The organism is Butyrivibrio sp. AE2005 (genome assembly GCF_000686965.1).
Taxonomy (GTDB): domain Bacteria; phylum Bacillota; class Clostridia; order Lachnospirales; family Lachnospiraceae; genus Butyrivibrio; species Butyrivibrio hungatei_A.
The window spans coordinates 346,029-403,699 of the sequence record NZ_JMMD01000001.1 but is presented as its reverse complement, the minus strand read 5'-3'; the positions used below and the strand labels follow the sequence as shown (position 1 = coordinate 403,699).

Genomic DNA, 57,671 nt, shown 5'->3' with positions numbered 1-57,671 from the left:
TGCAATCGTATCTTCCATCGAATCTCCGACGTTTCCGATTCGTGTTCCGTAAAAATGAACGATCACAAATGCAAGCATAATAGCAATACAGGTTATAATGATCCAGGAAAGGATCTCTTTTAACAGCTTGGGTGTAATAACTCTTTTTTTCTGATAAAAAGAAAGTGTTCGCTTTCTTCGAAACTTAAACATATATGATCCCCTATTATAGAAAAAAGGCAATTACTACTAAAAGTAACTGCCTTTCCTAACCAATTATCTGGTAACAAGTTCCTTAACCTTAGCCTTCTTACCTGTAAGACCCTTAAGGTAGTTAAGCTTAGCTCTTCTAACCTTACCTCTTCTAACAACCTCTACCTTCTCAACGATAGGTGAGTGAAGGGGCCATGTCTTCTCAACGCCAACACCATAAGATTCTTTTCTTACTGTAAATGTTGTACGGTTGCTTCCACCCTGGATCTTCTTAACAGTTCCTTCGAAAACCTGTACTCTTTCACGGTTTCCTTCCTTGATCTTAGCGTGTACTCTTACAGTATCACCAGTGTTGAACTGAGGCGCATTAGCGTTCAGCTGCTCTTTCTCGAGCTCTTCGATAATTGTACTCATATCTTTTCTCCTATTAAATGGACGTTCTTAATACAAAAACTTAGTAACAGAGGACCGTCTGATTTTTACAACGCAAAATATAATAACACGAAATCATAGTAAAAGTCAACCCAAAACATCCTTAGGGCCGAATCTTTCGGGCAACATCTGAGGCAAAGTATAAACTTTGTACTCATCTTCCGACTTTGCGATTATTATTACAAAATCATCATCGCAGAATTCGCTCATAACCTGTCTGCAAACGCCGCAAGGGAAACAATACTCAAGTTCCTCTGCATCTGATGCACCTCCGATAATGGCTATAGCAGTAAATTCCCTGACATTTTCGCTAACAGCTTTGAAAAAAGCTGTTCTCTCAGCACATATCGTAGGCGTATACGAGGCGTTTTCTATATTGCACCCCGTATATATCTGTCCGTTCCCAGCAAGAAGAGCCGCTCCGACATTAAACTTTGAATAAGGAGTATATGAAATCTTCCTCATTCCGGCAGCTTTGGAAATAAGCTCTTTTATAATCTTCTCATCCATAACAACGCTTCCTTTTATCTGGATCCCTTATCGTAAGGAATGCCCTCAGCCTTAGGTGCACGAGAATTTGCAGATGTAAATGCAAGCACGATAAGCGAGATGATATACGGCATCATGTTGTATACAGAGCCCGGTATGTTAAGTGCCGCAAGGAAATCAAAGCCTGAATATACATTTGAAAGAGCTCTGAAGAATCCGAACAGCAACGCTGCAAGTCCGATATTTACAGGTTTCCACTGGCCAAAGATCATAACCGCAAGTGCAAGGAAACCAAATCCTGCAACACCGTTCTCAAACTTCCACTCACTTACGCCGGCCGTAATATAAACAATTCCGCCCACACCGGCAAGCATACCGGAAATAAGAACACCTGCCCAGCGCATTGTATATACGTTAATACCTACGCTGTCAGCAGCCTGAGGATGCTCACCGCAGGCCATGAGTCTTAATCCGAATCTGGTCTTATAAAGTACAATATATGCACAAACAAGTGCCAAGAAAGCTATAAGCATAAACCAGTTAAACTGGAACTTTCCGATACTTACAACAAGTGCTTTCTTTGCTTCAACGTACTGTACGGTCGAAGATACGTTATTGGGATCTTCAATAATATTGATAGACTTTGCAATAACCGTTGCGGCAGCTGCAGCAAGCAGATTAAGCGCTGTTCCTACAAGTGTCTGATCAGCCTTAAAGTTGATGCAGGCAAAAGCAAGAAGCATCGAGTAAACCGCACCACACAATACCGAGATCAAAAGTACAGCCAATACGATAATAATCTTAGGAAGTGAAGGATCTATATACTTAAGTGTAAGCGCTCCTCCGAGAGCTCCCATAACCATTATTCCTTCAAGTCCGAGGTTGATAACACCAGAATGCTCCGAGAAGCATCCGCCAAGAGCTACGAGTATCAAAACCGAGGCAAACAAAAGTGTATATTGAAGAAGTAATACCATTATTTGTTACCTCCTTCTGCATTATTCTTTTTATTTCTGATCCTGCTGTTTAAGAAGAACTTAAAGAAAAGTACAAAACCGCAGAGATAGATGATGATCGCCGAAATAAAGTCGGAGATCTGTGAAGGATATGCATTCTTATCAATATACGATCCTCCACTTGTAATATGCTGTATGAAATATGAAGCAAAAATTGTTCCGATAGGATCGAGTCCTCCGAGGAACGTAGCAGCAATACCGTTAAAGCCCATTCCCGGAACCGAAGACTGTGTTACAGACCACTGCTCATATCCTGTAAGGAAAAGGAATGCAGCTCCGATTCCCGCAAGTGCACCGCCGATAAAAAGTGTCAGAATGACATTTCTCTTCTCTTTCATTCCGCTGTACTTTGCGGCATCCTTAGCTATTCCGGTTGCTTTTATCTCATAACCGAAAACCGTCATGGAAAGAACAACCTTAAGAAGAATTGCAATAATAACAGCAAGCGGGATTGCTATGGTAACGTATTTGTTATTAGAAAAGAGCTTTTCAAGACCAAGTGACGGTAAAACTGCCGAAGCATTTGTCTTCTCAAGCGAGACCGTATAAGGGCTCGAAGCCTCTTTTACACTATTAAGTATCATATTAACCGAATAAAGGCCGATCCAGTTAAGCATGATACCCGAAATAACTTCATTAACATTAAGATATGCCTTAAGCACTCCTACGAAAACTCCGTATACTCCTCCTGCAACAAGTGCTGCCAAAAGACATACATGCCAGGGAAGTCCAAGTTTAAGTGCGCAAAAAAGTGATGCTCCCGCTCCGACTACGTATTGTCCGGCCGCTCCTATATTGAAAAGACCTGCCTGATAACAGAACTGGATTGAAAGAGCGCACATAAGAAGCGGTGCCACCTTTACAAGCGTATTACCGCAATACTTAAGCGCAGCTGCCTTTGTAGGGTAAGTAAAATAGTTCTTTATAATTGTTATTATGGCATCCGTAGCACCTTGTGCATTTATAAAAAGAAGTGCAATATAGCCGATAAAAAGTCCTACAATTATACAAAGAAGCGATGCAATAATTGACTGAACGGCGGGCTTAGACAAAAAGCTTTCTTTTTCAGCCGTTTTCTTAATCTCTGCTGACATTATGCACCTACCTCCTTTCTTTTTGCTCCTGCCATGTAGAGTCCGAGTTCTTCGGGAGTTGTCTTCTTGGGATCAAACTCTCCCACTATCTCTCCTTCATACATGACAAGTATTCTGTCTGAAATGCTCATAACTTCTTCAAGTTCAAGCGAAACAAGAAGAACCGCATGGCCTTCATCTCTTCGTGCAATAAGCTGCCTGTGAATATATTCGATGGCACCTACATCAAGTCCTCTTGTAGGCTGAACCGCAATGAGAAGATTGGGATCTTTATCAATTTCTCTTGCAATAATAGCCTTCTGCTGGTTACCGCCGGACATACTTCTTGTTACCGTTTCAGCCCCCTGGCTCGAACGGATATCATACTGCTCAATAAGTTTATCCGCATATTTATTGATATCTTTCTTTTTAAGAAATCCGAACTTCGAACTAAACTCAGGCTCAAAATATCTCTGAAGAACAAGATTATATGCAAGCGAATAATCAAGTACAAGCCCGTGTTTGTGTCTATCCTCGGGAATATGACTCATTCCGCTTGTAGAACGCTCTCTTATGGAAGCATGAGTAATATCTTTTCCGGAAAGTGTGACATTACCCGAAGTAATATTTTCAAGTCCCGAAAGGCCGTAAACGAGCTCTGTCTGACCGTTTCCGTCAATACCTGCGATACATACGATCTCGCCTTCTCTTACATCAAAAGAGACGTTCTTAACCGCATTATTCTTATGAAGCTTTGAAGGAACCGTCATATTTTCGACATGAAGAATAACTTCGCCCGGAGTCTTGTCTTCCTTTGTTGCGACAAGCTGTACATCACGGCCGATCATCATTCTGGAAAGCTCTTCCTGATTGGTATCGGAAATATTAACGGTACCGATATATTTACCTCTTCTCAAAACGCTGCATCTGTCTGCAACAGACATGATCTCAGCAAGCTTATGTGAGATAAAGAGAATGGACTTGCCCTCTTTGGCAAGATTCTTCATGATCTGCATAAGCTCATCTATTTCTGCGGGAGTAAGAACCGCCGTAGGCTCATCAAAGATAAGTATCTCATTATCTCTGTAAAGCATCTTAAGGATCTCGGTTCTCTGCTGCATACCGACAGTAATATCCTCAATCTTGGCATCGGGATCGACTTTGAGACCGTACTTCTCAGAAATCTCCAGTATCTTCTTTCTTGCCACGTCCTTTTGTAAAAAACCGTTCTTGACCGTCTCAACACCCAAAATAATATTATCAAGAACAGAAAAGCACTGAACAAGCTTAAAGTGCTGATGAACCATTCCGATACCAAGGTCGTTGGCATCATTGGGATTGTTTATCTGCACTTCCTTTCCGTCCTTTTTAATCACGCCTTCTTCAGCCTGATACAAACCAAAAAGCACACTCATAAGAGTTGATTTACCGGCTCCGTTTTCACCCAAAAGAGCATGTATCTCGCCTTTTTTCAGCTGAATGGTAACGTTGTCATTAGCGATAATACCCGGGAAACGTTTTGTTATACCAAGCATTTCAATAGCATATTCGCTGTTTTCTGCCACTTTTGTCTCCTCCATTAAATTTTGAATCTTCGTAAAATAAAACCATAAATTGGTAAAAAGGACCGGAAGACTATGAATCTGCCGGTCCCTGTCAGCTTATAAGCTGTAATAAGTAAAATTACTTGATGTTACCCTGGAAGTTGATCTTGATGTTCTCAGCAGAAGGCTTCTCAGCACTTGTGTCATTGGAAACTTTGACTGTTCCGTTTGCCATGTCAGCAACGAGCTTGAGATAATCCTCTTTCTTAAATGTGTCGTTCCATAAAGTTGTTTCCTCAGGAAGTCCTACATAGTTAAGAGAAGTATCATCACCGGATACAAGACCAAGATTTGAGATCTTTCCGGCATATTCATCCCAATTACCGCCAACGATTGCTGTAAGAAGTGTATTAACTGTCGCCTTAAGTCCCTTCATAGCTGAAGTAACAGTCATGCCCTTACCGAACTTTCCGTCGATTGTTGCAGCCTGGTCAACGTCAACACCGATAACCTTGCCGTTTGCCTTAGCAGCTGCCTCACCTGCAGAAGTAAAGATACCACCGCCGCAAGCAAATACAACTTCTGTTCCGCCCTGATACCATGTATCCATAGCAGCTGTGATATCAGCATCACCGGAGAACTGGTTACCGTAAACATAATTAAGAGAAACATCAGCGCCTAACTCTTTAGCGGCAGCGTCAGCACCCTGAACGAATCCGTAACCGTAACGCATAACAGCGGGAACTGCCATTCCACCAAGGAATCCAAGCTTTGTATATCCCATCTTTACAGCAGCATATCCTGCCATGTATCCGGGAAGCTCTTCCTGGTATACTGCAGAAAATACATTGGGATATGTCTCGTTATTGAAGTCTGAGCTTTCACCTTCAAGGTCAAACTCAGATACGTCAAGAGCTACAAATTTAACATCGGGATACATTTCAGCTGTCTCTACGATAGCTTCAGCGAAAGCATATCCCGGCATAACGATTACATTATAACCATCGGCTACTGCCTTATCGATCTGAGCTACTCTCTCAGCTGTTGAATCGCCTTCAGGCTTGTAATATGTGAAACCGAGTTTGTTTTCGTCACAAAAAACCTGACAAGCTTCATATGTTGACTGGTTGAATGACTGGTCTGTGATGTCGCCGTAATCTGTTACCATTGCAACTTTGATGTCGCTGGCAGGTTCACTTGCATCAGCTGCATCTGCGCTGTCTGCCTTAGCTTCAGTTGCTGAAGTCTCGGTTGTTGCGCTTGCATCGGGTGCCTTAGAACCACATCCAGCAAGAGAAAATACCATTGTTGCAGCCATAATTACTGCAAAAATTCTTTTTTTCATAATTATCCTCCATTGTTTATAATGAAAAAAATTTATATAAAACCTTATTTGGTTTTATCCATAGCAATCAGGCTCTTAATAGCCTCTATCGTTGTCTTATAGACAATTTCCATATCATGAGCCTGTGGATTGGAAAGACCTTTTTTTTCTCTTTCCTGATTCGCTACAACCAGAAGAACAGCTCCTGTTCTGGCTCTTAAATAACTACCCACAATAAACAATGTTGAAGACTCCATCTCAGAACAAAGTGCACCGCACTTGATCCAGGCATCCCATTTATACATGAGTTCCGGTCCTACGGGCTTTGTCTCGGGTTCATGCTGTCCAAAGAAAGAATCTTTGCACTGTGCAACGCCCACATGATACTTTGCTCCTGCTTTCTTAGCTCCGTCAACAAGCGCAGAAACAACATCAAAATCAGCCACGGCTGGATATTCTATAGGAGCATATTCCTTAGATGTTCCCTCCGCTCTGATGGCTCCGTTTGCAATAACAATGTCACCGCCTATTACATCTTCCTGCATTCCGCCGGAAGTGCCCATTCTTATAAAAGTATCAGCTCCGCAATTAGCAAGCTCTTCAATAGCAATAGCCGTTGAAGCGCCTCCGATACCATGAGACATAACCGTAACCTTCTCACCGCACAATGTGCCTGTATATGTATTATATTCTCTGTTATATGCTATAAATTTAGGATTGTCAAAAAGTTTAGAAATAGATTCACATCTTCCGGGGTCGCCGGTAAGGATCACATACCTGCCGACATCGCCTTTCTTGACGTGCGTATGATACTGATAACCTGCACCTTCAGTATAATCAACCATAAAAAAATCCTCACACAATATATAGTGCCAGAAAAAAAAATTAAATCACAAAATAATTATAGAGCATTATCTGTAAAAAGTCATCAACTATAAATTAGTTAAAATAATCCTTCCATTACGTGAATTACGATCCTGCCATTCTTGGTGTCAATCTCTTTAACACAGTCCTTTATCGCAGGAATATACACCTTCTCCACACCATCCTCGGGTGTCATTTCATATACATCATTTGCACCTGTCTGAATAACATCAGAAAGAACTCCAAGTTTTTTTCCATCCTCATCAACTATATCAAGTCCGACAAGATCAGCAACATAATATTCTCCGGGAGCAAGTTTTATCGCATCCTTTCTTGAGATCGTAAGCTCACATCCGCGGAACTTCTCAACGTCATTTATATTGTCGAACTGTTTGAACTTTACAATAACGAACTTCTTAAAAAATCTGGCGCTCTGAACATCGAGTTCAAGCTGCTCGCCTCTGTTTGTATGAAGTGTCACTTTCTTAAGTTTTTTGAATCTGTTTGGATCTTCGGTCGTGGGAAAAACATTTACCTCACCGCCTAAACCGTGTGTTGAAGCTATTACTCCTACCTGGAATCTGTCTGTCATAAATTATCTCCATCATTCTCAGAATCTTTGACTGCTTCAGCATTTGTCTGAGCTTCTGCGCTCTTTCTGCGTCTTTTCTTTTTCTTTTCAACGGGTGGATTCTCGGAAAGCCACTTCTCATAGAGATCGGGACGTCTTTCCTTAGTCCTCAATATGGACTGCTCAAGCCTCCACTCATCCACTTTTTTATGATCTCCCGAAAGAAGGATCGGCGGAACTTTTTTACCCATCCACTCCTCAGGTCTTGAATACTGAGGATATTCCAAAAGATTGTTGTTAAAGCTGTCTGTCATAGCAGACTCATCATTATTAAGAACTCCCGGAACAAATCGTGATATTGCATCTATCATTACCATTGCCGGAAGCTCACCGCCTGTAAGAACATAATCCCCGATAGAGATATAATCCGTCACTATCTCTTCAAGAACTCTCTCATCGACCCCCTCGTAATGTCCGCACAAAAAAACGAGATTTTCTTCCTGCGCAAGCTCTGTTACAATGTTCTGATTAAAAACCTTACCCTGCGGAGTAACATAGATGACTCTCGGAGCCTTACCGTTTTCTTTTTCAATCCTGTTTTTGATATCTATATAGCAATCATATATCGGCTGTGCCTGCATAAGCATACCGGCGCCGCCTCCGTATGTATAATCGTCAACTTTATGGTGTTTGGTATCATTTGAATAATCCCTGATATTAACAGCATTTAATCTTATAAGCCCTTTTCCCATAGCTCTTCCGATAATGCTGGAAGAAAGGCAATCTGTTACCATCTCGGGAAATAACGTCATTATATGAAAATTCATACTCGTCCCAATAATTTAGAAAATAGAATAATTGTTTTGATTAAAAAAGAGCCGAATAAGATTTTCCTATTCGGCTCAATATTTCCGGCAGCCTTAGACGATCTCAACGTCAACCTTAAGGTTTTCTCTGGTTGAAGCCGCCTTAACTACAGAACGTATAGCTTTTGCTATACGGCCCTGTTTGCCAATTACCTTGCCCATGTCTGAAGGTGCAACATGAAGCTCGATCATAATATTGCGCCCGTCTTTTTTCTCGGAGACTACAACTTCACTCGGATTGTCAACAAGCGCTTTTGCGATTACTTCGACTAACTCTTTCATTGTTTATCCTCCGGCATAAGTAATTACATGTACAAAAGTGTGATTACTTGCTAATTCCTGCCTGTCTAAACAACTTAGCAACTGACTCTGTAGGCTGTGCACCGTTAGCGATCCACTTCTTTGCAAGCTCCTCGTTAACCTTTACTGTGCTGGGATCTGTATTAGGGTCATATGTTCCGATCTCCTCGATGAACTTACCCTGTACAGGGAACTTTGAATCAGAAACGATAATTCTGTAGAAAGGAACCTTCTTCTTACCAATTCTCTTTAATCTGATCTTTACTGCCATTTTTAAACTTCCTCCGTAAAATAATGAAATTTATTGTTTTTTATATGTATAAAACAGCTGCTCGCTGCATGACATATCAAAAGAATTTGTTCTTACCGAATCCGCCGAGGCCACCGAATTTACCAAAGCCGCCTCTCTTGCCTCCCATGAGGCCGGGCATCTGCTTCATCATCTTCTGCATCTGCTCAAACTGCTTGATAAACCTGTTTACATCGGCAATATCATTTCCCGAACCCTTAGCGATCCTGAATTTTCTCTGTGGATTCATAAGCTTGGGATTTCTTCTCTCCTCAGGTGTCATGGAAAGAACGATTGCTTCCATCTTTGCAAGTTTCTTCTCATCGGGAAGCTGGTCATCGCTTATCTTGCCCATACCGGGTAGCATTCCCATTATTGAAGAAAGACCGCCCATATTGCGCATCTGCTTCATGCTCTCGAGATACATCTCGAAATCAATCTTGCCTTTCTTCATCTTGGATGCCATCTCTTTGTCTTTTTCGATATCGCGTTCAGCGTTTGCCTCAACCGCCTTATCGATAAGACTGAGCACATCACCCATGCCTAGGATTCGGCTTGCCATTCTGTCAGGATAGAACTGCTCAAGATCTGAGAGTTTCTCGCCCATACCCACATACAAAATAGGCTTCCCGGTAACAGCCTTTGTTGAAAGAGCCGCACCACCTCGTGAATCACCGTCCATCTTTGATAAGATGATACCGTCGATTCCGACTTTCTCATTAAACTCTGATGCAACATTGACGGCATCCTGACCCGTCATGGCATCAACTACAAGAAGTGACTGATGAACTTCAATTGCTTCCTTGATGTTGCAAAGTTCCTTCATCATTCCTTCATCTATCTGCAAACGACCGGCTGTATCGACGATGACAACGTTATTGCCATTCTTCTTAGCCTGGTCGACAGATGCTTTCGCAATATCCACAGGACTTACACCGGTACCCATGGAAAAAAAATCCACCTGCTGTTTCTCAGCATTTATCTTGAGCTGATCGATAGCCGCAGGTCTGTATATATCGCATGCTGCAAGAAGCGGCTTTCTGCCTTTCATCTTGAGCTTTCCTGCAATCTTGGCTGCAGTTGTTGTCTTACCTGCACCCTGAAGACCGCACATCATGATGACTGTAATCTTATCAACCGGAAGGAGTTTGAGCTCCGTTGTCTCGGATCCCATAAGTGCAGTCATCTCTTCGTTAACTATCTTGATAACCATCTGTCCGGGATTGAGGCCGTTCAAAACATCCTCGCCCACAGCTCTTTCCTGTACGGAAGCAACAAACTGCTTAACCACCTTAAAGTTTACATCCGCCTCAAGGAGAGCCATCTTTACTTCTTTAAGGGCAGCCTTAACGTCTTCTTCCGAAAGACGTCCCTTACCTCTTAAATTCTTAAATACGTTTTGTAATTTATCTGTAAGACTTTCAAAAGCCATTAATTACGTAAGCTCCTCTATAATTTTGCCCGATAAGATCCTGAGATTCTTCTTAAGTTCATCACTTGATATCTCATCGGCTTTATCCGAAAGTTCCTTGAGAAATTCAGCATCCTGCTTGATTGCTTCAAACCTCTTTATCATGTGAAGCCTGTTCTCATATCCCTGCAATGTCTTGGTGCATCTCTTTATGAGGTCATGCACTCCCTGCTTACTGATACCATGTTCATCGGCAATCTCTGTAAGAGACATATCTTCGTAAACCGCGGCCTCGTATATACTTTTCTGATGATCGGTAAGAAGCTCGCCGTAAAAATCATACAACAAGCCCTGCTCTACGATTTTTTCCATAGAATTCCTCTTCTCTACCAGTTGCACAAATGTTATATTATATCAAACAAAAATAGGTGTCAAGTATTTTTTCTTGACACCTATATCTTCACCTCAGAAGGCAGGATTCCCAATTGATTCTTAAATGCGCGGCTAAAAGATGAATAATCCTTAAATCCGCACTCGAGACATGCCGTCGTTGACGGAACTCCCGACATTATAAGATTCCTTGCAAGCAGAATTCTTTTTTCGGAAATATAACGGTGAACCGAATATCCGGTCTCACTCTTAAATATCCTCATCATATGATATTTACTGAGATAAAACTTATCGGCGATTGAATCTATCGACAGATCTTTTTGCAGATTCTCATTAATATACTCGATTATCTCGATAACCTTCCTGTTGAACCTTGCTTCGGGCCTGAAGCCAAAATCCTCGGAGATGCACGCCTTATTAAACTCTATAAGTGTTGTGATCACATCGATCTTAGCCGTAAGTTCGCCCGCATATTCGGTATCTTTTATCTTGATATCCTCTTCTGCCTTAAGAAGCATATCAAAGATGTGGGCACTTGTTCCCGAATTAAAACGGACAACATAGCTCTCAAGCTCCTTTGCCTTCATAAAAGCATCAAGAAGCCCAAGTTTTTCAAGAAACTCAGGTTTAAGATACAAAATGATTCTGTCATAATCGTCCTTGCTCTCGACAACCGGCTTATGTATATCAAATCGGTTTACAAGCACAAAATCGAAGGGCAAGAGCTCATACTCTCGTCCTTCGATCAAATACCTGACATTACCTTTCAGAATCAGGATTATCTTGTAAAAATCATGATAGTGAAAGTCAATATCTGAAGTTACCTTATCGGAAATATGAAAATACTTAAAATCGCTGTCCAAGTATCCTCTCTGCTCATATTCCGTTATATTATCTGTCTTTTTCATCATCAATACTCGGTAATACAAATGTTAAGGTCAACGTTTTTCTCAATTCCGGGCACTTTGCCCGACGCTGTATACTGCCAGATGTTAAAGTGATACGGATAATAAAGAGATGAGTTGTACTGTGCAAACCATATATCTCTGTTATCAACGTTCTCCGCGTTCATAAGAACAGTGAACGACAAAAGATTGCCGTATACCATGGACTTATATCCCGCTTCTTCAACTCTGTTGCAAAAAACATTTGCAACCTCTTCATATTCTTTTGCCGAAAGATTAAGTGTTCTGGCATTGTCTGAATCAGCCGATTCAATATCTATAACAACCGGATATGTTATCTTATAGGGCTTGATCATCTCGATAACATGATTGGCCTCTTCAAGCGCTTCTTCCTTGTTGATTGCCTGGGAGTAAACATACACTCCGACATCAATTCCATTCTCCGTCGCACCCTTGATATTATCCTCAAAAGTCTCATCATCAATGATAAGACCTTCGGTTATTCCTCTGTAGCATGCCCTTATAATAGCAAACTCAATTCCGGCATTTTTTACCTTAGCCCAGTCAATCTTCCCCTGAAACCTCGATACGTCAATTCCGTGCTTGTACTTAAAATCTTTCTTCTCACCTTTGTACTGAAGAAAGCCCTTGTCATCAAACTCAAAATCATCGGGTTTAAAATCATGGTGCGCGATCTTGTCACTTATGGGGAAGAAATAATATCTGTTGTTTCTTGCAACAACAAGCTCATCGGGGAAAAGAGACTTAAAAATTGAATTCGGTCCTTCTCCTTCTTCGAGTCTTTTCTTGATATCTTCTTTAAGAGCCCTGTCCGCATTTTCCGCAGCCTCTATCCTGGCTTCTTCAATACGACTGCCCATTTCGCCTTCTGTAAAAAAGTGTTCCTTGTCCATAGTGTCAAGCTCACTTTTCACAGCATCAGTCTCTCTCTGAAGAGATGCGTTCTTTATAAGAAGAACGATACTGAAAGTAAGCGTCATGATAGCGACAAGGCTCATAAAAATAATAGACAACGTATTACGGGCGCCGCTTGCTCCCTTTTTTTCTCTTGAATCTGGAAGGTTATTACTCATAATCTCTACATTCTCTCATCAAAATAGCTCTTATAGCCTTCTCCGAAAATCTCGCTAGCACTCGTAACGATCATGAATGCATTTGGATCTTCATCTCTGACGACATCTTCCGCCATAGGTGAAAGCCTTTTTTTAACTGCACACATAATAACTTTTTTCTTTTCTCCGCTATACGCTCCCTGTCCGAAAACGTGAGTCGCACCTATATCAAGTTCCTCCAAAAGCCTTGCCGTTATGGCATCCGGGTTGTCCGAAATAATATAGATAAGCTTTGCTCCGTCTCTTCCGTAAAGCACAATATCAAGAATAAAGGACGTGATCATTACAGAAAGGAAGGAGTACATAGCAGCGGCTACATCATTAAATACAATCGCCGCAACAAACAATACTCCGATATCTGTAAGAATATACAAAGCGCCCGTTTTGACATGCGGATACTTAAGTCTGAGAATCTTTATAATTACATCTGTGCCTCCGCTTGTTGCATGGCATTTAAAAATGAGGCCTATTGCAATTGCAGTCAAAGCACTTCCGAATGTAACACCAAGAATCTTATCTCGGATTACATAATCAGAAAAAAACTTCGTGCAAAAATCGGTGAAAATTGAGATCATCGACGTTGCATAGATTGTTGAAATCGTAAACCTCATTCCAAATTTCCAAATAGCAAGAATAAGGATCGGAATATTCATCAGCCAGAACCAAAGACCTGTTCCGATTCCCACAACTCGGTTAAGAACAATGGCAAGTCCCGTAAGACCACCCGGTGCTATATCGTTTGGATCGATAAGCATACTTGTTCCAACTCCGTAAAGCAAAGCCCCAAAGGTTATTATCAGATACTCAATGCACCTTCTTTTTGCACTAATTGTTTTACTCATTTCTTTATATATTTGTCCTTACAATTTTGGGTTTGAAGCCTTTCTCGGTAAGAGCACCAAGGATCTGCTCCTTATGCTCGCTTCCGAACGCTTCAAGTGTTATACGAAGCTCAACCGCAGCGTTTCTGTTTATTGAAACAAACTGGTTGTGCTCGAGTTTAATAACGTTTCCGTTCACCTCAGCGATAATACCGGATACTCTTGAAAGCTCACCCGGCTTGTCGGGAAGAAGTACAGAAACGGTAAAGATTCTGTCTCTCATGATAAGACCCTGCTGTACAACGGAAGACATTGTGATAATGTCCATATTTCCACCTGAAAGAACGCAGGCAATTTTCTTATCCTTACAATCAAGCTGCTTAAGCGCTGCAACAGACAAAAGTCCGGAGTTCTCAACAACCATCTTGTGATTCTCGACCATATCAAGGAAAGAAACAACAAGATCTTCATCGGGAACAGTGATGATTTCATCGATATTCTTGGTAAGATAAGGGAATATCTTCTCTCCCGGTGTCTTAACCGCAGTACCGTCGGCAATAGTATTTACACCCGGAAGTGTAACGACATGTCCCGCCTTCATAGATTCCTGCATGCAATTTGCTCCCGCAGGCTCAACACCGATTACTTTAATCTTGGGATTAAGGAGCTTTGCAAGTGTTGAAACACCTGTTGCAAGTCCGCCTCCGCCAATGGGAACAAGAATATAATCAACTGTGGGAAGTTCTTTGATAATCTCCATTGCAATGGTTCCCTGACCTGTCGCAACATCAAGATCGTCAAAAGGATGCACCATTGTGTATCCACGTTCTTCCGCAAGCTTACAAGCATGCTCATAAGCTTCGTCATATACATTTCCATGAAGAACAACTTCTGCTCCAAGTGCCTTTGTTCTGTTAACTTTGATAAGAGGAGTCGAAGTCGGCATCACAATAGTAGCTTTTACACCATAGCATTTTGCAGCATATGCAACACCCTGCGCATGATTTCCGGCAGAAGCTGTTATAAGCCCCTTCTTTCTCTCTTCATCAGAAAGAGTCGTAATCTTATAATAAGCACCTCTTACCTTATATGCCCCGGTTCTTTGAAGGTTTTCGGGTTTTAAATAAACCTTGTTACCAGTACTGTTGCTCCAGTAATCACTGTAAATAAGCTTGGTTTCAAGTGTAACTTTTTTTACAGCTTCATACGCTTCTTCAAATTTTTCAAGTGTCATTTTTGATTCTTCAGCCATTTCTTCTATCTCCCAACTTAATATTTATGAAAATAATGCATCTACAAACTGATCGGAGTCAAATCTCTCCAAGTCGTCTATAGCCTCACCAACACCGATATACTTGACCGGAATGTTGAGCTCGGAAACTATAGCAACAGCAATCCCTCCCTTTGCAGTGCCATCAAGCTTGGTAAGTATAATACCCGTAAGGTCTGCGGCTTCGCCGAATTCCCTTGCTTGCATTATAGCGTTCTGACCTGTGGTTCCGTCAAGAACAATAAAGTTCTCCCTGCAAACATCACCGAGTTCCTTATCAAGGATTCTGTTCATCTTTGACAATTCATCCATAAGATTCTTCTTGTTGTGAAGTCTGCCGGCAGTATCAACTATCAGAATATCGCAATCCCTTGACTTAAAAGCGAAAGCGGCATCATAAATAACACTTCCCGGATCTCCGCCTTCTTTTCCGCAGATAATCGGAGTTCCTGCTCTGTCAGCCCACTCCTTTAACTGCTCTGTAGCGGCCGCCCTATATGTATCGGCAGCTGCGATAAGAACTTTTTTGCCCTTATTCTTATAAATAGCCGCAAGTTTTCCTACAGATGTAGTCTTTCCGACACCGTTTACGCCGATAACAAAAATAACCGTCTTCTTATCTTCAAAATCATAGGCATCTTCGCCGGTTCTCATCTGTTCTCTGATATTTTCCACAAGAAGCTTCTTACACTCCGCAGGGTCTGAGACATGCTTTTCCTTAACCTGCTTGCGCAGGCTGTCAATGATCTTACTGGTTGCATCGATACCAATGTCACCCATGATAAGCGTCTCTTCAAGCTCCTCATAGAATTCATCGTCTATATTTGAAAATCCGTTAAAGACATTGTCTATACCCTTAGCGATATTTTCTCTTGTTTTGGACAATCCATGCTGTAATTTTGCAAAAAAACCATTAGCCATCAGTTACTGAGCTCCTTATCGATAAGATTTACGCTTACAAGTGTTGATACGCCTTTTTCCTGCATCGTAATACCGTAAAGTCTGTCGGCACTTTCCATTGTACCACGACGGTGCGTAATTACAATGAACTGTGTATTGGAAAGCTTGTGCAAATATTTTGCAAAACGTACAACGTTGTTTTCATCAAGTGCCGCTTCAATCTCATCAAGAAGACAGAATGGCGAAGGTTTGAGGTTCTGAATGGCAAAAAGAAGCGCAATAGCGGTAAGTGCTTTCTCTCCACCGGACATCTGCATCATGTTTACAAGCTTCTTTCCGGGCGGCTGAGCATTGATCTTGATTCCCGCTTCAAGGATATCTTCATCCTCCGCAAGTTCAAGAGTTCCCTTTCCTCCACCGAACATTTCCTTAAATACCTGGTCGAACTCAGTATTTATGAGCTTAAACTGCTCCATAAACTGCTTTCTCATAGACTCATCAAGATCGTTGATGATCTCTTTGAGCTGTCTCTCAGCTTCGATAAGGTCATCGTGCTGAGTCTTCATAAATGTATATCTCTCCATGAGGTTCTTGTAATCCTCAATGGCATTTACATTGACATCGCCAAGTTTTCTGATCGAATCCTTCAAAGAGTGTATCTCTCGTCTCATAGAAGGAACATCATTCATTTCCTCATCGCGAAGTTCTGCTGCATCGGACAATGTGATCTCATACTCATTCCACATGTAATTGATCTGTGACTCGATCGCCTCTTCGCATTTTTCCTTCTTGGAAGTAAGTCTTATAACTTCTTTATCAAGATCGGACATCTGCTTATTCAGATCTTCCGTCTTTCCAAAGAACTCCTTCTGGGCCTCGGAAAGATTATTCTTGATTTCTTTCTTATCCTCAAGTTCCTTGGTGGCATCCGACTGAACATCCAAAGATGCCTCGATCGTCAGCCTGATTTCTTCAATATCTTTCTTATTCTGCTCAAGAAGTCTTGCGTTCTCATTCATGGATTCAATGATCTCGGCAAGAGCTTTCTCTTCGGTCTCGATATCTTCATTTACACGATCGACATTCTGCTGATAGAACTCCTGCTTCTGATGACTCTTCTCGTATTCAATCTCTTTTACGGAGACAGCATCATTTTCACGTTCTTCAACAGCGTGCAACTCTTCAAGCATAGCCTTGAACTTCTCAACCTGTTCGGTACAGGTCTTCTCTGTATTCTCAGACTCTGTGAGAGCAGAAAGAGCTTCCTCTTTCTCAGCTTCAATCTCTGCAACCTTTGTCTCTATCTCATCGTTTTCAGCCTTAAGGTCACTGTAGTTACCCTTTTGTTCTTCCTGTCTTGCTTCCTCGTTTTCAACGTTAAGTCTTGCCGTATTCTGAGCAATAAACTTACCCTGAAGTTCTGTACGAAGTTCCTCGGAAAGAGTACGAAGTTCATTTCTCTTTTCCTTGGCCTTGGCAATCTCAGCCTGGAGCCTGTCAATCTGTTCCTTATAATTCTTAACATTAAGCTCCATATCGTCCATCTCACGACGTCTTCCAAGGAGATTACTGTTATTCTTAAAAGCACCACCACTGATAGCTCCGCCGGGAACAAGAAGTTCACCCTCAAGAGTTACCATTCTGACAGTATATCTGTATTTTCTGGCTATCTTTACGGCATTGTCGATATTATCGACTGCGACGATTCTTCCAAGCATAGCCTTTGCCACACTTTTGTACTTGGGATCCGTGTTTACAAGTTCATCCGCCATACCAAGTACACCCTCTTCGTTAAGAGCTTCCTTAGCCTTTAATTCAGGGGGATTATCAAGAGATGTAAGAGGTAAAAATGTCGCTCTGCCTGCCCTTGATTCCTTAAGGTATGCAATCATCTTCTTCGCAGTCTCTTCATCGTCGGTAACAATATTCTGAATATTACCGCCAAGAGCAACCTCAATAGCGGTCTCGTATTTTGGCTCGGTTTTGATAATGTCGGCAACAACACCGATAATTCCGGGTACGGTGTCTTTCCTCTCCATTACCTTCTTAACGCTTCCACCGTATCCTTCGTATCTCTCGGTAATATTGGCAAGAGCATCAAGTCTTGATTTTTCCTGCTGATAAAGTCCCTGTGTTTTTCTAAGCTCAGCATCCTTGCGTGACATTTCTTCTCTGATAGCCACGATTTCCTGATCCGTAGCTTTCTGTTTCATGTTCATCTCAGAAATCTCAGCGGTTATCGCATCGAACTCATCCCTTAATTTTTTGATTGTTTCTTCCTGTCTGGATTCATCGGACTGCGCACGAACAAGCTTACCGGTAAGTTCAGCCTTTCTGATATTTACCTGTTCCTTCATTGTATCAAGGGAACTAAGCTTGGACTTAATGGTAGCTCTTGTATTAAGGGTTTCTATTATAGTGCTCTTGCACTCTTCAATCTGTTCGTTGATCTCGCCGATCTGATTAAGGACTTTATCAAGCTCTTTTCTCGCTTCATCCTTACTTTCAAGGAGTCTTGCAACTTCTGCGTCAATCTCCTCTTTTTCCTGTAAATACTTCTCTTTTTCTTTATTCTTATCAGCAATCTTAGCCTGCTCATCATTAATTCTCGTTTTGAAATGAGCATCGTTTGAGGATGCGGAATTGATCTTCTCATTAAGGATTCCGATCTGACCCTCAAGCTTTTCTTTTTTTACAGAAGAATCCGTGATCTTTGCCCTTGCTTCGTCTATCTCTGCATCAATCTGTTCAAGCTTCTTCTGGATATTTTCATATTCTTCCTTAGCCTTCTCATAATTGTTCTTTGACTCGCTCAAAGACTCTGTTGCTATAAGAAGGTTCTTTCCTGCTTCTTCAAGCTGTTCCTTCTGATTCTTATTCTCAACAAGGAACATATTCACATCGAGAGTCTTAAGCCTCTCTCTGTATTTCAAATACTCTTTGGCCTTTTCGGACTGTTTCTCCAAAGGCCCCGTCTGTTTCTCCAGCTCAGCGAGAATATCGCTTATTCTGGTAAGATTTATCTTTTCTTCGGCGAGCTTTTTAACCGCAGTTTCTTTTCTGGATTTAAACTTAACGATACCTGCAGCCTCGTCAAAAAGATTTCTTCTATCCTCAGGCTTACTTGAGAGGATCTGATCGATCTGACCCTGTCCGATAATGGAATATCCCTCTTTACCGATACCGGTATCCATAAACAGCTCGTTTACGTCCTTAAGACGACATACAGAGCCGTTGATCATATATTCACTCTCTCCCGAACGGTATAAGCGTCTGGAAACAGTAACTTCATCATAATCTATTGCAAGTGAATGGTCGGAATTATCAAGTGTGATGGCAACAAAAGCATAGCCCAGCGGTTTTCTGAGCTCTGTTCCCGAGAAAATAACGTCCTGCATGGATCCGCCTCGGAGCTGCTTGATACGCTGCTCACCAAGAACCCACCTTACGGCGTCCGCGACGTTACTCTTTCCTGAACCGTTAGGTCCGACGATTCCGGTAATGCCGTTGTGAAAATCGAATTTTATTTTATTGGCAAATGATTTAAAACCATGAATCTCAATACTTTTTAAATACATTATTTCCTTTTGTTCAAAGTAAGAACCGCCTGATATGCCGCCTGTTGTTCAGCACTTTTCTTGGTTCTACCAGTCCCTTCTCCCATATTCTTATCTGCTACAAAAACACGAACCTTGAACATTTTATCATGTTCAGGACCACTTTCGCCACAAGTTTCATATCTCACAGTGCCAAGCTTCTGACTCTGCACAAGCTCCTGCAAAGTAGACTTGTTGTCATTGTACATCTGATAGGATTCAGCATTGCTAAGAACATACTTATCAATGAACTTCTTTGACTCATCAAAACCGCCGTCCAGATAAAGAGCTCCGATAACAGCCTCCATAACATCGGCAATAATGGACTCCTTATTTCTTCCACCGGTCGCCTCTTCGCCTTTTCCAAACTGAATATAATTTTTAAGATCAATCTGAAGAGAATCATGATAAAGAGCAGGCTCGCAAACAAGTGCAGCCCTTATCTTAGACATCTCGCCCTCTTTCTTTTCCGGAAATGTCTTAAAGAGATATTCACTGGAGATCATCTCCAAAATGGCATCTCCCAAAAATTCAAGGCGTTCATAATCATGCTTCTTATTGATCTTGTGCTCATTCACGTAAGAGCTGTGTGTAAGAGCCTCGATAATAAGAGCTTTGTTGTTGAATTTATAACCGATAGTCTGTTCCAGTCTGCTGATGTCGTTTTCCGTTAACATAGTCACCTCGAAAAGTGTTTAGAATAAAATAGAAAAGAGGCAGTTATAATGCTGCCTCAGATAATACAAACAAAAATCAATTGAGAATTACTTAGTTTCTATTGCAGCCTTCAAAAGCTCAACAGCTTCCCCAACAGTTTTGATATTTTCAGTCTTCTCAGGCTCTATCTGAACATCAAATTCGTCCTCAAGGCCCATAATAATCTGAAAAAGATCGAGAGAATCAGCTCCGAGATCCTCTGTGAATGTTGTCTCCATCTTGATTTCCTCAGGATCAACATTGAGTACGCTGGCAATAACTTCTTTCATTTTCTCAAATTCCATAAAACTTTTCCTCCACTGCATGGCAGCTTTTTTATTTCTTTTTTAAGCGACTTCACAACAATCTAAGCAGGTAAATATCATACCTGTGAAATCTTAGCGCTGATCTTCTCACTTATTTTTTGCTCTGTGAAAGTTACACACTGTAATATTGAATTCTTAATCTCAATATCACTTGAACTTCCGTGAGTCTTAACGACAAGCCCTTTTAATCCAAGCATGGGTGCTCCGCCGTGCTTCTCAAGACTGTAATTGCCAAGAGTCTTCTTAAGGTCGTCTTTGATAAGAAGTGCTCCTATCTTGCTCTTAAGACTTGACATAAGTCCCTTCTTAATAACGTTGACGAGAGATTTTGCAACGCCCTCGTACATCTTAAGAATAACATTTCCCGTAAAAGCTTCGCAGACAATAATATCGGCATAACCAGCAGGAATGTCTCTCGCCTCGATACTTCCGATAAAATTGATATCGGGACAATTTTTCAAAAGAGGGAATGTCTCCTTAACAAGTGCATTTCCCTTCTCCTCTTCAGCTCCGATATTGACGATCGCAACCGTGGGATTCTTGATTCCCATGATGTTCTCCATATAAACGGTTCCCATCTTAGCAAACTGAACAAGATGATTTGCTCTTGCATCAACATTTGCTCCGCAATCGATCAAAAGAGAATTACCCTTCTCTGTAGGAATAAGTGGAGCAAGGGGTGCTCTGTCTACTCCCTTAAGTCTTCCGACAATTATCTGGCCGCCAACTAGTGTGGCTCCGGTGCTTCCCGCAGATACATAAGCATCCGCTTCACCGTGATTCACCATATACATAGCCTTAACTATTGATGAATCTTTCTTGGTCCTGATAGCCAAAACCGGCGGTTCCGCCATCTCTATGACTTCTGTTGCATCAACGATTTCAATTCTGTTTTTATCGTAGCTGTATGCAGAAAGTTCTTTCTCCAGAACCTCTTTCTTACCGACAAGAAACACTTTGAGAGCATCGGATTCGGCTACTGCCTCAACCGCTCCCTTGACCGTTGCAACAGGTGCATTATCTCCACCCATAGCATCAACGGCAACACGTACAAGTTCCGACATATTCGGGACCTCCTATTAAATTGAACTTATTTTAATATACTAGAGTGAATGACAAAAATCAAGGCTTTCCGACATAGCCGGAAAGCCTTTAAATTCTGACTTTATGAGGTCATACCAAAAGTATATCAAGCCTCAGTCTCAACAATACTCTTCTTATTGTAGTAGCCACACTTCTTGCAAACCTGATGAGGCTGCATAAGAGCTCCACAATGACTGCACTTTACCAAAGTGGGAGCTGTCATTTTCCAGTTAGCTCTTCTCTGATCTCTATGGCCTTTTGATGACTTGTTCTTAGGGCAGATTGACATTTGAGTAACACCTCCTTACAGTAACCGTATAAGAAACTGCCTGTTTACAAAGGCAATTGTTTACGTTTATTCATTAGCATACCTATGTAGTATACTCATAGGTTTTTTATTTGTCAACAGTTTTTTATATGCTATCTATAGCAGTTTTGTGAGTATTTCTTCGGTGAAATTCCCACGGATTTTGTAAATGCCTTTAAGAAGTTGCTATAATCCGAAAAACCGCATTCCTCGCAGACTTCGCTGACACCTTTTCCCTCCGCCAAAAGCGACTTTGCGATAGAAATCCTTCTGGCTGTCATATATTTGTTTATCGTAGTTCCTGTAGCCGACTTGAAAATTCTGCAGATATAGGACTCACTTATGTAGAAATGCTTTGCAAGATCACCAATACTTACGGGGTTCTGTATATTGTTGTTAAGATACGAAAGAATTGCATCCACCTGCTCGTTATATGTGGCAACTTCCTCTTCCTGCTTATTGTTGTCTCTGTCGATCACGATCTTGTTTATCATCAAAAAGAGTTCTATAAATGTTGCCTTTTCAAGAAGATCATGTCCGTAACCGTTACTTGTAAGTATCTTATTTACAAAATAAAGAAATCTCTTCTGCTGTTCCTGATTGAGGCTGATCTTATGTGAGAATTCCTCTCCCTGATGCTCAAAACAAGCATTGAGATTAGTTTCTTCACTCGAAATGCTCTTCATAAACTCAGGATCTATCATTATAACAATTCTTTCATGAAGCTCTTTGTCTATCTGTGTAAGATAATGCGAATCATACTGGCTTATAAGAAAAATATCGCCAGGTGCCACATCGTAAAGCTTATTATCTATAAGAAATTGCTTTCCGCCCGAAATTGAATAATACAGTTCATAGCAATCATGGATATGCATATCCATTGCCTTTTCATCCTTGTAAAGATGTGCGATGGAGAAATATCTTTTCTCCATGCTTTCAGCCATAGCCTCTTTGCAAGAGTTTAGTTCTTTCATATCAAGTTCCCTCTCATTTAGAAAATCTCCAAACGGGCACCTCATAAACCTCATCAACCATTTCCATATTGATTCCCGGCCCGTATTTTTCATTCAAATAAACATATATATATCCGGCTTTTTCGCCCCCGCCGATAAAAAATACATCGTCTCTCTCAACAAGAGCTCTTGCAGGATTGGCAATTCCAACCAGATTAGCGTGATACAGCCCTATGGGTGAAGGCATTATCCAACCACCAAACTGACAAACATTGGCATAAAAATCGCGATATTTCGCATCAATATCGAAGATATTTCTCGCCCCGCACAGATTGCTGTACAAAGTATCAACATCTACGATATAAAATCCCTCTAACTCCGTTATCGCTTTTGCCTTGCCGTACATCCAGTCATCTTCAGGAATAACACGACAATGCTTTTGATTTACAAACGTATCAACCTTCCCCGCTCCAAAAATTATTGTAATAACAGTCGATAAACCGATTGCGCATATGCCAAGTGTTTTTTTCACTTTATCTGAGGTTACTTTGGCATAAATCTTATCAAAACATCCCTCATATATTAAAAACATCAGTGTGAAGAATAAAGCTGAAACCCAAATGCCACATTCTACCCTCCACATTATTCGTCTGAAACACGTCAAACCATAATACTCAGAAATCACAAAAAATGTCTGCAAAATCACGAAAAATTTGTATCTTTTCTCGAAAAAGATTAGCGCAAATACTACGATCAGCAGAAATGCAGCGGAATAAGCCCCGTGTTTCCAAGACTCTCCCATCTTTTCAAGTGAATCCGTAAGCACCCCTATGTCCAGTTTAAATCCATCAACTCTGGTGTTCTTACCGATTTCTTTCATCGTCTTAAGCCTGTCCAGAGTGAAATATTCGGTATCGTTCCAAAGCCACATATCCATCAGCTTAAAATCAATCTCGGTAAAGCCCGCAGCAAGATACTCATCTTTATTCCATGAAAAATTGAAATTTCCAAAGTCTCGTTTTTCCGACATTATATTGTTCCAGTCAGTGAAATATCTCCACTCCGGATTCATATAATATGCGTAAAAATTGGCCGCCAGCATCAGCACAGAGACAATTATAGGCATAAGGAAAAAGATTGCAACCTTTTTTATCTTATTTTTAAGATCACCTTTGTAAAAAAGAAACGCGGCTAAGACAAATGGTGCAACCATGCCTACGCCTACTACTCTCGCGCCGACCCCCATGCCAATTATCGCGGTTGCAATAACCATGAGGATCACTGACTTCTTTTCATAAAAAAGCTGTGCCAGAATAAGTGCTACGCCTGCAACTCCATATAAAGTCGAACTCTGTGTAAATTGAATATTCGAGTAAAAATCATAAGCCAAAAGAAGATTAATAAGCACCGTAACAAGAATCGATGCTTTCATCGGAAGTCTGTCTGTGATAACGACACAGATAACGATAATACTCAAAAGATTAAAAAACAGATAAAGCCAAAGATACCAATTCACAAACGGTATCACGGCATACATGAATTTCAGAAAATATCCGATGACAATATTATTAAAAATAAGGTACTGTGAAGGACTGCCAAAAGCTCCGGCAGCTATCAGATTCATGATAGCGTCATCGCTTGTAACATATTTCAAACAACCAATTACTATACACAGAATAAAGTACAGTATACTTATTCCGGACAGTACCGCCCATTTTTTTCTACTATACATAACCTCTCTCCATAAAATCGATCGCAGCGCCAAGTATAAAAAAACAGAAAAAGCCGACTAAAAAGCCGGCTTTAAAAGTCATTTGCAAAGAGCGTATGTGTCGCGAGCGATCGCAAGCTCTTCATTTGTAGGAACAACCATAAGTGTTACCTTGCTATCAGGATTAGAAATAATCTCTTCCTTACCACGTACAGTATTAGCCTCTTCATTTAATGATGCGCCGATAAATCCGAGGCCGTCAATTATGATTTTACGAGTAAAGCCACTATTCTCGCCCACACCGGCTGTGAAACAGATTGCATCAACTCCGCCCATAGCTGCAGTATAAGCGCCAATGTATTTTACAACTCTATAGGCGAATGTGTCAACTGCACGTTTAGCGCCTTCATTTCCGTTTAAGTATCCGTCCTCTAGATCTCTGAAGTCAGATGAGAGCTCATTTGAGAGGCCGAATACACCGGACTTCTTGTTGAGAATATTGTTTACTTCCGCAACGGAAAGATTCTCTTTTTTCATAATAAATTCTACGACAGATGGATCAATGTCACCTGTTCTTGTTCCCATGATAAGTCCTTCAAGAGGTGTAAGTCCCATTGAAGTATCGATGCACTTGCCTCCCTTTACAGCAGATACCGATGCACCGTTTCCAAGGTGACAAACGATAAGCTTAAGGTCCTTGATGTCCTTACCGAGGATCTCGGCAGCTCTCTTACTTACGTAAGAATGGCTTGTTCCGTGGAAACCGTATCTTCTGATTCCGTACTTCTCGTAATATGAATAATGAAGTCCGTAAAGGTAAGCGTTCTCAGGCATTGTCTGATGGAAAGCTGTATCAAATACGGCAACCATAGGTACGCCTGGCATTGCCTTCTGGCAAGCTTTGATTCCGATAAGGTTTGCAGGATTGTGCAAAGGAGCAAGATCGCTTACATCCTCAATAGCCTTGATTACTTCGTCATTTATAACAACAGACTTTGTAAACTTCTCACCACCGTGAACGATACGATGTCCTACGGCTCCGATCTCATCAAGAGAAACAACACCGTTCTCCTTGTTTGTAAGAGCTTCGATCACAAGCTCGATAGCCTTGTTGTGATCGGGCATCGGAGTTTCAACAGTGATCTTATCCTTTCCTTCGGGAGTGTATACTATTCTGCTTCCGTCAATACCGATTCTCTCGCAGAGACCTTTGCAGATAACCTGCTCGCTCTCTGAATCGATAAGCTGAAATTTAAGTGAAGAGCTTCCACAGTTAATAACTAAAATTTTCATATCAAATTGCCTCTTTTCAAATGTAATATAATATATCATGATACTTATAATACTATTTCATAACAATAGAAAAAGTGTACAAAATTTTTGAATTTTTGAAAGCGTTTACACCAAGATGAAAACTGTAGGAATCATTGCTGAGTTTAATCCGTTCCATAACGGCCATAAATATCTCATCGAAGAGAGCAAAAAAAGAACCGGTGCAGACTACTGTATAGTAGTTATGAGCGGTGATTTTGTGCAGCGTGGAGCACCCGCAATAGCAGACAAATTCACAAGAGCCAAATCTGCCCTTGATTCAGGCGCTGACCTTGTTTTGGAACTTCCGTCCTACTACGCTCTGGGAAGTGCCGAATACTTTGCATCGGGCGCCGTTTCCCTTTTAAACAAATTAAATTCCGTGGATTATCTGTGCTTTGGAAGCGAATCGGAAAACATAGATTTATTGTTCAATATTGCAGGCATTTTGAACGAAGAATCAGATTCATTCAAACGCAATATAAAAGAAAATATAAAAAGTGGAAAAAGCTACGCCGCTTCCCGTGAAAGTGCAGTATTTTCCGAGCTTTGCACGATCAATTCATCAATATGTGAATGTGACAAGAAAACTGATGTCAAAAAAGCGCTTACATTACCAAACAGCATTCTTGCAACCGAGTATCTGCGCGCATTAAGAAGAACAAACAGCCGCATCACACCGGTAATGATAAAAAGAATCGGTGAAAACTACCATTCAACAGATATCACCGACTACTCTTCCGCCACAGCTATAAGAAACAGCATCACAAAAGATACAGACGGCAGGCTCACTCTAGAGGGCTCTGTAAAAAATGCCATGCCCGAAACATCTTTTAACTTACTAAACGACAAGCTACGCCGCGGACAATTTGTAAAGGAAGACATCCTCGATAACCTTCTTTATTACAAACTCATGCAGAACAAAGGCGATTTCACGGCTTTCCTTGATATAAACGAAAGCCTTTCAAACAAGATAAATAAAACCATAGATAAATACGAGACTTTTGACGGATTCTGCAACATCCTTAAGTCAAAAGACCTCTCCTACACGCGCATAAGCAGATGCCTTATGCACATTCTTCTTGATGTCAAAACCGGCAACATGCAGAAATACAAGGATGACGGCTTCACCTCATTTATCAGGATCCTCGGGCAAAAAAAGAGCTCTTTTCCCTTACTGGCTAAGATAGGCGAAAACTCAGATATCCCCGTGATCAACAGACTAAAAGATGCCGGGAAGATTCTTGATTCCCTGTCCATGCAGCTTCTAAGCGAAACTCTTGCAGCATCAGAGGTATATAATCTTTTATGCGGTCAGAAAAATGTCAGTGAATTCAGCCTTCCGCCGATCATACTCTAGGGGAAAAGCCTAAAAACGGCGTTTTTCGGATTGCAGATGCTATTTTATCGTGCTAACATATACATGTAGAATTTCATAGTTATATAGTTTTAATGTTTTTCATGCTTTTCTTTAAAAATATTTTTCAGACCGGCTTTGAGGAGATTTTTAATGGGACTTGTTACATTAACCAAGGGACAGATCGTGCACAAAGCGATGTCCGATACTGTAGGTACTTTAGAAATTCTTGTAAAAGGAAAAATCAGGGCAACCGATCAATTCACTTCATTTGTAATAAATGTTGGAGGAATCATCGGTCTTGTTGAATCCCCTTCAAAAGAATACCAATACACATACGAAGCTCTGGAAGACGCTTCCGTCTACACTTATCCTTACGAAGGCACAGATGATATTCTCGCAATGCTTAAATGCAACGAAAAAATCACATCGGTTCTCGCCTCGCAATCCGTTTTTATAACTCACGAACTATTTTCAGAATACGAAAGGCTTTTCGAATCGGTTCTTTTTGAATTCAAAAAAATAAAATCAGACTACGCAGACTATCCCGAACTTTGCATAAGGGCAGGCGAAGTCCCGACAAAATTCGAGATGCTCGATCTCATAGTTCCTCCCGTAAAAAATAATATGCTTTCAAGTTGGGAATACGGCTATTACAAGAGTCTTAAGGAACACGAAGCGGCTCTGGGAAAGTCCTATTACGCACTAAGCCAGGACATAGCTATCGGAACGATCATGATCGCGGAAAAGAACCAGAAACTCATTTCCGTTTCAACCAAGTTCCTCACCGCGTACAAAAAGCAACTTGGCAGAAATACCGCAGATTTCACCACTACCTTAAAAATGATACACGCAAAGATTGAAAACAACGAAAAGACTGCGGAAGGAAATGAAAACGAGCCTGTAATCACCAACGCTCTTGCCGTTATTCTCACATACTCAGGCGTAGATTCTGAACTTTCCGCCAAATTTCAGGATGAGATTGCTGCATTTAAAGCAAGCGAAACCCGCTATGACACAGCTGACGAAGCGCGTCTTCTTAGAAAGAACATCTCATCGTCTTTTTATAAAATATACAAGAAAGTCTTCTTAAAGAGCCTGTCAGACAAAGACATACCGATAGAGGTCAGGATGTTCCTAATGTTTGGCTTTGTCGATGAAGAACTCGCCGGCGAAAAGAACACTTCCATCCTCTGTAACATCGCAAGATCCTACGTTCCCGATCCCGAAGGCAATATTCTTCTTCTATCGGAATGGCTCAAAAAAGTCTACAAACTCCAGGCTAATCCTTCAAGAAACGAATTTGACCAGGACTGGGAAACATATCTTCGCGAGCAAAAGGCCACGGGAGTTCTTAAACAGGAACAGATCGACGCCATGATAAACAATCCGGATAGCCGACTTGATTTCGAGATTAACAATCTCTTTTCACTCGGAAACAGGATGACGTTCGGCAGGATTTCCGTATTCGTTCCCGTGTTCGATTCAATGAATGTGCTAAAGCCGCTCAATCTCGCATATATGACTTCGTCTAAAATCAAGGAGCACATCTCCAAGATTAAAAGCATCGACTTTGGTGTATTCTGCAGGCAGGCCGTGTATTCCAACACCGACATCGGGATCACGCAGGTTTATTACGCAGAAGAAGTCGAGCCCTATATCATACTTATGCCAAACGCAGGAACCAGAGCCACTTTGTGGCAGGAAATCGAGGGCAAAAAAAGAAATACAAAAGGCAGAATGCTCATCTCCATTTTCAACCTTGAAAATACCGAAGACTGCATGATAAAGCTCCTTGGCGAGTTCAGATGGGAAATGTGCAAGACGGAACAAGGCGTGCACTGGAACGACGTCACCGATCCGTCGCTCACTTCCATGTACTGCGACTATCTTCAGTTCTTTAAGAAAAACCAGACTCTTTCTTCCGAACAAAAAGATAAGCTTCGCCTTGATCTAAAGAAATATAACAATAATTACAAGAGCATTTTCATAAGCGACTACCTCGCATACCTGAAATATGAGGCTACAGGGTCACTGAGACTAAACAAGGTCGCAAGAGAGATTTTGTTTAACTCATGTCCTTTTTCAAAACAATATCGCGAAGCGGTTTATGACAATCCGCAGTACAAGGAGCTCATAAATCATTACACGGCACACAATGCCAATGTCTCAAAGCCTCTTCAGAACCTTGAATTCAGGCTAAAAAAAGAAGGTCTGGAAGTTCCTCATGAACTCACAGACCAAATCGAATATCTTTCCAAATAAATACAGCAATTACAATGTAACGCCGCGCTTCCATATTGCCATATCGTGGAAGCCGGCTATTTCACTCTTAAGTTTCTCGCCGGATGCCGCATTGAGTATCATATCAAAGAGCTCCTCGGCAAGCTGGTCAAAGCTCTTTCCCTCAAGAACATCTCCCGCAGAAAAATCTATCCAGTTATTCTTCTTGTCACGGATCCTGTTGTTACTTGAAATCTTAAGCGTAGGTACAGGGCATGCAAACGGAGTTCCTCTTCCTGTTGTAAAAAGAACTATCTGAGCGCCCGATGCTGCAAGTGCCGTAGCTGCGCAAAGATCGTTTCCGGGTGCACAAAGAAGGTTAAGCCCTGTGGTATCGGTGGTCTCACCGTAGTCAAGAACGTTCATAACAGGAAAACTTCCTGATTTCTGGGTACATCCAAGTGATTTATCCTCGAGCGTCGTAATTCCGCCTGCCTTATTTCCGGGCGATGGATTCTCATATATTGGCTCTCCGAGCTTGGTAAAATACTCTTTGAAATTATTTATCATATCAACGGTATCATGAAAAGTATTTTTATCCTTGCATCTGTTCATAAGGAGCGTCTCCGCCCCGAACATCTCGGGCACTTCGGTAAGGATCGATGTACCGCCGCGTTTAATTATCATATCGGAGATTCGTCCGACAAGAGGATTTGCCGTAATTCCCGAAAATCCGTCACTTCCACCGCACTTAAGCCCGATAACAAGCTTTGACGCGCTGACTTTCTCTCTTCTGTCTCCGGCTGTCGCATCGATTATTTCCTGCAAAAGCCTGATACCTTCTTCCATCTCATCATCCGATTCCTGACAAACAAGAAACTTGATCCTGTTCTCGTCAAAATCACCGAGATAAGGTTTTAATACATCTATATTGCTGTTCTCACAGCCAAGGCCTACTACAAGCACACCTCCTGCGTTGGGGTGTCTTATAAGATCTGACAAGATAGTCCTTGTATACTCCTGATCGTCACCCGTCTGCGAACAGCCGTAATTATGCGTGAAAGCAACAACTTCGTCGATGCTTCCCTTTATCATATGATTTCCCTCTTTTGCCAGAGCCGTCGCAATGTTATTTACGCAGCCAACTGTAGGGATTATCCATATTTCGTTCCTGATTCCGACTCTTCCGTCGTCTCTTACATATCCGTGAAAAAAGCTCTTTTCTTTCCCCATCATCTTGAGCTTCTCGGATATATCCTCAGCGTCCGGCATATACTCATATTGAAGAATACCGTTAAGCTTAGTCCTTGTATTATGTGTATGGATCCATGTTCCGGGCTCAATATTCTCCGTGACACAACCTATCGGAAAACCGTATTTGATAACTTCCTGATCGTGTCCAATAGCTTTGACGGACATCTTGTGTCCCGAAGGAATGTCTTCTCTTGCCTTGATTACAGATCCGTCGGAAAGCACGATCTCATCCCCCGCCTTTACAGGCTCAAGACAAACAACAACATTGTCCTTCTCATTGATTTTAAGAAATTTATTCATTTGCTACCTCTTTTTACCCTCATCCTAATGTAAGCATTTACAAACTCATCATATATTCAATATGACCACTCGTCAACGAATTTTTTCTATTGTATTTAATATATGGCTCTTGTATAATACTTTTGAAAAATATGAAAAGGCTTACATATTTAAAGAATAAAAAATTACGTTTATAAACGGAGGGTATTTAATGAAAAAATTCATGGACAAAGATTTCCTCTTACAGAGTGAAACCGCTAAGACACTTTATCACGACTACGCTGCGAAAGTGCCCGTACTTGACTATCACTGCCACATCAATCCCAGAGAGATTGCCGAAGATAAGCATTTCGACAACATCACTCAGGTTTGGCTCGGCGGAGATCATTATAAATGGCGTCTCATGAGATCTTTCGGTATCGAAGAAAAATATATCACAGGAGATGCTTCCGACAAAGAAAAGTTCCTTGCATTTGCAAAATGCCTCGGAAAAGCTGTTGGACACCCCATCTTCCACTGGGCACACCTTGAGCTCAAGAAGTACTTCGGCTATGACGGAGTTCTCAATGAGAGCACAGCTGAGGAAGTTTACGATATCTGCAACAAGGTTCTTCAGGCTCCCGACATGGGCGCAAGAAAGCTCATCAAGATGTCAGACGTAACACTCATCTGTACAACAGACGATCCGGTTGATACTCTTGAATGGCATGATATGATAAAGAATGACGAGACATTCGATGTTAAGGTTCTTCCCGCTTGGCGTCCCGACAAGGCTAAGAACATCATCAAGCCCGAATTTGCTTCATATATCAATCAGTTATCTGAAGTAAGCGGCGTTAAGATTGATTCATTCAAGGCCTTGAAAGAAGCTCTTAAGGTTAGACACGATTACTTCGAGCAGAAGGGATGCAATGTTGCAGACTTCGCTCTTGAGTACGTTATGTACAAGCCTGTTTCTGAAGAAAAGATTGAGGAGATCTTCGCCAAGAAGATGAACGGCGGAGAAGTTTCTTACGAAGAGTACCTTCAGTACCAGACAGCATTCATGCTCTTTGAGGGTGAGGAATGTGCTAAGAGAGATTGGGTTATCCAGCTCCACTTCGGATGCAAGCGTGACAACAACACCGCTATGTTTAATAAAATCGGACCCGATACAGGATTTGATGCTATCGATGCTTACTATCCTATGGGCGAACTTGCAGACTTCCTTGATGCACTTAATTCAAAGGATGCTCTTCCCAAGACGATCATTTACAGCCTTAACCCCAACGATCTTATGATCATCAACACTATGCTTAACTGCTTCAACCAGGCTCCTACAGTTGCTAAAATCCAGCAGGGAAGCGCATGGTGGTTCAATGATACCAAGCTCGGCATGGAACAGCACTTAAAGGCAGTTGCAGAATCAAGTAACCTTTCAGGTTTCGTAGGAATGCTCACAGATTCAAGAAGCTTTACTTCTTACACAAGACACGAGTACTTCCGCAGAATCCTTTGCAACTTCCTTGGATCACTTGTTGAAAACGGCGAATATCCTGCAGAGTGCATCGATACACTCGGACAGATTGCCGCTGATATTTCATATAACAATGCAGTAAGATACTTCAAATTTCCTTTAGAAACGAGATAAGTATGAGCAACCAAATGACTATTTACGACATATCCAAAAAAGCCGGAGTTTCAATCGCTACAGTTTCACGTGTACTTAACGGAAGCTCTAACGTAAAGCCCCGCACCCGCAAAAAGGTACTGGATATAATTGAACAATGCGGATATAAACCAAATGCATTCGCAAGAGGACTCGGTCTCAATTCAATGAAGACCGTTGGTATTCTTTGCGCCGATGCATCCGATCTATATCTTGCAAAGGCAATTTACTACATTGAGCAGAACCTTAGAGAAAACGGTTACAATTCAGTATTATGCTGTACCGGTTACGAGATTCCATCTCGTAAGAAATGCCTTAATCTCCTACTCTCTCAGCATGTAGATAGCGTAATAATGGTCGGTTCTAACTTTATTATGAACAATGCTGAAGATAACCAGTATGTTATTGATGGAGCTGCTTCGGTACCTATCATGCTTCTCAATGCAGACTTTGATTGCCCCAATGTATATTGCACACTCTGCGATGACTACAAGGCAACCCAGGATGCTACGGAATGCATGCTCGATGCAGGAATAAAGAATATTCTGTATCTCTACAACAGCACAACATATTCCGGATTAAAGAAGCTTGCCGGATTCCAAAATGCACTCTTAACACATGACATTCCTCTCAGAAAGGAATATCAGCAGTGCTTCCCCGGAAGTCGTGAGGATATCGACGGAGTAAGGGATTTTGTCGATAAGCTTTACAAAGAAGGTCTTAAGTTTGACGGAATTGTTACGAGTGAGGATTTCCTTGCTATCGGTGCCATGAATTTTGCGAAAGCAAATAAAATTGATGTACCGGACAAGCTTCAGATTGTAGGATATAACAATTCTATCCTGGCTCACTGTTCAGAACCCAACATCTCTTCTGTAGACAATCGTCTTGAAGATATGTGCATTCAGCTTGTTAAAACACTTATCGGAACTCTCAGTCAGAATGAGATGCCTCAGAAGACAATCTTCTCGGGCGAGCTCATCAAGAGGGGATCGACAAACTTCTAAATATCAAAGGGCTATGCCGTGATTTACGGTATAGCCCTTAATTTACAAGGGGATGTGTGAGAATATACGGTGTTGCCCTTTATTTACAAGGGGATGTGCGAGAATATACGGTGTTGCCCTTTATGTATACTTACCATGCGGGACTTTGGTTATTTTTTGGTTGTCTGCGCAGTGATTTTCATTAATTTATAAAAACAGGAGATGCTTCCTTTCACGTTGTTCAGAGAAGTCAGCATCTCCTGTTTTTATAAATTTTGAAAATCATCTTGCTCGTACAAATAAAAAATAACCAAAGTTCCGCATTGAAAGTATATTATGAATCTCATACGGAAATTATTCGGCACGGATCTCCGCCTAATTATATAAAACTCTAAGCATACTTTTTCATTCTTTTGAAGTGCCCAGAGATAGTCTGCAGGTTGAATTTATACGATTAACTTCAACTTTATCACACCATGCACCAGCAAAAATGGAATCCATAAAGTAGCGACATACTATGCTAATTCGATAAGCTCCATTTTACCGGTTTCATATGCAAATAATCATAAGTTTCGAGGCTCATTTAATACTATTTCACCTTCGAAAACATCTTCTATATTGCAATCTTCTCCAAGAGAAACTGTAATTCTGCTGTCGTAAGTCTTCCATTCAAACTGTGACCAATCGACGCCTTCTACATTTCTATCGGGTGTTTGATCATTATAATTATCTATTATAAACTCCTGTTTTTGATGATTTTTCTTCATCGCCAATATGCTCATTGCCATGGCATATAATTGCGGATCATACTTCATGAGTTTTTGAGCTTCAACGGTTGTTATAGATCTTCCGCTTGATATTTTTGCGGCAATTTCAAAAGCATCCGATGCGTCTTTTGCAGCTTTCTTCCATGCTTCGCTTTGCTGCTGTGCAACAGCCAGTTCATGTTGCATGATATAATTATTAAACGCGCTCATCCTATCCGCTTCTGCTTTTTTATCAGTTTCTAGCAGTTTCTTTTTGATCTCAGCCGATAATTCTATATTGATTCCATTGACTGTAATATAGCCACGCGAAACAGCTCTGTTCACCATAGCCGAATCTGCAAAGTGAACTATAAATGTATTTTCCTTATCTCCCTTTGATGCTCCCAATATGTCTTTTCCGGAAGTCGCAGATATATTATTGTTCTGCTGCGCCGCATAAGCTTCATCAGATATCTCTACAGTGTCTTTCTTGCTTGATGCGCTTTGAGCAATATAAGAGCTTTGGCTTTTATTATCATTACCATAATATTCTATTTTGGCTCTTTTTTCTCCGAAAACACCTGCTATATTCATTAGATGCATCCCCCTATGAAGAATCCGTTGTCAAATACTTTTTCCTACATAGATTTTATCGGCATCAACAGATAAACATTTTACTAGAAAAACTATTTTATCTATGCAATCACTCATTTGTGATGATTCCGCCACCGAGGACGATGTCGCCATCGTAGAGAACTGCGGATTGACCGGCGGTGATGGCACGCTGAGGTTCGTCGAAAGTGATCTTGGCTTTGCCGTCACTGAGGACCTCGAGGGTTGCGGGTTGTTCCTTATGGCGATAGCGGATTTTGGCGCTACAGCGCATTGGCTCAGCCGGAACATCGCCTGTTATCCAGTGAAAATCGCGGATTATAAGTTCTTTCTCGAAAAGGTCTTTGTTGTCGGCGAGGATGACTCTGTTGTTCTTTACGTCGAGTTGCTTTACGTAGAGTCTTCTGTCTGCGGGAATTCCGAGACCTCGGCGCTGGCCGATTGTGTAATTTATAATTCCTTCGTGGGTACCGAGAACGTTTCCTTCAGTATCTACAAAGTCGCCTTTTTCATACTCTTTGTCTCTGTAGCGTCTTATCATTGCAGCATAGTCGCCGTCAGGAACAAAGCAGATGTCCTGACTCTCGCTTTTATGTGATGTTACAAACTGCTTCTTCTCTGCAATTGCTCTTACTTCGTTCTTTGTATATTCCCCGAGTGGGAAGAATGTATGCGCGAGCTGTTCCTGTGTAAGATCGTAGAGAACGTAGCTCTGGTCTTTATTGAGATCTTTGGCTTTGAGAAGGTAGTATTTGCCGTCTCTTTCCTCGATTCGCGCATAGTGTCCGGTTACGATATATTCGTAGCCAAGTTCTTTGGCCTTATTGTAGAGGCTGTCGAACTTAAGGTATCTGTTGCATCTGATACAAGGGTTTGGTGTCTCACCATTTTCATAGCTACAGATAAATGGCTCGATAACTTTCTCCCTGAATTCAGCTTCGTAATGGTAGATGTTATAAGGAATTCCAATCTTCTCGCAGACTGCTCTCGCATCCTGAGTATCGTTAAGACTGCAACAGGTTCCGAAGAGATCCTCACCAATAACGTCATTTTCATATAACCTCATGGTGCAGCCCATGCAATCATAGCCTCTATCCGCAATAAGTGCAGCCGCGACACTACTGTCAACGCCACCACTCATCGCTATCAAAGCTTTCTTATTTGATTTATTATTTAAAACACTTTCTGACATAAAAACTCCAAAAAAATGAACTACAATGTTATTTTAGCATCTTTAAGACACGAATACACATAATCCATATCCATGCTCTGCCTTATTGTATCAGCAAGTATATCATACTGGCTCTCTTTAAATTCTTCATAAGAAAATTTCTCTGAGTCCGATTTGCCCAGAGCCTTCAATATACATGCAGCAATATCCCCCTTATCAAAAAGGCCGTGTACATAGCTTCCATAGACATTCTTTCCATTGCTGACCACAAGATTGCAACCATCACCTTCAATCGCATCATTTCCGTTATCTGCATCTCCGCCGGCTCCTGTGCCTACTTGATTCGCTCCGCCTCCGGCACTCTCGCCCATGTGGATCTCATATCCTGAAATCTCCACATCTTTAAGTGATTCAAATATTCCTTTCGGAAAAGAAATCTTAGCATCAACCTGTTTTCTGACCTTTTCCTCCCTAATCTGCGTATCGATATCAAGAAGTTCCATTCCCCTGATTGCTGAACCAATTCCGCTTTCGGCACCGTAAGGATCGATTATCTTATTTCCAAGCATCTGGAAACCTCCGCAGATTCCGAATACGGGCTTTTTCATTGAATAACGTTTTATCACAGCTTCAATGCCCGATTCCCTGAGCCATTTAAGGTCGGCTATCGTATTCTTGCTTCCGGGCAGGAAGATAATATCGGGGTCTCCGAGATCGTATACAGAATCAACGTATCTTACAACCGCATTACTTAGAGCGTCAAAGCAGTTAAAGTCTGTAAAATTTGAAATCCTGGGATACCTTATAACGGCAATATCCGCAGCGTTTCCGCTCACTTCTGCTTTTGATTTGTCATTAAACTTATCGGTAAGTGAATCCTCGTCATCAACTTTGATGTTCATATATGGGATAACTCCGGCCGTCTTAATGCCTGTTTTCTCAGTGATCATATCAATTCCTGAATCAAGCAAAGAAACATCGCCTCTGAATTTGTTGATCACAAAGCCTTTTATCCTGTCTCTCTCCCCATCTTCAAGAAGCATTGTTGTTCCAAAGAGCTGGGCAAAAACTCCGCCCCTGTCTATATCACCGACAAGAAGAACAGGTGCATCGACCATCTTGGCCATTCCCATATTTACGATGTCATTTTCTTTTAGGTTTATTTCTGCGGGACTTCCCGCGCCTTCTATCACGATAATATCAGCTTTCTTGCTAAGCTGTTCAAATGCCTTGATTATATCGGGAACAAGTTTTTTCTTATATGCAAAGTATTCGCGTGCACTCATATTTCCGATTACTTCACCGTTAACGATAACCTGAGAGCCAACATCGCTTGTAGGTTTTAAAAGAATAGGATTCATGCAGACCAAAGGCTCAATGCCTGCGCACTCAGCCTGCATAACCTGTGCTCTTCCCATCTCAAGACCCTCTGAAGTAATAAAGGAATTAAGCGCCATATTCTGAGATTTGAAGGGTGCTGCCACATAGCCATCCTGCCTGAATATCCTGCACAAACCGGCTACAAGAAGGCTTTTTCCCGCCCCCGACATAGTTCCCTGAACCATGATTACTTTTGCCATCTTTTTATCCTATAAAAAGCTTTTTATTGAAAAAAGAGCCGCTCGCGACTCTTTTTCCAAAACTATTATAAACTAAAGAATAATATACTATCAACCCAATTCGGATGTACAATGAGGGCATCTTGTTGCCTCAATGTTGATCTCAGATTTGCAGTGAGGACAGATCTTTGTAGTAGCTGGTTCCTCTGCCTTTTCTTTTTCAAACTTGGAACTTACTGAGTTCATTACCTTAACAAGTGCAAAGATTACGATTGCCATCAAAAGGAAATTGATAACAACGGTAATAAATGTTCCGTAGTTAAGTGTTACGGCTCCAGCTTCTTTAGCCGCTTCAAGAGTTACATACGTGTTGCCGTCAAGGCATACAAACATATTGTTGAAATCAATGCCGCCTGTGATAATACTGATTACCGGCATGATTATGTCATCAACAAGAGATGAAATAATCTTCTGAAATGCTCCACCGATAATTACACCGACTGCCATGTCGAGAACATTGCCGCGCATAATAAACTCGCGGAATTCATTTGCAAGACCTTTGCCTTTACTAGTAACTGATTTAACTTTGTCTGTCATGCTTTTTCTCCCCTTATCAATATGAAATTGTATTGTTATCATTCAAGCATGAACAATAACAATTTGCCAACAATACAATGAGATTATATCATATTTCCCCAATAATTAAAGGATTACACATCAATAAAAACAGACTCACAGAGTAAAATCCATGAGCCTGTCTATATTTAATCCTATCTTTATCAGGTTTAATATTATCAAGTGTCTTTTCTGTTTCTTGTATTCTTCTTTTTGGTATCTTTACTGTCTTTAGAATCCTTATTGCCATCTTTATTCTTTTTTAGATTACCAAATAATTTATCGAGGAAATTTTTATCTTTAGCGTCCTTTCCCCGACTCCCTTCTACCGTCACGATAGTCTTCATCGGAGTACTCGTCTCCGTAGCCGTCATCGTATCCGGATTCATCCTCGTTATCAGTTACACTCTCCTGTTTTGTATGTTTCTCAGGATTAGCAATGTGCTCCTCATGCACAAACCAAGCAATATTGTTTAGTAGCATCACAACCACGCAAATTGCAAGCGCGATCAACATTCTTCTGTTGCCTCTTTCAAGCCTTGACAATGTTGCCTCATGGACAACGTAGGGTACATTTTCATTCATAATCTTCTTATCATCCATTTCTTCATTTTTCCTCCAGAATGTATTATATCACTCGGAAGAAAAAAACTCATTAATATTAACCCATAAAGATAAAATTAACCATATAACGTACCGGCTTTTACAGTTTTTAGTGACGCAAACTCACTGTTTTTCTGCGTTATAACGCTCACGATTTTGTAAGCTTGCAGATGTTTGCTGTAAACTCCGATCCACCGGGCATATCAGCAATAATCTCTTTATCGCTCACAATTACGGCGTGATTTAACACGATTCCTGCAACGTCGGGGCTCATTCCCGATCCGGGGAAATCTACAACCTTCACTGCTTTGCCAGCCTTGCTGTCATATCCGTAAAGTGCCTCGGTGTCTGCCGCATAGAAATCATAACCTTCTCCCGAGAAGAAATCATAATAATTGTCATTAAACACTCCGAGCGGATCGCTGAGTTTCTTATTATCAAGATCGACCTTGTAGCACATATATCCCTCACCTTCGACTCTGTATATCGAAGCAAAAAGCTGATCGTCCGCTCCCTTAAAGAGAGTGCAATATCCCTCGTATGAATCGCCAAAATCTCCGCGCTCCATAACAGTGTTAAGACCGCTGTTCTCATCAAATTTCATTATTCCTTTTGTAGTATTGAACAAAAGACCGTTCTTCTGAGTCCAGACAAGACCATTGACACTAAAGTTTTCTTCTCCCGAAAAAGCATCAATGATATCTTTATTAAGCACTTCTTTTCCTGTAGTATCGAACTTCACAAGAAAAGCCTTGCTTACCTTGTAAGAAATATCTTCTGCGCCTTCTTCGGTTGCAGGTGCTGAATCTCCGACGCTTGCATCATCATTCTCGCCCTCACCGCTAGCCTCAAGGCTTCCGTCATTTTCGCCGGCGTGAGCAACACCTTCTTCGTCCTCTGCACCTCCTTTTTCTTCGGAGAATTCCTGATATTGCATATAGAGATTTCCGTCCTTGTCAGCAGTAAAAAGAGCTGACATGCTGTTTCCATCGCCTGCAATGTCAAAAGATTTTATATCGGATCCGTCAGGTTTAAAAGAAACACATCTGCGTTTTCCGTCTTGACCGTGAGCTACGGCAATTACCCGTCCGCTTTCATAATCAAAGAATTCCAGATACTCACCTTCTTTGGTGATTCCCTCAAGATTTGCCTGTTTATAAATGCCGCTGTCTGCCTGCTGTGGAACTTTTTCCTCCAAAACAGTCATATCGTCGGCTGCTTTTTTCCCGCATCCCGTAAAAGCTGTAGCACATAAAGCCGTTGCAAGGATGCCTGTTACAACTTTTTTTGATAGTTTTTCTTTTCTCATACGCTTATCTCCACTTTTAATCTTTATTATAGCATAGGAGGATACGCAAATAGCGCGCACCCTCCTATAAAATCAGCTATTCTCATTAATGTATACATTAACTCTGTTCTGAATTATCTCAGCATAGGAAAAAAGTGTCCTCCCCATGATGCAAAATGTATTTAAGTATTAGCTGTTTTCATTAAGATATGTTGTAACTCTGTTTTGTATAACTTCGGCAACCTGTTCGGCAGTCTTTTGTCCGCCAAAGAATGCTCCCGTTTCTTCCTGAACAATATTGTTTATTTCTTCGTCGTAACAATCCAATTTGTTTATGGAAAGAATGTAATCATGTAACTTCTTAGCTTCCTCTTCAGATAAAGGCTTTATTGTAACGTGCTTTCCGGTTACGGGATCTACCCAGTATGTCTGGTCATCCTTAGGTTTTTCCTTTGTCGCCTCCTGGAACTGCGCTTCAAACTTAGGCTTAATTGTCGGGAATCCATACCATGAATCCTTCTCATCTGTCAAAATACCCTTAATGAGATCCAAGATAACGTCCTTATGTTCTGTTTTGTTGTTTACAGCAAACATAGAACCATCAAGCGAAGCAAGATTCTCACCGGAGTTATTGGGAAGACCTACCATTTCAAAATCTTCTCTGAATGCCAGCTGTTTATAACGTGCATAATCACCGGGGTCCGAGAAAAATGTCCTGTAGAAAATAGTTTTATCCTCTGCTACAAATTTATCATCATCAACCCATTCACCGTTTTCCTTACCCTCATTTTGATGTTCCTCATCGGGAAACTTATTTACAAAATTCAGATATTCAATAAAATCAGGTGAGTTAAAATTACACTTCTTATTCTTCCAGTCAACAAATATATCGCCATAACTTGACCATAAAGTTGCGCCCATATTTTCTTTTGAATTATATGTTCCCATAGCAAGATCGTAGTTTGCTCCGCTATTTTCAATAATATCCTGCCACTCCTTAAATGTAAGAGTTGTTTTTCCATTAAGGAATTTTGATTTGGCAGCATATGAATTAACATAAAATGAAGGCATAAATGTGTATGTTTTGCCGTCGACCTTCATCATTTCAGCCACATTTGGAAGAAACTCAATATCACCGAGCGGTCCCCCCTTTTCAAATGCAGGTGTAAGATCCATCAAAATACCCTTATCAACATACTTACGAATAGCCGCTTCGCTTCCGGAAACACTTATGATATCGGCAGCTTTTCCTGACGTAATATCAAGATTAAACTGCTTTTCTATAGTCTCCCAATCATCAGAATATAATTCATTGTAGTTGATAATTTTAATCTGGTACTTATCATTTGACCTGTTGAACTTCATGATGGCAGTTCCGATCTCTGAATCATTCCACTCTGACATAAGCGTAATAATAGTCTTATCCGCTACATCTTCAGGATTGACTTTGGTAAGTCTTGCTAGAGAAACCTTACTATACTGCTCATCTTCAGGGATACTTGCAATAAACTCCGTATCACTTATCGCAACCATCTCAAGCCACATGTAACCACCTGTGCCGATATTGGAATCTTTAAAATCAAGAATTTTATTTAATTTAGAACCCTTGAGATCATACTTATATACTCCGCTATCATTCGATGCAAACAGGTTTCCTGCATTGTCCGAGAAAAATGTATAATTGCCATACTTATCAATGCCTTCAAGCGGTTTTCCGACTTCTTTTTTGTCAAGGTCGAGTATAGCGTTAACTTCGCCATCATCTCCACCATAATAAGATATAATCATCTCATTCTCTGACAACTTGATAAGATTATCGATCCAACCGTCTTCACCGCAAATTTTCTTCTTTTCAATCAGCATCTGCGGACCGTTCTTCTCATCAAAGGTTTGAACTCCCTCTTCCGTAAGGCAAATAAGACCGTATTTCTCAGTCCATGTCAAATTATAAACATTGAACTCAACGCCTTCGTCCTGATTATCTTTAGGAGCAAACTGCGCAAGATCAACCTTGGCAATTTCCTTTCCGCTTGGATCAAGCTTTACAAAATAATTTTTGCCATCCTCTGATGCTCTGTCTTCGCCATCACCGGAAGCCTCAGATTCATCAGCTGAAGTTTCTTCTGCAGAAGTGCCTGCAGAAGAAGCATCTGTATTAGAAGAGTCTGCAGACGAAGCGTCCAAAGAAGCTTCATCTGCTGCACCTGATTCTGAATCCTCAGTATCATCGGGCATTCCTTCTATATTTCTCTTGCCTTCATAGACATCCAAATATGCATTTCCGTCTTTATCAAAAGAACCGTTAATTACATAAAAATTCTTTCCACTTCCGACATCGACAGATTGAACATCGGATCCATCCGGATTAAATGTAATCAATCTGCTTTTTCCCATATCGGACCTTGTAAAGACCTTTATCTTATCACCGACACATTTGATAACAGCAGCTTCTTCGCCGGGTTCAAGAATGCCCTCCATGTCTTCCTGTTTAAAAATTACATTTTTATCAATTTTCTTGGCTTCTTCCAATGAGACGCCATTATTTTTCTTTTTACCGCAAGCGGTAATTGATGTTACACAAAGTAACAGAACAAGAATACTACAAACAGTACTCTTTACTGTACAAACTTTTCTCATTTCTCTTCTCCGTAAATCTTGACTGAACATTCAAGTCGTTAGCTGTTCTCATTCAGATATGTAGTAACTCTGTTCTGAATAACTTCAGCAACCTGTTCAGCCGTTTTCTGTCCACTGTAGAATGTTGCAGTCTCTTCTTCAACAATCTTGGACACTTCCTCGTCATAACATTCAAGCGACTTGATACCAAGGATATAATCCTTCACAAGCTGCGCTTCCTCCTGAGTAAGAGGTTTTGCCTTTACTTCCTTTCCGGTAACCTGATCCCACCAGGTCGATCTATAATCATCTTCAGGCTTTTCTTTTGTAGCCTCAGCAAATTGTTCTTCAAACTTAGCCTTAACCGGAGAGAATCCATAGAAAGCATCCTTTTCCGCAGTCAAAATACTCTTGATCAGATCATAAATAACATCCTTATGTTCTGTTTTGCTGTTTACGGCAAATGTAGAAGGATAAATTGCTGCCAGATTCTCACCGCTGTCATTAGGAAATCCTATAAATTCAAAATCTTCTTTAAAGGTGAGCTGCTTAATACGTCCATACTCCTCAAAGCTATTGAGGTATGTTCTGTAGAACAATGTTTTATCTTCCTGGACATATTTTTCTTCAGGAACCCACTCTCCGTTTTCTTCACTTTCGTGTTGATGTTCCTCATCAGGGAATTTACTTACAAAGTTCAGATATTCAATAAATTCCGGACTGTTAAAGTTACACTTCTTATTCTTCCAGTCAACGAACTTGTCGCCGTAATATGTCCATAAATATGATCCGACATTTTCTCTTGAGTTATACGTTCCGAATGCAAGATCATATTTTGCACCGTTGGCGTTAATAATATCATCCCAATCCTTAAATGAAAGAGTTGTTTTTCCATTAAGGAATTTTGTCTTTGCTGAACATGTTTCAACATAAAACGAAGGCATGAATGTATAGAATTTACCGTCAATTTTCATCATTTCAGCCACATTGGGAAGATACTCGATATCTCCAAGCGGACCGCCTTTTTCAAATGCAGGTGTAAGGTCGAGCAATATTCCCTTATCAACATACTTACGTAATGCAGCTTCATTATTTGAAACACAGATAATATCAGCAGCTTTTCCCGAAGTGATATCAAGATTAAACTGCTTTTGTGCAGCTTCCCAATCATCCTGATACAAAGTATCGTAATTGATCATCTTGATCATATACTTATCGTTTGATCTGTTAAATTTCATGATCGCATTTCCGATATCACCATTCATGTATTGTGACATCAGTGTAATAACGGTCTTATCAACTACATCTTCAGGATTAACCTTGGTAAGTCTTGCCAAAATCGAACCACTGCCTCTTTCATCATCCGATCCGGGAATATTTGCAATAAACTCCGTATCACTTAGTGCAACGGCATCAAACCACATATATCCACCGTTACCTATGTTGGAATCTCTAAGATCAAGAAGCTTGTTGAGCTTACCTGCGTTCATGTCATATTTAAAAATACCGTCTTCGTTTGATGCGTACAGATTTCCCTCGCCGCCTGTAAAGAAACTATAATTACTGTACTTACCGAAGCCATCAAGTTTCTTACCGATTTCTTTTTTATCAAGGTCAAAAATCGCGTTGATTTCGCCACCTTCTCCCGAACCATCATAATATGTCAAGAGAAGCTCATTCTCGGAAAGCTTAGACATATTGTTGATCCATCCGTCATCGCCGCAGATCTTCTTTTTCTCGATCAGAACCTGAGGTCCGTTTTTCTCATCAAAAGTTTGAATTGCTTCTTCCGAAAGACCGATAAGACCATATTTCTCAGTCCAAATCATATTGTAAAGATCGAATCCTTCATCTTCACCGGCTCCTTCTTTAGAAAACTGGTCAAGATCAACCTTTGCAAGCTCTTTTCCTGTAGGATCGAGCTTTACAAAATAAGATTTTCCTTCCTCCGACGCATCACCTTCAGACTTACTGTCTTCAGAAGCATTAGCTTCATCAGCTGATGTTTCTGCTGCAGAAGCGTCTGCTGTAGCAGTATCAGCCACTGAAGCGTCTGACGCAGAAGAATCTGCAGATGAAACTTCTTCTGCAGAAGCATCTTCAGAATCATCAGCTTCTACGCCCCCACCGTACATCATATCTCTGTCACCTACGTAGACTCTCATATAAGCGTTTCCGTCTTTATCGAATACGCAATTATATACATAAGTATCTTTTCCGCTTCCGACATCTACTGATTGAACATCGGATCCATCAGAATTAAAAGAGATCAATCTGCACTTTCCATTTTCAGTATTTGCAACAACCTTGATCTTATCTCCGGCACTTGTAAGAACAGATACCTCTTCGCCCGGCTCAAGAATACCTTCAATGTCTTCCTGTTTAAAAATACAGTTTTTATCAATTTTCTTGGCATCTTCCAATGAAACGCCACTATTTTTCTTTTTACCGCATCCGGTCATCGATGTTGCCAAAAGTACGGATACAAGCAAACAACTTACTGCTCTCCCGACAAATTGTCTTTTTCCCATTTACTTATCCTCTTTTTCTTCTTCCTGTCATTAATTTTCACTTCAAGTTCATACTTCTTATCAGCCAGTTTTTCCATTAAGCCGTGAAGATCAGTCTCCCTATGCGTATAGCAATTCTTTACAAAAAGGATGACTGTCACAACAACGCTCACTTTCAAAAACAGTCCAATAATAAAAAGGACAGATAAAACATCTTCGTATCCTCTGGCAATGTTTTCCCAATAAGGGTAATATATTGCCTTTTGCCACATACTTCTTGTACCAAAAGAAGCTGCAACTTCGAGAAGCGACATAGGTTTAAACCTCTCTGAATTCTCGCAGATGTGCACCGATCCGCCATCCAGACCGCAACTCTCAGTTATATATTTGCAAACAATCCCTTCTACGGGATTGGGGCAAGCAATCTCATAACAATTGATCCCGCCGAACTTAGCTTTCTGTCCGGTTTCGGAAATCTCTTTTTCTACTGTTCTGCCGCTGTATATATCTCCAAATCTTGAAAGGCTTTCATAGGACATATAGATAACAGGCTCTTTTAGTCCTGCGGCATCACTAAACCTTCCCTCTTCTCTGTCTACAACACCTGCAATATAATGCGGAAAATTATTGATATAAACAACTTCTCCACATATATCGCTGGATCCAAACATATCCCACGCTATCTGCTTATCCAACACAATATAATTGGACATCGTGGGATCATCTTTAAATGCATTACCCGTCACAAAATTAAGCGGGTGAAAAAGAAAAAACTCTCCTCCGACTCCTATGGCACGAGCCTTGTACGGCTCCTTATCTTTATCGTAGCTAATGCCTACAGATCCCTGAGCACTGTAACAACTGCTGAAATTCAGCTTTTTTTCATTGATTCCGCCCTCATCTACCATCTTATTTTTAAAATCATATTCAAGTTTTTTGATGGCATTTTCATCAATACACTGATTCTGGGCATAAAACACACTTACCTGTGCCCATTTATCATCAACAGATAACCTTCCTATAACATTCTGGTCAGGCATACTCCCAACCATAAATCTCGTTATGATCCCCAGAATAAGATCTATCAAAAGCAGTATCGTAATGAGTATAAGCGGTACTTTTGCCTCGATTAAAAAAGTCTTTATTTTATTTTTTGCTTTTTCATTAAACTCTGATACTTTTTCTTTATCCATAATTATTTCTCTGCAAGTCTTACCTGATCTCCGGGCTCTATCGCTTTTGAAGCTGTTGTTATAATACTGCAATATTCGGGAAGATTCCCCTCAATCGCTGTATTCTTCGAATCTGAATCAAGAGTATTTACTTCAACCTTTGTAGCAATATATCTGTTTCCGAGAGGGGAACTCTTCTCTGTAAGAACAAGTACATAGTTCCTGTTGTCTGCGCCTTTGATTGCATTATTGGGAACAATCAGATCATAATGCTTGGGCTTTTCGCCCATCTTAAGAGATACTTCCTGTCCCGGAGTAACCTCGGAACTCTGGATCTTAAAGGTCAAAACCTTCATATTTGCAGGATCTTTTTTGTCATTTCTAATGGACTTAAGTATCGCCTTAAATTCCTCAGGTTTTTCAAAGCTGTACGGATTTGTAAGTTCGGCAACATTTCCGACTTTTACTCTCTTTGCCTGCTCAACTTTTACGGAGCACTCAAGTGTCATGTCCTTTCCGTCAACCTGAATAACTGCAACAGGTTCTTCTGCATTTGTCTTTTCTCCGGCAACTTTATTTATGCTGGAGATTATTCCGTCAACGGGTGCCTTTATGGTTGCTCCTGTTGACTCAGCCTCAAGCTTTGCAAGCTTTGCCTTTGACTCAGCAATCTTATCCTTTAAATCCGTAAGACCTATCTCTGATCCCAAGCTTGCCAAAACTTTTTCCTTTTCCTTTGTAGCTGCCTCAAGCTCTGCAGCAGTCCTAGCCTTCTCCGCCGTAGCCGCAGCAAGCTTTTTTTGATTGTCAGCATCAAGCTGCGTTCCAAGATTAGTAAGTTGGCTCTGATCTTTTGTAAGTTCGTCTACCTTTTTCTGAAGATCCTCTACTCTGTCCTCATCTCCACGAGCCTGCGCATCAGCAAGATCTGCCTGAGCCTGTGCAAGAGTATATCCGGGAGTTGCTGCATTATAAGCACTGTCAGCGCTATCTGTAGATGCTTTTTGAGTAATTGCGTCAATCTGCGCCTGAGCCGCGCGGTCTGCATCAAGTGCCGCATCATATCTGTCCGTTGCAGCCTTCAATTCACTCTGAAGTTTATCATGTGATGACTTTTTTCCTTTACGAACATTTGTAATAACATCGTCCGGAACATTTCCCGAAAAAAGCTCTTTATCATATGCAAGTTCAAGATCATCCAAATTCTTTTTTTCTGCAAGAAACTCTTCCGACTCTATATCATCAAGGTAAAAGAGAATGTCGTCTTTCTTTACGTGTGCGCCTTCCTTTACGGCAACACCTGAAATCTTTCTCGATTCTTTTACTGTAACTTCATACGGGTCTTCTGCGACAATTTCTCCGGATATAGGAATTTCCTTGATTATTTCTCCGCTATCCACCGCAGTGGTCGCAACCTGTGCAAGCGAATAATTCATGATGGTATTTGAAAAGAATGTCAGCGCAAGCATAATGCAAAGAAAAACAATTGCTACGTTCTTTACAATATCTTTTTTATCCCTCTTTTTGTCCTTCTCTTTGTCTGTATCCTTATCTTCAACGATAAGCTGATTTTCATTACTCATCCTTTGACTCCTCCTTGGTAGGAAATACCTTCCACCAAATAATCTTCGCCGTACAAGAACAATAACAACGGCGGAATTAAATATATTACCGCAACTGCAAACGCAAGACTTATCTCACCTTGATTGATCTTTGACAAAAATACCGACAACGGATGTTTATCTACATCCTTTAGTAAGATAAGAGGTTGCTCAACCATATTCCAATAGTCGAAAAATACCAATATCATTATTGAAGCGATCCCGCCCTTGCACAGCGGAAATTGTATCCTTGAAAAAATCTCCCATTCACCGGCACCGTCTATCTCTGCCGCTTCTGTAAGTTCCTTGGGAACTCGCTTCATAAATTTGGTTAGCAGATATATTGCGAACGGTGAAAAAAATCCGGGAAACCATATTGCCCACTTTGTATCCAGAATTCCCAGAAAATCCGAAACCAGATAGTTCGGAACAAGTGTGACCTGATATGGCATAAGCATCAGGATTACATAAACGAAAAATATCACATTTTTTATCCTGCTCTCATGCCGCGAAAAACCGTAAGCCGCAAACGATGCAAGCGCAAGCTGTACAATAACTATCGGAACCGTATATATCATTGAATACCAGAACTTGAGCAGATATTCGGGACTCTTTAAAAGAACCGTGTAATACTGATCAAAAGTAACCATATCCGGAATAAACTTTAGATTTACAGTCTTTGAAATATATGTCCTCGCTCCATTTTCGTTTTTGCCGTAATTATCAAAAATTGAACCGTAATTCGCATTTATCTCTGTCGCAGCCATAAACGAATTGGTAAGCGTAAGAAGTGTCGGCATTATGAAGAAAAATGCGAATATAATTGCCGAAACTGTTACTATGATCTTCTTTGTTCTATCTTCAAGTTCTTTTTTCTGTTTTATTCTTTTTCTGTATATTTTGCTAAACTCATTTTCCATAAAAGCTATTATCCTTCGACGTCTTTACCGTATGAGTCCTCAAACTTTATCAAAAAGTATATGAGTATCGAAACAATTATGAACATGATTATCGCCGCCGCAGAAAGCATCTGATAGTCGAGCGATGCGAATTTATTGTTCATGTAATGTTGCAGCATATAAAGCGTGTCATAAGGATAATCTCCGGTCAGCAGGTATATCTCCCTAAAAACCTTAAATGAATTGATAAGCGACATAATAGTCACAAACATTATCGTAGGTGATATAAACCTAAGCTTCACATGCCAAAATATCTGTAATTTACCGGCACTTTCTATTCTTGCAACCTCTATAAGTTCCTTTGGAATTCCTGCAAGCGCAGACATGAACAGGATCATGTTATATCCAAGGTTCTTCCATAAAAAAAGCGTAAGCAAAACAACATATGCTTTATCTGACTTAAGCCAGTCTGTCTTGGATGTATCCCCAAGCGCTGCAAGAACATTGTTTACAATTCCGTTCTGATGAAACATTACCTGCCAGATAAGTACTATCGATGCCGTCGGAACCATAAGCGGACTTAAGAACGACGACCTGAAAAAGCTCTTAAACGGAATCCTTGATTCCATCACTGCAGCAAGTATCAGCGATAGTACAACCGCAAGCGGAACCGCGGTAAAGGAAAAATTAAGAGTATTAAGTCCCGCTTTCCTAAACGCGTCATTATTCCAAACATTCACAAAGTTACTAAATCCGACAAACTCTTTCTGTATCGGGTTATTCATAAATGAATAACCTATAATAACCATGAACGGTGCCACAAAAAATACAAATACTCCGATCAGCGAAGGGAGAAGAAAGAACCATGAAATGAGTTCTCTCTTTCCTACAGTCTTTACTCTTTGTTTCGGTTGTTTAGTTCTTTCAGTAATCAAAGACTTTATCTTCACTTATTAAAATCCTCATAAACAAATTTAGGAACAGATCCTTTCTTGAAGCTATAGTGATATGTAAAAGCATCTTGATATTTGTCATCAAATGATACATTAAACTTCTTGTCTACCTTATCAAACGGATTCTCCCACTCAACATAGTTCTCAAATATACAGTTTTCCATGATTTCTTTTATCTTGTCTTTATCGGTATATGTTTCTACGTTAAAACCAAAATCTTTTCCGTCATAATACCATTTGTCATAGACTTCTCTTTGTTCTTCCAAAGACATCTCATTAAAGTTATACCCGGGAAAATAATCAGTAACCGTAAGTTCCTGTATTTTGTCAACAGGATACTCTTTTCCTTTATAAAGACCATTCTTTGTCAGCACATCTATTACACGTGTAAAATTCTCAAATACAGGCATAGAATAAGAAGTATAAGGATCATTATTAAAATCCACTTCTCCGATAGCACTGGTATCTTTTATATAAGAGAATTTGTAGTGTTCCAGAATATCCTGCTTGTATGCTTCTATAAAATCTCCCATAACCGATACATCTGTTGTAAATTCATCTCCCCCGGGGAAAGAACACGTCATTGACGCCTCTCCGGTTGATATCTGTTCTGCTCTAAAAAAGTCATCGCCAAAACACGGAACATGTCCCTTTATAAATTCTTCACTGCTTGTAAGCTTATCCATAAGCGCGGGATCAATATCATAAGGAATCACAACATCACGATAAACTTTTCTTCCGTCTTTAAGATTATAGAGAATTTTCTCTCCCCACCCGTATTTATAATAATCACCGTCAGCTTTTCTGGCACACTCCATACTCTTTTGGGCAATCGGAAGAAATGTATCCATATCCGTAATCTTCATATTTTTGAAGGAATAAGTGTCCCAATCTATTGAGGAATTAAAACCATGAATATATTCACTTTGATAATAGTATCCGAAATCATTATAAAAAAGAGCCGCACTCTCAACAGATGACGCATTCGGGACATAACTGTCATAGCCAAGAAGGTCACCTCTGTATATAAAAAAAATCAGTAAAAGTATAGCCATTGCCATGAAAGTCTGACGTTTTCCTTTAGCAAAGCTCTTTACATCCGAGTCGAGACAGATTTCAATAATCGAACCAGTAAAAGCACATATTGTAAGCATTGCAATGCAGAGCAAAACATAAAGCTTACGATTCCATGTCATATCAAAAATCGTATGAAGAACAACCATTCCACCAAGCGATGTTATTACACAAACAAGAACCTTACATGCCCATCTTACAAGTCTGAAGATAACAGTCTTTCCAACATGTTCTGCTCTTCTGTACTTGTACACAAATACAACCAACGCTGTTGCTATGATTGCAGTAACGATCATATCTATGTCATATCTGATTGAACGAAGATAATTACTCATAACGCTTGAAATATCAAAAGACTTATCTATCGAATAGTATTCATATCTGTACATTATGTTATTTGCAAGGTTTTTTACATCGTTACAAGGTGACAAAATGGCCGTATTTTCCGACATATAACTTGCTGTTGAAAAGAATACTCGATTCAGATAATGGAATTCTTCACCGATTATATATGGGAAATACAGCATAATAGCTGTCAGTATAAGTGCAATAATCCTTGTTCCGCACAGCAATATGGCAAGTGTGGTTATAGTAAAGCATGTGTAGAAAAATATTATCATTCTGACTGTCTGAATAAGAACAGCAATGATAAGAGCGGCGTTTAACGCCCCAAATGCCAATGCGGTAAGAATTGCAACAACTTCTACGCCGAGGAATATGGTTATAAAATTGGTAATCGCAACGAAATAAGCACTCTGCATTCTTCTTGCACTTGTAGTAGGAAGGCTTAAATAAAAATCAAGCTTACTCATACTAAAGAGATAAGAAAACTTAGTAAATGCATATATTATTCCAAGAGCACCTATCAAAAAATAAAACATTGAGCCAAGTCCGATAGTATGCATAACTACTACCTGCTTTTCATACAGCATCTGAGCTGCTTCCTGCTCATGCTCAATTCCAAAGTGATGCGATCTGATGAACAAAAGCACCATCGGTACAACAAAAGCGATAAACATAACCGGAGCGACCATTACATATGACCACAAACTCTTGTTGCTCATTATATTTTTATTTGCTTTTACTTTATCAACCCATGATGAATTTGCGGATGTCATATCCAACCACCTCCGTCTCACTAATGAAGATCTCTTCCAATGTAAGAGCCAATATCTCAAAGAAAATCATATCTGCACGCTTAAATGCAGCCTCTATATCCGCCCTCTCACCCCTGACGGTAATAGTATGAAGTCTTCCGCGCCTGTCATGTATAAGCACATCAAGTCCTTCAAGTGCCTTTTTCTCATCTTCTTCAGTCTTAAATACACACTGAATTTTCTGCATATTAAGTTTCATGTCGGAAATATCTTCAGACAAAATAACACCGCCCTTATGAAGAAGTCCCACATGATCGCATATATCTTCAAGTTCTCTTAAATTATGTGAAGCGATTACGGGAGTCAAACCTCTGTCTTCCATCTCGGCTGCAAAAAGGCTCTTTACTCCCTGTCTGACAACAGGATCAAGTCCGTCGAATGTCTCATCACAAAGAAGGTACTTGGTTCCCGCACATAATCCCAACAGGATTGATACCTGCTTCTTCATACCTTTGGAAAAGGTATTTATCTTTCTGTCTTTATCAAGGCCAAAGCCTGTCAAAAACTTATAAAACTTTTCTTTATCAAAATTTTCATACACCGATGCATAAAAACCTGCCATATCATTAGGTGTACTGTTAGGGAAAAAGTACTGATCATCAGAAATATAAAACACATCCTTCTTTACGTCAGGATTGTCGTATACAGGTCTATTATCAACACATACAACACCGGAATCCGGTTTGATAACTCCTGCAATAATCCTAAGCGTAGTACTCTTTCCTGCCCCATTTGTCCCAACAAGGCCAAAAACTTCACCGTCAGCAATCTTCAGTGAAACATGATTGACAGCTTTGATGTCATCAAACGCCTTGTTAAGTTCAATTAACTCAATCACGCCTTTCCTTCCTCCTTCTTAAGTTCGGCTAGCCTCTCTTCTATCTCCGATAATACTTCGTCATAGGCAATTCCTATAGCGTTGGCTTCAACAAACAGTTCCATGATTTCATCTATCACTTCCTGCTTCTTGGTTATTTTAAGAGTATCGTCTCCCTTGACAAAGTTTCCCCTACCTTTAACAGTATAAATAAATCCCTGCCGCTCCAGCTCCGTATATGCACGCTGAACCGTATTGGGATTAGTGGAAAGTTCCATTGCAAGACTTCTGACAGAAGGCATTTGCTCATCAGCCTGGAGTATACCTTTAAATATCTGTAATTTAAAACTCTCGACTATCTGCTCATAAATAGGTCTGCTGTCTTGGTAGTCTATAATTTTCATAGTTCTCCCATCCGTCATTTAATTTATGATATAACTCAGTAACAAACAATAAGTGTACTATTCAACTTAGTACACTAAAATAATATCATCTCGTTTCCAATATTGCAACTACTTTTTTTCTACAAAAAAAGTCATAAAATCGACATTGATAAACCCACTTATAATACCGATTTTATGACTTTTTCTTTGTGATTTTCTGTCTGCAAAATATACGGTCAGAAGTTACCACCTAGTCTCCATATCGAAAACTTTTCACATCCGGCATCTTTGGCTGTATCAGTCCAAACTTTAAGCGTTTCCTGATCTGCGTACCACACCTCGTGCTTATGTCCCGCATCATCGGTGTATTCAAAATGTAACGCACTGCTGTCAGGATCTCTGGCAATTTCGCCATTATATTCTTCACAAAGAGTCACAGCATTTCTATAATTAACCTGTTTTACCGATCCGTCTGCGGCAAAATCAAATCCTCCCGTGGCAAACGCCAAATTGATCTTACCTTTAAGGACAGTCATCTTTTCATACATATCCTTTATGAATGCCACATCCGCTTTTGGACCCGGATCAGTACCGTAGCCCTTTAAGTTGTAACACATCATCACATATTCCGGATACTCAGGCCATTCATAGCTGCCTATTGGCGCTGAAGGCTCAAATACAACCCTGAGCAGGAGTCCCTCTTTTGAAGCCTTTTCTGACAACACCTTAATGAATTCGTTAAAGTGTCCCCATAGCTCAGTGTCTTTTTTAATTGCCTCATAATCAATCTCAACTCCACCAAGACCGGATTTCTTGGTAAGTTTTATTACATTGTCCGCATGCTTTTCCGCAAGGTCGCTACTCCCCAATATCTCATACAAAAGCTCAGTGTCTTTCAGGGATGAACCCTCATCAAGCAACTTATCATTAACTATTGTAAGAAATGTTGTCTTTCCTTTTAAATAACCCGACTTATCGAACTGTCCTATCTTGTCCGTGATATTATCGGGAATAAACATATTGCTGTTCTTGTCAAAGTACGCTGCAAAGAAGCAGATCGTACCTAGGTCATCGCCAATAGCGGCAAGTTCCTCATCAGCAGTTGCATTATCCCAATATGGATACCAGACAGATGCATCCTTGGCTTCTTCCCCATTTCCGCCGGTGATCACAGTAGCATATTCAGCTTCACTTCCTAAAGCGGTGTCTTTGTCATTATCTGTAGTGTCCCCACAGCCACAGAATGTTCCAATACATATTGCCGCCATCAAAAGCACTGTATAAGCTCTCTTCTTCATAGTATCCCCTATCTGTTGTCAGGCATCATCCAATCAAATATTTGTAATAAACCAGTTTATTACTGAATTAAATGTCTGCTCAGCTTTTCTCTGAACATTCTGTACACCTGTAAGGACGTTTGTGTACAGTACAGTGCCATTATCAAGGTCTTTAACGGTTAATTTTTCAAATACTCCGTCGTAAACATCATCAGCAATGTTTCTCTGGCTATAACCGTACTCAGTCCAGGCACTCTTCAAATAGATTGCTCCGTCACCGATCTTCTTAAGCTCGTAATTCTCAAAAACAACTTTGCCATCAAGCTTAACAGTGATCATGTTATCAATAAGCGTTATGTCAAGTTTCCTGTTTCCTTTATCCCCGATCTGGAAAACAGGTCTGTACTCTTCGCCGCCATCCTGCAAAGTCTTGACTTTAGCCTTTTTGGCTTCGTTCGAAAGCTTTGTGTATTCTTCGGCTTCCTTGTGGCTTGCAGCATATCTGGCAAATGCAGCATACTCACCGGCAAGTGAATTTCTCATGTCCTCTTCAACGGAAGTTTTTTCTCCGCCGTCAAAATCATAGAGATCGATATCCTCAAGAATATCCTTACCGTTTACAAGGTAAAGATGATTGTTCATGAGTCTTACTTCCACTCCGGCATCAAGCTTACTGTCAGCCTTAAGAAGAACCGACTGGCAACCAAGTACATTTCCTTTAAGCGTTGCAGACACTTCAACATTTTTACTGTTTTCACTGCCTTTTAATTTTAAGATACCCATTTCCTGAGGAAGTGATGTAAGCGCGATAGCTTCATCATTCTTCCTGTACTCGGCAGCTCCTTTTTCGAGCTCCCAGGCATTCTTTGAGTCACCATCCCCATTGATGAACTCTATATTTTTCTGATCCTCCTCCGGAAGATCAGCCTTTATCCTCATAAGAAGATGGTTTGTATACCAGTTCGGCTGAGGCTCAAGGCGTGTAAGATCGTAAATACTGCTCTTCTTGTTATTGAGTGCATATCCTTCTCTGTTAAAGTTCATAGCGAAGGTATTTCCGATAGCCCTCTCATTTACAGCACTTACTTTGTCGTTTTCACCAAACTTTCCTGTATTTGAGTGAAGAAGCACATAAGCACCGGGCACTTTGCCAAGTCCCTTTTGGTACTCTTGTTTCATGAGTCCGTACTCACCCAAGATTCTCTTTTGCATCTCGTTGTAGGATTCCTTCGGAACATCGTTCTCATCTCTTATGTAGTCCATAAGATAATGATTGTAATTTCTTCCGAAGTACTTACTCATGGAAGAATATTCTTCACTTGAAAGTTCTCCGATATATCTGTCGTATCTGTCAAATACATTTATGTATCCAAGTCTGTATCCGTTACTTCCCAGCTCCCAGTAGGTGCTCTCTTCAAGTCTCTTAAGCTCATCAGGCATAAGAAAAAACGCATCTTTGCTTCTGAACTTCTCGGCATAAGTAAACATCGTTGCCTTGAAGTTGTATTTTTCCATTAACTTCTGTGAAAAGATGGCCGTGTCATTTCTTCCATCCTCGTACATAAGGAAAAGAGCTTTGTCAGGAAGCGCAATACCCTTGTTGTAATAATTATCGATATCATTCTGCGTGATAGTAACATATCCGCACTTCTGAAGCGCATTCAGATGTTCATCAAGCCTGTCGACACCGATTCTTGAACTACTTCCATCTCTTGCCACACCGGAATATGAAACAGCGATAAATCCATGATCCATACGTGAAACCACATTTGTATCCAACGGATTGTACGGTCTGTACGTTGTAGAAGTAAGTAGTGCATTCAATACAAAAGCCAAAAGCGAAAGCAGAAGTACAAGCTCTAATATTGAACGTATCAACTTCTTTATATCTTTTGATGATTCAATCTTATACATATTTCCACCTTATTCCACGTTATTATTATCTGACGACTTATTTTTGCTATTCTTTTCCTTGCGAAGGCGCTTCTTTTCAGCTTCCTCCAGGTCACTTGGCGTCATTCTGGTTCCCCATGTGGTTTTCCAGAACGTGAACCATGCAATAGGCATCTGCCACAAAAGAATAAGCTCATAATAAATGCAGAATAAAAGGCCGTACGCCCATGTTGAGCTCTTTCTGAGAAGCATCTGCGACATACTCATCAAGAATGACATCAGGAACAATCCCAGTAAAAATGCGGTCGGGAAAATGTGTTGTGTCAAAGGTACATATACAAGGTTATAAAGAACAACCAGCGGAGCAACTACAGGAACCACAAGTCCCATATAGAATCCGATAACCGCAAACGGTTCCTTCTTCCACATAAAAGATGCTGCAATAAGTGATTCTCTAAGCCACGATCTCTTCCATCTCATCTGCTGTTTAAGAAAGACAGAATGTTTATTGGGAACGATCGTAGAACAAACCGCCGTATCCTGATATGTCGTCCTGTAATGCCTGAGGATGAAGTTTGTCATCGCTCTGTCATCACCAAATGTAGCCTTGTGTCCAAGGAATCTCTGATTCATCCACGCTTCTTTGTTTGCAAGGATTATCTCCTTCCTGTAGCAGGAAAGAGGTCCCGAAAGACATGTAACCGCATCAAAGAGCCCTTCAGAAGCTTTCATAACCCTGAAAGCAATGTAATATCTGACACTCTGCATCTTGGTAAGTGCATTTGTGTAAGTATTTGCAACATCGGTTCTTCCTGCAACGCCGCCCATCTTAGGATCCTTAAAGGGCTGAACCAGATGTCTTATGGCAAACGGATCGAGGAAGCTGTCCGAATCAACAAAGACAACAAGCTCATGTTTTGCAAGTTCCGCTCCCCTTACAAGAGCATCTCTCTTTCCGGCATTCTTTTCCTGTACGCAATAAGAAATTCTGCCTTCAAGATCATACTTACCGTTTGCTTCTTTCTTTAATCTTTCTATTGTCTCTTTTATCTTCTCAACAGAACCATCGGTTGAGCAGTCATCTATTATGATGACTTCAAGCTTTTCTATCGGATATTCCTGATTCACACAGCTCTCTATGGTTCTTCCTATCCATTCTTCCTCGTTGAAGCATGGAATAAGGATTGAAACACCCGGTGTAAAAT

At 40.6% G+C, this 57,671-nt stretch carries 51 protein-coding genes (2 of these 51 cut by a window edge); 4 read left to right on the top strand and 47 right to left on the bottom strand.

Annotation, left to right across the window (positions count from 1 at the left end; all coding sequences use genetic code 11):
* The 27 genes from lepB to DL92_RS0101685 all read right to left on the bottom strand — a co-directional run.
* A protein-coding gene (gene lepB, locus DL92_RS0101820) for a signal peptidase I (RefSeq protein ID WP_026654954.1) crosses the window boundary here: on the bottom strand, window positions 1-192 show its start. 396 nt of this gene lie to the left of the window's left edge; only the first 192 of its 588 coding nucleotides appear in the window; the start codon lies at window positions 190-192; the stop codon falls past the left edge of the window.
* 63 nt (window positions 193-255) lie between these two features.
* Complete coding sequence (gene rplS, locus DL92_RS0101815; RefSeq protein ID WP_026487880.1) at window positions 256-606, bottom strand: 50S ribosomal protein L19; 351 nt, start codon at window positions 604-606, stop codon at window positions 256-258.
* A 105-nt stretch (window positions 607-711) separates the two neighbouring features.
* Window positions 712-1,134 (bottom strand): cytidine deaminase, encoded by a 423-nt coding sequence (gene cdd / locus DL92_RS0101810; protein ID WP_026666720.1) that lies wholly within the window; start codon window positions 1,132-1,134, stop codon window positions 712-714.
* 14 nt (window positions 1,135-1,148) lie between these two features.
* Window positions 1,149-2,090, bottom strand: a complete 942-nt coding sequence (locus DL92_RS0101805; RefSeq protein ID WP_026666719.1) for an ABC transporter permease — start codon at window positions 2,088-2,090, stop codon at window positions 1,149-1,151.
* Complete coding sequence (locus DL92_RS0101800; protein WP_034461981.1) at window positions 2,090-3,223, bottom strand: ABC transporter permease; 1,134 nt, start codon at window positions 3,221-3,223, stop codon at window positions 2,090-2,092. The genes DL92_RS0101805 and DL92_RS0101800 overlap by 1 nt, the downstream gene beginning before the upstream one ends.
* Window positions 3,223-4,737, bottom strand: a complete 1,515-nt coding sequence (locus DL92_RS0101795) for an ABC transporter ATP-binding protein (RefSeq protein WP_081670533.1) — start codon at window positions 4,735-4,737, stop codon at window positions 3,223-3,225. Before DL92_RS0101795 ends, DL92_RS0101800 begins: the two co-directional genes overlap by 1 nt.
* A 148-nt stretch (window positions 4,738-4,885) precedes the next feature.
* Window positions 4,886-6,091: a BMP family ABC transporter substrate-binding protein gene (locus DL92_RS0101790; protein WP_026666717.1), complete on the bottom strand. Its 1,206-nt coding sequence runs from the start codon at window positions 6,089-6,091 to the stop codon at window positions 4,886-4,888.
* A 44-nt stretch (window positions 6,092-6,135) separates the two neighbouring features.
* Entirely contained in the window at window positions 6,136-6,915 is a 780-nt protein-coding gene (gene udp, locus DL92_RS0101785; RefSeq protein ID WP_026666716.1) for a uridine phosphorylase, read from the bottom strand.
* Window positions 6,916-7,013: 98 nt separating this feature from the next.
* Window positions 7,014-7,526: a ribosome maturation factor RimM gene (gene rimM / locus DL92_RS0101780; protein WP_026654962.1), complete on the bottom strand. Its 513-nt coding sequence runs from the start codon at window positions 7,524-7,526 to the stop codon at window positions 7,014-7,016.
* Window positions 7,523-8,332 carry a tRNA (guanosine(37)-N1)-methyltransferase TrmD gene (gene trmD, locus DL92_RS0101775; protein ID WP_026666715.1) on the bottom strand — a complete coding sequence of 270 codons (810 nt, stop codon included), beginning with the start codon at window positions 8,330-8,332 and terminating at the stop codon, window positions 7,523-7,525. The genes rimM and trmD overlap by 4 nt, the downstream gene beginning before the upstream one ends.
* Window positions 8,333-8,425: 93 nt before the next feature.
* Entirely contained in the window at window positions 8,426-8,653 is a 228-nt protein-coding gene (locus DL92_RS0101770) for a KH domain-containing protein (RefSeq protein ID WP_026512873.1), read from the bottom strand.
* Between the two features lie 43 nt (window positions 8,654-8,696).
* Window positions 8,697-8,942 (bottom strand): 30S ribosomal protein S16, encoded by a 246-nt coding sequence (gene rpsP / locus DL92_RS0101765; protein ID WP_026512872.1) that lies wholly within the window; start codon window positions 8,940-8,942, stop codon window positions 8,697-8,699.
* 76 nt (window positions 8,943-9,018) lie between these two features.
* Window positions 9,019-10,392 carry a signal recognition particle protein gene (ffh, locus tag DL92_RS0101760; RefSeq protein ID WP_026666714.1) on the bottom strand — a complete coding sequence of 458 codons (1,374 nt, stop codon included), beginning with the start codon at window positions 10,390-10,392 and terminating at the stop codon, window positions 9,019-9,021.
* 3 nt (window positions 10,393-10,395) lie between these two features.
* A complete protein-coding gene (gene ylxM / locus DL92_RS0101755) occupies window positions 10,396-10,743 on the bottom strand; it encodes a YlxM family DNA-binding protein (protein ID WP_026666713.1) in 348 nt (115 codons plus the stop codon).
* An 80-nt stretch (window positions 10,744-10,823) separates the two neighbouring features.
* A complete protein-coding gene (locus DL92_RS0101750) occupies window positions 10,824-11,669 on the bottom strand; it encodes an AraC family transcriptional regulator (protein WP_034468256.1) in 846 nt (281 codons plus the stop codon).
* Window positions 11,670-11,671: 2 nt separating this feature from the next.
* Window positions 11,672-12,760: a glycoside hydrolase family 25 protein gene (locus tag DL92_RS19985; RefSeq protein WP_051198956.1), complete on the bottom strand. Its 1,089-nt coding sequence runs from the start codon at window positions 12,758-12,760 to the stop codon at window positions 11,672-11,674.
* Between the two features lie 5 nt (window positions 12,761-12,765).
* Window positions 12,766-13,641 carry a YitT family protein gene (locus DL92_RS0101740; protein ID WP_026654965.1) on the bottom strand — a complete coding sequence of 292 codons (876 nt, stop codon included), beginning with the start codon at window positions 13,639-13,641 and terminating at the stop codon, window positions 12,766-12,768.
* A gap of 4 nt (window positions 13,642-13,645) precedes the next feature.
* Window positions 13,646-14,872 (bottom strand): threonine ammonia-lyase, encoded by a 1,227-nt coding sequence (gene ilvA / locus DL92_RS0101735; RefSeq protein ID WP_026666711.1) that lies wholly within the window; start codon window positions 14,870-14,872, stop codon window positions 13,646-13,648.
* 24 nt (window positions 14,873-14,896) lie between these two features.
* Window positions 14,897-15,811 carry a signal recognition particle-docking protein FtsY gene (gene ftsY / locus DL92_RS0101730; RefSeq protein ID WP_026666710.1) on the bottom strand — a complete coding sequence of 305 codons (915 nt, stop codon included), beginning with the start codon at window positions 15,809-15,811 and terminating at the stop codon, window positions 14,897-14,899.
* Window positions 15,811-19,368 (bottom strand): chromosome segregation protein SMC, encoded by a 3,558-nt coding sequence (gene smc / locus DL92_RS0101725; RefSeq protein WP_026666709.1) that lies wholly within the window; start codon window positions 19,366-19,368, stop codon window positions 15,811-15,813. The genes ftsY and smc overlap by 1 nt, the downstream gene beginning before the upstream one ends.
* The gene (rnc, locus tag DL92_RS0101720; protein ID WP_026666708.1) at window positions 19,368-20,063 is read right to left on the bottom strand and encodes a ribonuclease III; all 696 of its coding nucleotides are present in this window, start codon (window positions 20,061-20,063) and stop codon (window positions 19,368-19,370) included. Before rnc ends, smc begins: the two co-directional genes overlap by 1 nt.
* A gap of 87 nt (window positions 20,064-20,150) precedes the next feature.
* Complete coding sequence (acpP, locus tag DL92_RS0101715; RefSeq protein WP_026654971.1) at window positions 20,151-20,387, bottom strand: acyl carrier protein; 237 nt, start codon at window positions 20,385-20,387, stop codon at window positions 20,151-20,153.
* 77 nt (window positions 20,388-20,464) lie between these two features.
* Window positions 20,465-21,472: a phosphate acyltransferase PlsX gene (plsX, locus tag DL92_RS0101710; protein WP_026666707.1), complete on the bottom strand. Its 1,008-nt coding sequence runs from the start codon at window positions 21,470-21,472 to the stop codon at window positions 20,465-20,467.
* Window positions 21,473-21,597: 125 nt separating this feature from the next.
* Entirely contained in the window at window positions 21,598-21,780 is a 183-nt protein-coding gene (rpmF, locus tag DL92_RS0101705; RefSeq protein ID WP_026512861.1) for a 50S ribosomal protein L32, read from the bottom strand.
* A 131-nt stretch (window positions 21,781-21,911) separates the two neighbouring features.
* Window positions 21,912-22,772 carry an AraC family transcriptional regulator gene (locus DL92_RS0101700; protein ID WP_026654973.1) on the bottom strand — a complete coding sequence of 287 codons (861 nt, stop codon included), beginning with the start codon at window positions 22,770-22,772 and terminating at the stop codon, window positions 21,912-21,914.
* A gap of 13 nt (window positions 22,773-22,785) precedes the next feature.
* On the bottom strand, window positions 22,786-24,483 hold the full coding sequence (locus tag DL92_RS0101695) for a hypothetical protein (RefSeq protein ID WP_026666706.1): 1,698 nt from the start codon (window positions 24,481-24,483) through the stop codon (window positions 22,786-22,788).
* A 78-nt stretch (window positions 24,484-24,561) separates the two neighbouring features.
* Entirely contained in the window at window positions 24,562-25,755 is a 1,194-nt protein-coding gene (locus DL92_RS0101685) for an acetate/propionate family kinase (protein WP_026666705.1), read from the bottom strand.
* A 115-nt stretch (window positions 25,756-25,870) separates the two neighbouring features.
* Here DL92_RS0101685 and DL92_RS0101680 point away from each other — a divergent pair, with 115 nt between their 5' ends.
* Window positions 25,871-27,133, top strand: a complete 1,263-nt coding sequence (locus tag DL92_RS0101680; protein ID WP_026666704.1) for a nucleotidyltransferase — start codon at window positions 25,871-25,873, stop codon at window positions 27,131-27,133.
* Between the two features lie 150 nt (window positions 27,134-27,283).
* Window positions 27,284-29,395, top strand: coding sequence for a hypothetical protein (locus DL92_RS0101675; RefSeq protein WP_026666703.1), 2,112 nt, complete (start codon window positions 27,284-27,286; stop codon window positions 29,393-29,395).
* Between the two features lie 9 nt (window positions 29,396-29,404).
* Here DL92_RS0101675 and DL92_RS0101670 read toward each other — a convergent pair whose 3' ends face one another.
* Window positions 29,405-30,907, bottom strand: coding sequence for a UxaA family hydrolase (locus tag DL92_RS0101670; RefSeq protein WP_026666702.1), 1,503 nt, complete (start codon window positions 30,905-30,907; stop codon window positions 29,405-29,407).
* A gap of 190 nt (window positions 30,908-31,097) precedes the next feature.
* On the opposite strand from DL92_RS0101670, the gene uxaC reads away from it, so the two are divergent.
* Together uxaC and DL92_RS0101660 are read left to right on the top strand one after the other, a co-directional pair.
* Window positions 31,098-32,516 carry a glucuronate isomerase gene (gene uxaC / locus DL92_RS0101665; RefSeq protein ID WP_026654980.1) on the top strand — a complete coding sequence of 473 codons (1,419 nt, stop codon included), beginning with the start codon at window positions 31,098-31,100 and terminating at the stop codon, window positions 32,514-32,516.
* A 14-nt stretch (window positions 32,517-32,530) separates the two neighbouring features.
* The gene (locus DL92_RS0101660; protein WP_026654981.1) at window positions 32,531-33,541 is read left to right on the top strand and encodes a LacI family DNA-binding transcriptional regulator; all 1,011 of its coding nucleotides are present in this window, start codon (window positions 32,531-32,533) and stop codon (window positions 33,539-33,541) included.
* 542 nt (window positions 33,542-34,083) lie between these two features.
* On the opposite strand, the gene DL92_RS19980 is transcribed toward DL92_RS0101660, so the two are convergent.
* From DL92_RS19980 to DL92_RS0101565, 19 genes are all read right to left on the bottom strand, one after another.
* A complete protein-coding gene (locus DL92_RS19980; RefSeq protein WP_051625200.1) occupies window positions 34,084-34,860 on the bottom strand; it encodes a hypothetical protein in 777 nt (258 codons plus the stop codon).
* 109 nt (window positions 34,861-34,969) lie between these two features.
* Window positions 34,970-36,070 carry a tRNA 2-thiouridine(34) synthase MnmA gene (gene mnmA / locus DL92_RS0101650; RefSeq protein WP_026666701.1) on the bottom strand — a complete coding sequence of 367 codons (1,101 nt, stop codon included), beginning with the start codon at window positions 36,068-36,070 and terminating at the stop codon, window positions 34,970-34,972.
* 20 nt (window positions 36,071-36,090) lie between these two features.
* Window positions 36,091-37,629 (bottom strand): cobyric acid synthase, encoded by a 1,539-nt coding sequence (locus DL92_RS0101645; RefSeq protein WP_026666700.1) that lies wholly within the window; start codon window positions 37,627-37,629, stop codon window positions 36,091-36,093.
* 90 nt (window positions 37,630-37,719) lie between these two features.
* Entirely contained in the window at window positions 37,720-38,205 is a 486-nt protein-coding gene (gene mscL / locus DL92_RS0101640) for a large conductance mechanosensitive channel protein MscL (RefSeq protein ID WP_051198952.1), read from the bottom strand.
* A gap of 88 nt (window positions 38,206-38,293) precedes the next feature.
* Window positions 38,294-38,473, bottom strand: coding sequence for a hypothetical protein (locus tag DL92_RS0101635; protein ID WP_026666699.1), 180 nt, complete (start codon window positions 38,471-38,473; stop codon window positions 38,294-38,296).
* Between the two features lie 50 nt (window positions 38,474-38,523).
* On the bottom strand, window positions 38,524-38,826 hold the full coding sequence (locus tag DL92_RS0101630) for a hypothetical protein (protein WP_026666698.1): 303 nt from the start codon (window positions 38,824-38,826) through the stop codon (window positions 38,524-38,526).
* Window positions 38,827-38,974: 148 nt separating this feature from the next.
* Complete coding sequence (locus DL92_RS0101625) at window positions 38,975-40,135, bottom strand: hypothetical protein (protein ID WP_026666697.1); 1,161 nt, start codon at window positions 40,133-40,135, stop codon at window positions 38,975-38,977.
* A 168-nt stretch (window positions 40,136-40,303) separates the two neighbouring features.
* Complete coding sequence (locus DL92_RS0101620) at window positions 40,304-42,751, bottom strand: ABC transporter substrate-binding protein (RefSeq protein ID WP_026666696.1); 2,448 nt, start codon at window positions 42,749-42,751, stop codon at window positions 40,304-40,306.
* A 38-nt stretch (window positions 42,752-42,789) separates the two neighbouring features.
* A complete protein-coding gene (locus tag DL92_RS0101615) occupies window positions 42,790-45,261 on the bottom strand; it encodes an ABC transporter substrate-binding protein (protein ID WP_026666695.1) in 2,472 nt (823 codons plus the stop codon).
* Complete coding sequence (locus DL92_RS0101610) at window positions 45,228-46,433, bottom strand: ABC transporter permease (protein ID WP_026666694.1); 1,206 nt, start codon at window positions 46,431-46,433, stop codon at window positions 45,228-45,230. The genes DL92_RS0101615 and DL92_RS0101610 overlap by 34 nt, the downstream gene beginning before the upstream one ends.
* 2 nt (window positions 46,434-46,435) lie before the next feature.
* Window positions 46,436-47,995 (bottom strand): HlyD family efflux transporter periplasmic adaptor subunit, encoded by a 1,560-nt coding sequence (locus DL92_RS0101605; protein WP_026654994.1) that lies wholly within the window; start codon window positions 47,993-47,995, stop codon window positions 46,436-46,438.
* Window positions 47,992-48,933 (bottom strand): carbohydrate ABC transporter permease, encoded by a 942-nt coding sequence (locus DL92_RS0101600; protein ID WP_051594089.1) that lies wholly within the window; start codon window positions 48,931-48,933, stop codon window positions 47,992-47,994. Before DL92_RS0101600 ends, DL92_RS0101605 begins: the two co-directional genes overlap by 4 nt.
* A gap of 8 nt (window positions 48,934-48,941) precedes the next feature.
* Window positions 48,942-49,862 (bottom strand): carbohydrate ABC transporter permease, encoded by a 921-nt coding sequence (locus DL92_RS0101595; protein ID WP_081670519.1) that lies wholly within the window; start codon window positions 49,860-49,862, stop codon window positions 48,942-48,944.
* A complete protein-coding gene (locus DL92_RS0101590) occupies window positions 49,859-52,057 on the bottom strand; it encodes a phage holin family protein (RefSeq protein ID WP_026666693.1) in 2,199 nt (732 codons plus the stop codon). Before DL92_RS0101590 ends, DL92_RS0101595 begins: the two co-directional genes overlap by 4 nt.
* Window positions 52,029-52,934 (bottom strand): ABC transporter ATP-binding protein, encoded by a 906-nt coding sequence (locus tag DL92_RS0101585; RefSeq protein WP_026666692.1) that lies wholly within the window; start codon window positions 52,932-52,934, stop codon window positions 52,029-52,031. Before DL92_RS0101585 ends, DL92_RS0101590 begins: the two co-directional genes overlap by 29 nt.
* Complete coding sequence (locus tag DL92_RS0101580) at window positions 52,931-53,317, bottom strand: GntR family transcriptional regulator (RefSeq protein ID WP_026655000.1); 387 nt, start codon at window positions 53,315-53,317, stop codon at window positions 52,931-52,933. Before DL92_RS0101580 ends, DL92_RS0101585 begins: the two co-directional genes overlap by 4 nt.
* Window positions 53,318-53,532: 215 nt before the next feature.
* The gene (locus DL92_RS0101575) at window positions 53,533-54,594 is read right to left on the bottom strand and encodes a glycosyl hydrolase family 18 protein (RefSeq protein WP_026655001.1); all 1,062 of its coding nucleotides are present in this window, start codon (window positions 54,592-54,594) and stop codon (window positions 53,533-53,535) included.
* Window positions 54,595-54,627: 33 nt separating this feature from the next.
* Window positions 54,628-56,487: a polysaccharide deacetylase family protein gene (locus DL92_RS0101570; protein WP_026666691.1), complete on the bottom strand. Its 1,860-nt coding sequence runs from the start codon at window positions 56,485-56,487 to the stop codon at window positions 54,628-54,630.
* A gap of 9 nt (window positions 56,488-56,496) precedes the next feature.
* Window positions 56,497-57,671, bottom strand: partial view of a glycosyltransferase family 2 protein gene (locus DL92_RS0101565; protein WP_026666690.1) — the 3' portion only. 715 nt of this gene lie beyond the right edge of the window; 1,175 of the gene's 1,890 nt are visible here — the last part of the coding sequence; its start codon lies beyond the right edge, outside the window; its stop codon occupies window positions 56,497-56,499.

Excerpts from the sequence above, each read along its gene's own strand:
- rplS (WP_026487880.1), bottom strand. The coding sequence starts at position 606 with ATGAGTACAATTATCGAAGAGCTCGAGAAAGAGCAGCTGAACGCTAAT.
- cdd (WP_026666720.1), bottom strand. The coding sequence starts at position 1,134 with ATGGATGAGAAGATTATAAAAGAGCTTATTTCCAAAGCTGCCGGAATG.
- DL92_RS0101805 (WP_026666719.1), bottom strand. The coding sequence starts at position 2,090 with ATGGTATTACTTCTTCAATATACACTTTTGTTTGCCTCGGTTTTGATA.
- DL92_RS0101800 (WP_034461981.1), bottom strand. The coding sequence starts at position 3,223 with ATGTCAGCAGAGATTAAGAAAACGGCTGAAAAAGAAAGCTTTTTGTCT.
- DL92_RS0101795 (WP_081670533.1), bottom strand. The coding sequence starts at position 4,737 with ATGCTTGGTATAACAAAACGTTTCCCGGGTATTATCGCTAATGACAAC.
- DL92_RS0101790 (WP_026666717.1), bottom strand. The coding sequence starts at position 6,091 with ATGAAAAAAAGAATTTTTGCAGTAATTATGGCTGCAACAATGGTATTT.
- udp (WP_026666716.1), bottom strand. The coding sequence starts at position 6,915 with ATGGTTGATTATACTGAAGGTGCAGGTTATCAGTATCATACGCACGTC.
- rimM (WP_026654962.1), bottom strand. The coding sequence starts at position 7,526 with ATGACAGACAGATTCCAGGTAGGAGTAATAGCTTCAACACACGGTTTA.
- trmD (WP_026666715.1), bottom strand. The coding sequence starts at position 8,332 with ATGAATTTTCATATAATGACGTTATTTCCCGAGATGGTAACAGATTGC.
- DL92_RS0101770 (WP_026512873.1), bottom strand. The coding sequence starts at position 8,653 with ATGAAAGAGTTAGTCGAAGTAATCGCAAAAGCGCTTGTTGACAATCCG.
- rpsP (WP_026512872.1), bottom strand. The coding sequence starts at position 8,942 with ATGGCAGTAAAGATCAGATTAAAGAGAATTGGTAAGAAGAAGGTTCCT.
- ffh (WP_026666714.1), bottom strand. The coding sequence starts at position 10,392 with ATGGCTTTTGAAAGTCTTACAGATAAATTACAAAACGTATTTAAGAAT.
- ylxM (WP_026666713.1), bottom strand. The coding sequence starts at position 10,743 with ATGGAAAAAATCGTAGAGCAGGGCTTGTTGTATGATTTTTACGGCGAG.
- DL92_RS0101750 (WP_034468256.1), bottom strand. The coding sequence starts at position 11,669 with ATGAAAAAGACAGATAATATAACGGAATATGAGCAGAGAGGATACTTG.
- DL92_RS19985 (WP_051198956.1), bottom strand. The coding sequence starts at position 12,760 with ATGAGTAATAACCTTCCAGATTCAAGAGAAAAAAAGGGAGCAAGCGGC.
- DL92_RS0101740 (WP_026654965.1), bottom strand. The coding sequence starts at position 13,641 with ATGAGTAAAACAATTAGTGCAAAAAGAAGGTGCATTGAGTATCTGATA.
- ilvA (WP_026666711.1), bottom strand. The coding sequence starts at position 14,872 with ATGGCTGAAGAATCAAAAATGACACTTGAAAAATTTGAAGAAGCGTAT.
- ftsY (WP_026666710.1), bottom strand. The coding sequence starts at position 15,811 with ATGGCTAATGGTTTTTTTGCAAAATTACAGCATGGATTGTCCAAAACA.
- smc (WP_026666709.1), bottom strand. The coding sequence starts at position 19,368 with ATGTATTTAAAAAGTATTGAGATTCATGGTTTTAAATCATTTGCCAAT.
- rnc (WP_026666708.1), bottom strand. The coding sequence starts at position 20,063 with ATGTTAACGGAAAACGACATCAGCAGACTGGAACAGACTATCGGTTAT.
- acpP (WP_026654971.1), bottom strand. The coding sequence starts at position 20,387 with ATGGAATTTGAGAAAATGAAAGAAGTTATTGCCAGCGTACTCAATGTT.
- plsX (WP_026666707.1), bottom strand. The coding sequence starts at position 21,472 with ATGTCGGAACTTGTACGTGTTGCCGTTGATGCTATGGGTGGAGATAAT.
- rpmF (WP_026512861.1), bottom strand. The coding sequence starts at position 21,780 with ATGTCAATCTGCCCTAAGAACAAGTCATCAAAAGGCCATAGAGATCAG.
- DL92_RS0101700 (WP_026654973.1), bottom strand. The coding sequence starts at position 22,772 with ATGAAAGAACTAAACTCTTGCAAAGAGGCTATGGCTGAAAGCATGGAG.
- DL92_RS0101695 (WP_026666706.1), bottom strand. The coding sequence starts at position 24,483 with ATGTATAGTAGAAAAAAATGGGCGGTACTGTCCGGAATAAGTATACTG.
- DL92_RS0101685 (WP_026666705.1), bottom strand. The coding sequence starts at position 25,755 with ATGAAAATTTTAGTTATTAACTGTGGAAGCTCTTCACTTAAATTTCAG.
- DL92_RS0101680 (WP_026666704.1), top strand. The coding sequence starts at position 25,871 with ATGAAAACTGTAGGAATCATTGCTGAGTTTAATCCGTTCCATAACGGC.
- DL92_RS0101675 (WP_026666703.1), top strand. The coding sequence starts at position 27,284 with ATGGGACTTGTTACATTAACCAAGGGACAGATCGTGCACAAAGCGATG.
- DL92_RS0101670 (WP_026666702.1), bottom strand. The coding sequence starts at position 30,907 with ATGAATAAATTTCTTAAAATCAATGAGAAGGACAATGTTGTTGTTTGT.
- uxaC (WP_026654980.1), top strand. The coding sequence starts at position 31,098 with ATGAAAAAATTCATGGACAAAGATTTCCTCTTACAGAGTGAAACCGCT.
- DL92_RS0101660 (WP_026654981.1), top strand. The coding sequence starts at position 32,531 with ATGACTATTTACGACATATCCAAAAAAGCCGGAGTTTCAATCGCTACA.
- DL92_RS19980 (WP_051625200.1), bottom strand. The coding sequence starts at position 34,860 with ATGAATATAGCAGGTGTTTTCGGAGAAAAAAGAGCCAAAATAGAATAT.
- mnmA (WP_026666701.1), bottom strand. The coding sequence starts at position 36,070 with ATGTCAGAAAGTGTTTTAAATAATAAATCAAATAAGAAAGCTTTGATA.
- DL92_RS0101645 (WP_026666700.1), bottom strand. The coding sequence starts at position 37,629 with ATGGCAAAAGTAATCATGGTTCAGGGAACTATGTCGGGGGCGGGAAAA.
- mscL (WP_051198952.1), bottom strand. The coding sequence starts at position 38,205 with ATGACAGACAAAGTTAAATCAGTTACTAGTAAAGGCAAAGGTCTTGCA.
- DL92_RS0101635 (WP_026666699.1), bottom strand. The coding sequence starts at position 38,473 with ATGGCAATAAGGATTCTAAAGACAGTAAAGATACCAAAAAGAAGAATA.
- DL92_RS0101630 (WP_026666698.1), bottom strand. The coding sequence starts at position 38,826 with ATGGATGATAAGAAGATTATGAATGAAAATGTACCCTACGTTGTCCAT.
- DL92_RS0101625 (WP_026666697.1), bottom strand. The coding sequence starts at position 40,135 with ATGAGAAAAGAAAAACTATCAAAAAAAGTTGTAACAGGCATCCTTGCA.
- DL92_RS0101620 (WP_026666696.1), bottom strand. The coding sequence starts at position 42,751 with ATGAGAAAAGTTTGTACAGTAAAGAGTACTGTTTGTAGTATTCTTGTT.
- DL92_RS0101615 (WP_026666695.1), bottom strand. The coding sequence starts at position 45,261 with ATGGGAAAAAGACAATTTGTCGGGAGAGCAGTAAGTTGTTTGCTTGTA.
- DL92_RS0101610 (WP_026666694.1), bottom strand. The coding sequence starts at position 46,433 with ATGGATAAAGAAAAAGTATCAGAGTTTAATGAAAAAGCAAAAAATAAA.
- DL92_RS0101605 (WP_026654994.1), bottom strand. The coding sequence starts at position 47,995 with ATGAGTAATGAAAATCAGCTTATCGTTGAAGATAAGGATACAGACAAA.
- DL92_RS0101600 (WP_051594089.1), bottom strand. The coding sequence starts at position 48,933 with ATGGAAAATGAGTTTAGCAAAATATACAGAAAAAGAATAAAACAGAAA.
- DL92_RS0101590 (WP_026666693.1), bottom strand. The coding sequence starts at position 52,057 with ATGACATCCGCAAATTCATCATGGGTTGATAAAGTAAAAGCAAATAAA.
- DL92_RS0101580 (WP_026655000.1), bottom strand. The coding sequence starts at position 53,317 with ATGAAAATTATAGACTACCAAGACAGCAGACCTATTTATGAGCAGATA.
- DL92_RS0101575 (WP_026655001.1), bottom strand. The coding sequence starts at position 54,594 with ATGAAGAAGAGAGCTTATACAGTGCTTTTGATGGCGGCAATATGTATT.
- DL92_RS0101570 (WP_026666691.1), bottom strand. The coding sequence starts at position 56,487 with ATGTATAAGATTGAATCATCAAAAGATATAAAGAAGTTGATACGTTCA.